This is a genomic window from Pseudomonas anuradhapurensis, assembly GCF_014269225.2.
In the GTDB taxonomy this organism is placed as follows: domain Bacteria; phylum Pseudomonadota; class Gammaproteobacteria; order Pseudomonadales; family Pseudomonadaceae; genus Aquipseudomonas; species Aquipseudomonas anuradhapurensis.
Window position 1 is genome coordinate 1,491,712 of sequence record NZ_CP077097.1, and the last position, 57,671, is coordinate 1,549,382.

53 protein-coding genes (2 of these 53 only partly in view) are annotated in these 57,671 nt (G+C 59.0%); 42 read left to right on the plus strand and 11 right to left on the minus strand.

The features are described 5' to 3' along the window. The 7 genes in view from HU763_RS06905 to HU763_RS06935 are tightly spaced (at most 56 nt apart) and all read left to right on the plus strand, a layout consistent with a single transcriptional unit that may run on beyond the window. Positions 1–652, plus strand: partial view of a TipJ family phage tail tip protein gene (locus tag HU763_RS06905; protein WP_186689469.1) — the final stretch only. It extends 3,482 nt beyond the left edge of the window; only the last 652 of its 4,134 coding nucleotides appear in the window; its start codon lies beyond the left edge, outside the window; its stop codon occupies positions 650–652. Next, entirely contained in the window at positions 649–963 is a 315-nt protein-coding gene (locus HU763_RS06910; RefSeq protein WP_186689467.1) for a hypothetical protein, read from the plus strand. The genes HU763_RS06905 and HU763_RS06910 overlap by 4 nt, the downstream gene beginning before the upstream one ends. Then, complete coding sequence (locus tag HU763_RS06915) at positions 963–1,835, plus strand: hypothetical protein (protein ID WP_186689466.1); 873 nt, start codon at positions 963–965, stop codon at positions 1,833–1,835. The genes HU763_RS06910 and HU763_RS06915 overlap by 1 nt, the downstream gene beginning before the upstream one ends. Before the next feature lie 39 nt (positions 1,836–1,874). Further along, complete coding sequence (locus HU763_RS06920; RefSeq protein WP_225931931.1) at positions 1,875–2,642, plus strand: hypothetical protein; 768 nt, start codon at positions 1,875–1,877, stop codon at positions 2,640–2,642. Continuing rightward, positions 2,642–3,235, plus strand: coding sequence for a tail fiber assembly protein (locus HU763_RS24855; RefSeq protein ID WP_275959736.1), 594 nt, complete (start codon positions 2,642–2,644; stop codon positions 3,233–3,235). The genes HU763_RS06920 and HU763_RS24855 overlap by 1 nt, the downstream gene beginning before the upstream one ends. Before the next feature lie 56 nt (positions 3,236–3,291). After that, on the plus strand, positions 3,292–3,735 hold the full coding sequence (locus HU763_RS06930) for a structural protein P5 (protein WP_186689464.1): 444 nt from the start codon (positions 3,292–3,294) through the stop codon (positions 3,733–3,735). Further along, positions 3,732–4,241, plus strand: a complete 510-nt coding sequence (locus HU763_RS06935) for a DUF2514 domain-containing protein (protein WP_186689463.1) — start codon at positions 3,732–3,734, stop codon at positions 4,239–4,241. The genes HU763_RS06930 and HU763_RS06935 overlap by 4 nt, the downstream gene beginning before the upstream one ends. A 3-nt stretch (positions 4,242–4,244) precedes the next feature. On the opposite strand, the gene HU763_RS06940 is transcribed toward HU763_RS06935, so the two are convergent. After that, entirely contained in the window at positions 4,245–4,904 is a 660-nt protein-coding gene (locus HU763_RS06940; RefSeq protein WP_186689462.1) for an HNH endonuclease, read from the minus strand. A 13-nt stretch (positions 4,905–4,917) separates the two neighbouring features. Further along, on the minus strand, positions 4,918–6,135 hold the full coding sequence (locus HU763_RS06945) for an AAA family ATPase (RefSeq protein WP_186689460.1): 1,218 nt from the start codon (positions 6,133–6,135) through the stop codon (positions 4,918–4,920). A gap of 303 nt (positions 6,136–6,438) precedes the next feature. Between HU763_RS06945 and HU763_RS06950 the strand changes: the two genes are divergently transcribed. Further along, entirely contained in the window at positions 6,439–6,663 is a 225-nt protein-coding gene (locus tag HU763_RS06950) for a hypothetical protein (RefSeq protein ID WP_186689458.1), read from the plus strand. On the opposite strand, the gene HU763_RS06955 is transcribed toward HU763_RS06950, so the two are convergent. Further along, on the minus strand, positions 6,657–7,322 hold the full coding sequence (locus HU763_RS06955; RefSeq protein WP_186689456.1) for an SOS response-associated peptidase: 666 nt from the start codon (positions 7,320–7,322) through the stop codon (positions 6,657–6,659). The two genes, HU763_RS06950 and HU763_RS06955, sit on opposite strands and share 7 nt — an antisense overlap. A gap of 108 nt (positions 7,323–7,430) precedes the next feature. Between HU763_RS06955 and HU763_RS06960 the strand changes: the two genes are divergently transcribed. From HU763_RS06960 to HU763_RS06975, 3 genes are all read left to right on the plus strand, one after another. Then, complete coding sequence (locus HU763_RS06960; RefSeq protein ID WP_186689454.1) at positions 7,431–7,724, plus strand: hypothetical protein; 294 nt, start codon at positions 7,431–7,433, stop codon at positions 7,722–7,724. Beyond that, the gene (locus HU763_RS06965; protein ID WP_225931932.1) at positions 7,721–7,990 is read left to right on the plus strand and encodes a hypothetical protein; all 270 of its coding nucleotides are present in this window, start codon (positions 7,721–7,723) and stop codon (positions 7,988–7,990) included. The genes HU763_RS06960 and HU763_RS06965 overlap by 4 nt, the downstream gene beginning before the upstream one ends. Before the next feature lie 347 nt (positions 7,991–8,337). After that, a complete protein-coding gene (locus tag HU763_RS06975) occupies positions 8,338–8,583 on the plus strand; it encodes a pyocin activator PrtN family protein (RefSeq protein WP_186689451.1) in 246 nt (81 codons plus the stop codon). Between the two features lie 91 nt (positions 8,584–8,674). On the opposite strand, the gene HU763_RS06980 is transcribed toward HU763_RS06975, so the two are convergent. The 4 genes from HU763_RS06980 to mnmC form a co-directional block, all read right to left on the minus strand. Beyond that, the gene (locus HU763_RS06980; RefSeq protein ID WP_186689448.1) at positions 8,675–8,893 is read right to left on the minus strand and encodes an AlpA family phage regulatory protein; all 219 of its coding nucleotides are present in this window, start codon (positions 8,891–8,893) and stop codon (positions 8,675–8,677) included. A gap of 701 nt (positions 8,894–9,594) precedes the next feature. Continuing rightward, positions 9,595–10,080 (minus strand): hypothetical protein, encoded by a 486-nt coding sequence (locus HU763_RS06985; protein WP_186689445.1) that lies wholly within the window; start codon positions 10,078–10,080, stop codon positions 9,595–9,597. Continuing rightward, the gene (locus HU763_RS06990; protein ID WP_186689443.1) at positions 10,058–10,798 is read right to left on the minus strand and encodes a type II toxin-antitoxin system MqsA family antitoxin; all 741 of its coding nucleotides are present in this window, start codon (positions 10,796–10,798) and stop codon (positions 10,058–10,060) included. Before HU763_RS06990 ends, HU763_RS06985 begins: the two co-directional genes overlap by 23 nt. 1,018 nt (positions 10,799–11,816) lie before the next feature. After that, positions 11,817–13,781: a bifunctional tRNA (5-methylaminomethyl-2-thiouridine)(34)-methyltransferase MnmC2/FAD-dependent 5-carboxymethylaminomethyl-2-thiouridine(34) oxidoreductase MnmC1 gene (mnmC, locus tag HU763_RS06995; RefSeq protein ID WP_186689442.1), complete on the minus strand. Its 1,965-nt coding sequence runs from the start codon at positions 13,779–13,781 to the stop codon at positions 11,817–11,819. A 127-nt stretch (positions 13,782–13,908) separates the two neighbouring features. On the opposite strand from mnmC, the gene pap reads away from it, so the two are divergent. Together pap and HU763_RS07005 are read left to right on the plus strand one after the other, a co-directional pair. Then, positions 13,909–15,402 (plus strand): polyphosphate:AMP phosphotransferase, encoded by a 1,494-nt coding sequence (pap, locus tag HU763_RS07000; protein WP_186689440.1) that lies wholly within the window; start codon positions 13,909–13,911, stop codon positions 15,400–15,402. A gap of 248 nt (positions 15,403–15,650) precedes the next feature. Then, positions 15,651–16,616, plus strand: coding sequence for a DMT family transporter (locus HU763_RS07005; RefSeq protein ID WP_186689437.1), 966 nt, complete (start codon positions 15,651–15,653; stop codon positions 16,614–16,616). Positions 16,617–16,745: 129 nt separating this feature from the next. Here HU763_RS07005 and HU763_RS07010 read toward each other — a convergent pair whose 3' ends face one another. Then, positions 16,746–18,140 (minus strand): class II fumarate hydratase, encoded by a 1,395-nt coding sequence (locus HU763_RS07010; protein ID WP_170028792.1) that lies wholly within the window; start codon positions 18,138–18,140, stop codon positions 16,746–16,748. 155 nt (positions 18,141–18,295) lie between these two features. Here HU763_RS07010 and HU763_RS07015 point away from each other — a divergent pair, with 155 nt between their 5' ends. The 7 genes from HU763_RS07015 to HU763_RS07045 all read left to right on the plus strand — a co-directional run bounded on the left by HU763_RS07015 (position 18,296) and on the right by HU763_RS07045 (position 26,122). Next, complete coding sequence (locus HU763_RS07015) at positions 18,296–18,820, plus strand: DUF2059 domain-containing protein (protein WP_170028793.1); 525 nt, start codon at positions 18,296–18,298, stop codon at positions 18,818–18,820. A gap of 10 nt (positions 18,821–18,830) precedes the next feature. Continuing rightward, positions 18,831–19,127: a BolA family protein gene (locus HU763_RS07020; RefSeq protein ID WP_170028794.1), complete on the plus strand. Its 297-nt coding sequence runs from the start codon at positions 18,831–18,833 to the stop codon at positions 19,125–19,127. Between the two features lie 210 nt (positions 19,128–19,337). Beyond that, positions 19,338–20,270, plus strand: coding sequence for an oxygen-dependent tRNA uridine(34) hydroxylase TrhO (gene trhO / locus HU763_RS07025; RefSeq protein WP_170028795.1), 933 nt, complete (start codon positions 19,338–19,340; stop codon positions 20,268–20,270). A 3-nt stretch (positions 20,271–20,273) separates the two neighbouring features. Continuing rightward, complete coding sequence (locus HU763_RS07030) at positions 20,274–20,906, plus strand: DsbA family protein (protein ID WP_186688870.1); 633 nt, start codon at positions 20,274–20,276, stop codon at positions 20,904–20,906. Beyond that, entirely contained in the window at positions 20,899–22,731 is a 1,833-nt protein-coding gene (locus HU763_RS07035) for an ABC transporter ATP-binding protein (RefSeq protein ID WP_186688872.1), read from the plus strand. Before HU763_RS07030 ends, HU763_RS07035 begins: the two co-directional genes overlap by 8 nt. Before the next feature lie 118 nt (positions 22,732–22,849). Continuing rightward, complete coding sequence (locus HU763_RS07040; protein WP_186688874.1) at positions 22,850–25,306, plus strand: EAL domain-containing protein; 2,457 nt, start codon at positions 22,850–22,852, stop codon at positions 25,304–25,306. Positions 25,307–25,336: 30 nt separating this feature from the next. Further along, positions 25,337–26,122, plus strand: coding sequence for an iron-containing redox enzyme family protein (locus HU763_RS07045; RefSeq protein WP_170028799.1), 786 nt, complete (start codon positions 25,337–25,339; stop codon positions 26,120–26,122). A 109-nt stretch (positions 26,123–26,231) separates the two neighbouring features. On the opposite strand, the gene HU763_RS07050 is transcribed toward HU763_RS07045, so the two are convergent. The 3 genes from HU763_RS07050 to ubiG form a co-directional block, all read right to left on the minus strand. Further along, a complete protein-coding gene (locus HU763_RS07050) occupies positions 26,232–26,972 on the minus strand; it encodes a YciK family oxidoreductase (RefSeq protein ID WP_170028800.1) in 741 nt (246 codons plus the stop codon). A gap of 141 nt (positions 26,973–27,113) precedes the next feature. Next, positions 27,114–27,785, minus strand: coding sequence for an N-acetylmuramic acid 6-phosphate phosphatase MupP (gene mupP / locus HU763_RS07055; RefSeq protein WP_170028801.1), 672 nt, complete (start codon positions 27,783–27,785; stop codon positions 27,114–27,116). Positions 27,786–27,787: 2 nt separating this feature from the next. Then, positions 27,788–28,486 (minus strand): bifunctional 2-polyprenyl-6-hydroxyphenol methylase/3-demethylubiquinol 3-O-methyltransferase UbiG, encoded by a 699-nt coding sequence (gene ubiG, locus HU763_RS07060; protein WP_025338098.1) that lies wholly within the window; start codon positions 28,484–28,486, stop codon positions 27,788–27,790. Positions 28,487–28,596: 110 nt separating this feature from the next. On the opposite strand from ubiG, the gene mtnA reads away from it, so the two are divergent. The 22 genes from mtnA to wecB all read left to right on the plus strand — a co-directional run. Further along, positions 28,597–29,673 carry an S-methyl-5-thioribose-1-phosphate isomerase gene (mtnA, locus tag HU763_RS07065; RefSeq protein WP_186688876.1) on the plus strand — a complete coding sequence of 359 codons (1,077 nt, stop codon included), beginning with the start codon at positions 28,597–28,599 and terminating at the stop codon, positions 29,671–29,673. A gap of 365 nt (positions 29,674–30,038) precedes the next feature. Beyond that, complete coding sequence (gene gyrA, locus HU763_RS07070) at positions 30,039–32,804, plus strand: DNA gyrase subunit A (protein ID WP_170028803.1); 2,766 nt, start codon at positions 30,039–30,041, stop codon at positions 32,802–32,804. A 265-nt stretch (positions 32,805–33,069) separates the two neighbouring features. Continuing rightward, on the plus strand, positions 33,070–34,155 hold the full coding sequence (gene serC / locus HU763_RS07075) for a 3-phosphoserine/phosphohydroxythreonine transaminase (RefSeq protein WP_186688878.1): 1,086 nt from the start codon (positions 33,070–33,072) through the stop codon (positions 34,153–34,155). Then, a complete protein-coding gene (gene pheA / locus HU763_RS07080; protein ID WP_013971453.1) occupies positions 34,155–35,249 on the plus strand; it encodes a prephenate dehydratase in 1,095 nt (364 codons plus the stop codon). The genes serC and pheA overlap by 1 nt, the downstream gene beginning before the upstream one ends. Positions 35,250–35,458: 209 nt before the next feature. Further along, positions 35,459–37,678: a bifunctional prephenate dehydrogenase/3-phosphoshikimate 1-carboxyvinyltransferase gene (locus tag HU763_RS07085; protein ID WP_264081911.1), complete on the plus strand. Its 2,220-nt coding sequence runs from the start codon at positions 35,459–35,461 to the stop codon at positions 37,676–37,678. Continuing rightward, a complete protein-coding gene (gene cmk, locus HU763_RS07090) occupies positions 37,675–38,361 on the plus strand; it encodes a (d)CMP kinase (protein WP_170028806.1) in 687 nt (228 codons plus the stop codon). The genes HU763_RS07085 and cmk overlap by 4 nt, the downstream gene beginning before the upstream one ends. 124 nt (positions 38,362–38,485) lie before the next feature. Then, positions 38,486–40,162, plus strand: coding sequence for a 30S ribosomal protein S1 (rpsA, locus tag HU763_RS07095; RefSeq protein WP_003252673.1), 1,677 nt, complete (start codon positions 38,486–38,488; stop codon positions 40,160–40,162). Between the two features lie 342 nt (positions 40,163–40,504). Next, positions 40,505–40,804 carry an integration host factor subunit beta gene (gene ihfB / locus HU763_RS07100; RefSeq protein WP_013971456.1) on the plus strand — a complete coding sequence of 100 codons (300 nt, stop codon included), beginning with the start codon at positions 40,505–40,507 and terminating at the stop codon, positions 40,802–40,804. Positions 40,805–40,823: 19 nt separating this feature from the next. After that, positions 40,824–41,087 carry a lipopolysaccharide assembly protein LapA domain-containing protein gene (locus HU763_RS07105; protein ID WP_186688884.1) on the plus strand — a complete coding sequence of 88 codons (264 nt, stop codon included), beginning with the start codon at positions 40,824–40,826 and terminating at the stop codon, positions 41,085–41,087. 101 nt (positions 41,088–41,188) lie between these two features. Beyond that, positions 41,189–42,616 (plus strand): MBL fold metallo-hydrolase RNA specificity domain-containing protein, encoded by a 1,428-nt coding sequence (locus tag HU763_RS07110; protein WP_186688887.1) that lies wholly within the window; start codon positions 41,189–41,191, stop codon positions 42,614–42,616. Positions 42,617–42,824: 208 nt separating this feature from the next. Continuing rightward, the gene (locus HU763_RS07115; protein ID WP_186688890.1) at positions 42,825–43,889 is read left to right on the plus strand and encodes an LPS O-antigen chain length determinant protein WzzB; all 1,065 of its coding nucleotides are present in this window, start codon (positions 42,825–42,827) and stop codon (positions 43,887–43,889) included. Between the two features lie 151 nt (positions 43,890–44,040). Then, on the plus strand, positions 44,041–45,405 hold the full coding sequence (locus HU763_RS07120) for a Wzz/FepE/Etk N-terminal domain-containing protein (RefSeq protein WP_225931933.1): 1,365 nt from the start codon (positions 44,041–44,043) through the stop codon (positions 45,403–45,405). Between the two features lie 289 nt (positions 45,406–45,694). After that, the gene (gene wbpA / locus HU763_RS07125) at positions 45,695–47,005 is read left to right on the plus strand and encodes a UDP-N-acetyl-D-glucosamine 6-dehydrogenase (RefSeq protein WP_186688893.1); all 1,311 of its coding nucleotides are present in this window, start codon (positions 45,695–45,697) and stop codon (positions 47,003–47,005) included. 72 nt (positions 47,006–47,077) lie between these two features. Then, on the plus strand, positions 47,078–48,028 hold the full coding sequence (gene wbpB, locus HU763_RS07130; protein ID WP_186688896.1) for a UDP-N-acetyl-2-amino-2-deoxy-D-glucuronate oxidase: 951 nt from the start codon (positions 47,078–47,080) through the stop codon (positions 48,026–48,028). Between the two features lie 71 nt (positions 48,029–48,099). Next, entirely contained in the window at positions 48,100–49,989 is a 1,890-nt protein-coding gene (locus tag HU763_RS07135; RefSeq protein WP_420831032.1) for an acyltransferase family protein, read from the plus strand. Beyond that, on the plus strand, positions 49,986–50,561 hold the full coding sequence (gene wbpD, locus HU763_RS07140; RefSeq protein WP_186688900.1) for a UDP-2-acetamido-3-amino-2,3-dideoxy-D-glucuronate N-acetyltransferase: 576 nt from the start codon (positions 49,986–49,988) through the stop codon (positions 50,559–50,561). The genes HU763_RS07135 and wbpD overlap by 4 nt, the downstream gene beginning before the upstream one ends. Positions 50,562–50,563: 2 nt before the next feature. Next, a complete protein-coding gene (locus tag HU763_RS07145) occupies positions 50,564–51,649 on the plus strand; it encodes a DegT/DnrJ/EryC1/StrS family aminotransferase (protein ID WP_186688902.1) in 1,086 nt (361 codons plus the stop codon). 14 nt (positions 51,650–51,663) lie between these two features. Then, complete coding sequence (locus HU763_RS07150; RefSeq protein ID WP_186688904.1) at positions 51,664–52,920, plus strand: oligosaccharide flippase family protein; 1,257 nt, start codon at positions 51,664–51,666, stop codon at positions 52,918–52,920. A gap of 5 nt (positions 52,921–52,925) precedes the next feature. Beyond that, positions 52,926–54,812: an asparagine synthase (glutamine-hydrolyzing) gene (gene asnB / locus HU763_RS07155; RefSeq protein ID WP_186688906.1), complete on the plus strand. Its 1,887-nt coding sequence runs from the start codon at positions 52,926–52,928 to the stop codon at positions 54,810–54,812. A gap of 59 nt (positions 54,813–54,871) precedes the next feature. Then, a complete protein-coding gene (locus HU763_RS07160; protein ID WP_186688908.1) occupies positions 54,872–56,158 on the plus strand; it encodes a hypothetical protein in 1,287 nt (428 codons plus the stop codon). Positions 56,159–56,188: 30 nt separating this feature from the next. Then, positions 56,189–57,307 carry a glycosyltransferase family 4 protein gene (locus HU763_RS07165; RefSeq protein ID WP_186688910.1) on the plus strand — a complete coding sequence of 373 codons (1,119 nt, stop codon included), beginning with the start codon at positions 56,189–56,191 and terminating at the stop codon, positions 57,305–57,307. Then, positions 57,304–57,671, plus strand: partial view of a non-hydrolyzing UDP-N-acetylglucosamine 2-epimerase gene (wecB, locus tag HU763_RS07170; RefSeq protein WP_186688912.1) — the start only. 724 nt of this gene lie beyond the right edge of the window; the window shows 368 of its 1,092 coding nt (coding positions 1–368); the start codon lies at positions 57,304–57,306; its stop codon lies off the right edge, out of view. The genes HU763_RS07165 and wecB overlap by 4 nt, the downstream gene beginning before the upstream one ends.

Here is a 57,671-nt window from a genome sequence, read left to right on the forward strand (position 1 = left end):
CAGCGAAGGCGCACTGAACGGGGCACTGAAAGGCTGGGAAAACACCGCCAAGATTGCCGAGGAGGCCAAGGTCCGGGCATCCGAGATCGAGGTCCAGGCGAAGAAAACCGATACGCTGGAGGTATCGTTCAACTCGGCACTGGATAAAGCCAACGGTGAAATCCAGAAAACCAGCGCCTCGGTTCAGGTCACCAGTCAGGCCTTGGCCGCGCTCGATAACAAGGCCAGCACCATGTGGTCGGTCAAGATGCAGGTCAACGCCCAGGGCCAGTACGTCGCCGCGGGTATTGGCCTCGGCATCGAGAACGGTCCGGCCGGGCTGCAGAGCAAGTTCCTTGTATCGGCAGACCTCTTCGCGGTGGTCAATGGCATCAACGGCACGCTTTCCTCGCCGTTCGCGGTGCAGGGCGGCCAGGTGTTTATGAATGAAGCCTTCATCCAAGACGGCACCATCACCAACGCCAAGATCGGCAGTTACATCAGCTCGACCAACTACGTTGCAGGCCAGCAGGGCTGGATCTTGAACAAGAGCGGCACGTTCGAGATCAACGGCACGGTGGCAGGGCAGGGCCGCTTGCTGATCAACAACCAGCGCCTGCGCATCTACCACGCCAACGGCAACCTGGCGATCGATCTGGGATTGAACGTATGACGACAGGCCTGAAGGTCTACGACCCGAGCGGCCTGGCGCTGCTGGATATGACCAGCTCGATCAGCCAGATGATGGGTTATGTGGACACGGGAGCGGCCAATGGGTCGCTCTCGATTCCCCTTGCCCCCGCTGGAAAGACGCTGTTCTACGCCATTACCGAGCTTTCGGCCCAGAACAAGTACCTCGGGAAGCGGCCCGGGGTCACTCTGACGGTGGGAGCCTCCGCTGCAACCTTGTCCTGGCAGTACTCCTATCCGAGCGGCTGGGGGTTCTATTCGCTCAACTGCAGAATTCACTACGGATACTACTGATGTCAGCAGGCCTGAAGGTTTACAAGGAGGACGGAAGTCTCCTGTTCGACACCGAGAAAATCACCTACGGATTGCTCAAGAGCGGCTATCTCTCCTACATGCTCAATTGGCCCCGGCTTGAGTACAGGTCGGCCAACTTGCCACCCAATGAAGGGAGCAGCTATGCAGAGTCCTCATTTTCCGACGCCATCCATGGGTTCAGCGTTACCGGCGCGGTGGCGCCGATCGTCTTCATAAGTGGTACGGGAATTTCGTGCGGCTCGTCCAAGTCGGGCGACACCACCACGTTCTACTTCATCGGGGCCAGCCCAAACACGAAGTTTTACTACTTCGACACCATGCGCAACACTATGAACGGCGCGGGTCTGAAGTGCTACGACGAGGCCGGCACACTTACTTTCAATTCGCTGCAGTACCCGCTGAATATCGTCGACACGATCAGTGCGCCGGCGCCGCCTACTCCGACAGTTGTTGGGGGCATTGCCCAGTACACCGTGCCGTTTGCCGGCGCTACCAAACAGGCCGTGCGGTTCATCAATAGCGGGGTGTATTACTGCGTGGCGCGTATTTTCATCGCCGTAGGATCGGGTGAATACGCAGCAAGCACCACGTTCTCCCGGTCTCTTGGGCAGGGGATTATGGACGGCATGTCCGCGCCAGGCACGCCGTTCCCGGCTTATGGAAACCAGCAGGCGCATATGGATGGCGCCTACGGCGCAACAGGCGGCATCTACTTCATGGCCTGCGACGCTGCGCGCACCACGATGATCTACAGCACCGCAGCGCCAAATCGGTACTTTGACATCCCCACCAATCGATACCCGCAGGCGCTCGTCATCAAGACGGACAACCTGCCATTCCCCTTCAACTAATCGGAGCATCCTATGCCCTGGTACAGGACAGGTACGGTCGTGATCACGGCTGGCCAAACAACGGTGACCGGTACCGGCACCAATTTTTCAGCTAACGGCAGGGTTGGCGATGCGTTCCTCGGCCCGGATGGGCGCTGGTATGAGGTGACCAACATTGCCAGCGGCACGGTGCTGAGCATCCTGCCAGCCTATCAAGGTGCGACGGTGAGCGGCGGCAGTTACGCCATCACGCCGGTGCAGGGCTATACCAAGACATTGGCCGATAAGTTCAACGACATCGCGAACACGTGGGGGTCAACGCTGGCTGGGCTAGGAGCGGTCTCGACCGAGAACGTCTTGCCGGTGGCCAAAGGCGGAACTGGGGGCACTACGGCGACCTTGGCCCGCAGCGGGCTCGGCTTGAAATCGGCAGCCGTTGCTGACATCGCAGGTACGGTGAGCCAGAGCGGTGGTACTCCAACAGGCGCGATTATCGAGCGTGGCAGCAATGCCAACGGTGAGTACATTAAATTAGCCGACGGAACGATGCACTGCTGGATGACCATCAGCGTCACCGATCAAGCGATCGATACTGCGTACGCTGGCGGCGTTTATCAAGGGACGCGCACTTGGTCTTTCCCTGCAGCATTTGCGGGTACGCCAGTTGTGATACCGGGCACATTCCGCTGGGGATCCGCCGCAAACTGGTCGGCACTTGCTGGCACCCCTAGCGGGTCGAGCGCCACATTGCGTGGGTTCGATATGGTGTCCAGGGCGTCCGGAACCGCAGTTCAAATTTCTGCACATGCGATTGGTAGGTGGTTCTGATGATTATTAAGCTCTCTCCAGTCCGGTCTGACCTGCAACTTGCAGTGTTCAAGACTGGCGAAGTTCTGGAAATCAACGGCGTTGGGCTGGATTTCTCCCGCTTGGCCGATGGTGAGACCTTGCCTGCTGAAGCAATCGGGTGTGAATTCGTGATCGCGCCGGTTGAACGCTTCAACGGTGACCTGGTGCTTACCCTGATGCTGCCGCATGCAGCCGACGCACCGCAGGCTGCCCGGTTCCCGGTCAATCTCTACCCCGCCGATGGGCCGGTGCAGCTTCCGGGCCTGGACTTCGGCGAGCGCCTGACCGCTATTGCCGGTGTGATTGATTGGTCGCAGGTTGTCACTGCCGAGGCGAAGGCGCAGGCTGCTGCCGAGCAGCTGCTTGCCGTCGTGACCGCCGATCTCGCCCAGCGCCGCGCCGCCGCCGATGCCGCCATCGCTCCGCTGCAGGATGCCTTCGATATTGGCGAAGCAACGCCTGACGATGAAGCGTGTCTCAAGCTCTGGAAAAAGTACCGCGTCGCGCTGAGCCGCCTGACTGAGCAGGAAGGCTACCCCAACGAGATTGACTGGCCAGCGCCTCCAGCTTGACCCGAACAGAACACACCGACCGCCGCCTGGCGGTATTTTTTTGCCTGGAGAAACCCATGACGCAATCCCAGCCCCGGGGCGTACGCAACCGCAACCCCGGAAACATCGATTTCAATCCCCGCAACGACTGGCAGGGCCAGATAGGCAAGGAACCTGGTGGCCGCTTCGCCATTTTCGACACCCCCGAAAACGGCATTCGTGCCTTGGGCAAGCTGCTGATCAACTACCGCGGCAAGGACGGCATGCCCGGCGTGGGCGGGAAGGGTATCGACACCGTACTTGAAACCATCAGCCGCTGGGCACCGAGCAGCGAGAACGACACCCAGGCCTATGCAGCAGCAGTTGCCAAGCGTCTGGGTGTGCGCCCAACCGACCCGATCAGCATCAAGGACCCGTCCACGCTGCGCGGCATGGTGGTCGGCATTATCGTGCACGAGAACGGCGGCAACCCGTACCCGGACCAGGTGATTGACGAAGGCGTGCGGATGGCCTTGGTATGAAATCGTGGGCAATCAGATCTTTGATTCTGCTGGCCCTGCTTGCGTCCTACTGGGGCGTATACCAGCACGGCAGGACAGTGGAGCGGGCTGAAGCTGCTCGGGCTTCAGCCGAACGTGACAGCGGGGACCGCCTAGCCGAGGTGATAGGCGAGCGGGGCGCTCGAAAGGAAGAACAACGACGCGCCCAGGCGCAGGAGGAGGCAAGAGTCCATGCTCAAGAAGAACGAGCGATTGCTGAAGCTGGCGCTGCTGGCGCCGATGCTGCTGGCCAGCGGCTGCAGCACCAAGGCGCCAAGCTCGCCGCCACCGTCAGTTGTCCCGGCACGGATACCGCCGCTATCGCCCGAGGCCAGGCAGCCACCCGCGCCGCCATGGTGCTCTCCGACCTGCTCGCACGGGCTGACGAACGAGCGGGAGAACTGGCGAAAGCTTATGACCGAGCCCGAATAGCGGGTCAACAATGTGAACGAGCGTATGATGCGTTAAGCAACAGGGCGAGACTGTAGTGGTTAGTCAATATGCGCTTTCAATAAATCAGTTAGTACTGGGTCTTCGAATATAGTCCAGCGTATGAAGGCTGAAAATTCCTGCTCTCTATTCGCTAATGTCTGGAGTTGTTCAAGCAGAACGATTTTTTTTCTGCGTGGCGTTTTTTCGTCAAGGTATTTAACGAATAGGTTGTTGAAGTGGTTTAAAGCTAGAAAGACCCTTTTTCTCAATTCCTTGCCCGCAATTTTTTTGTTAGCGGTGCTGTCTGAGTTGAAGATCTTCTGAAGGAGGCTTGCTGTCAATCTTGTTCGTTCGCAGTCAAGTTGCGCAGATATTTCTAGTTTTCCGTAGGGAGAGGCTGGAGGAACGTGCTTTATGCCGAGTAGTACATCAATTTCTGTACTGGTGCAGTCGAGGATATTGTCGTAGGTGGCTCTTTTGAAATTATTGCATCGAGAGCAAACATAGAATAAATTGTTCCAGTCGTACTTTAAGTCGTCGTTTTTTCCTTTGTGGGGTTTAAGGTGTTCGACATTGAGATTGATAAGGTGTTTAGATTCGCATAGATAGCATTTTCCATAAAAGATTTTCTCTAGGGCAATAAGGACATCTTCATCGGAATAGCTTTTTCTAAGTGCTAGGCTGGCAGGGGCAGGGTAAGTTCGAGTTACTTTAAACATTCGCGCCCCTCTGTCAATCATCTTTGTTGTGCGTGAGCCGAAGTACGGCTTTGTTAAAGAAAAAGCGAGACTCGAAGTCAAGATACTTTGCATCGGGCATCAGCTCTTTCACTATCGAAGCAAGGCGGTGCTTGTCAAGTCTTGCTTTGTTGGTAAGATCGGACAGCTCTCGGATTTGGCTTTGAAGTTTGTCTGAGGCGCTATGGACCCCAAATAGCCCCTCTAAAATTGATTCATACGAGTACGCTGAAACCTTCTCAGCGTGCTCTTCCGAAGTAAGGTCAAAAATTACAGCATCATCAGTAGATGTGAGAATGAAAGGGGAGTGAGTGGACGCTATAAATTGAATATTCGGGAAGGAATTTGTTAGGAATGGTAGTACTTTCTTTTGCAGTGATACATGCAAATGGACATCAATTTCGTCGACAATTGCTACTCCTTCAAGTTTATCAGGGGTGACTTGAAGATATGCTGCGCGCATCAGTAGTCTGGAAAAAATCGCTAGTATCGAAGAGTAGCCGGATGATATGGATTGGAGAGAGTACTTGTCTTTGTTGCGTTGCTTTATATATACCTTAAAGTCGTACGGGTCGAATTCAATTTTGGTTGATTCATCTTCGGTTAAATGTTGAAGATCTCGCTCAAATTGATTTAACCATAGGTCTATCTCTGTTGCAGTCTTTCGATTTTTTTGGAATGTAAGCGCGATTGCTTTTCTGACGTAAAGATTTGCGATGTGCTGCTCTAGAGTGCTCTCCAAACTGTTGTCTAAGGGAATGCGAGGCTGTTGATTTTGGCTGAGAGAAGCATTAGATGCGCTCGCTGCTGCTGCGATATTAGCTTGGCGCTCAGCGCTGAAGTATTCAATTACAGCGAGTTGTTTGTGAAAGTTTTCTTCAAGTCTATCGACTGAGTCAAATGTAAATGGATTGTTTTGTATTAATTGTTCCAGTGTCTCTCGTTGCGCCTTGATTTCATAATAGCGGTCGCCGTGTGTTTCAGGTGTGATCTCGATGTCTTCGTATTCTTTTATTCGCTCTGCGATATTAATTTCAGATGTGAAATCACCCGTTATTAGTTTGCTGGTGAGTTCCAAGTGGATTTTCTTTAATAGCGTTGTTTTTCCTGCCCCATTTTTACCCGTAATGATTAGGTTTTTTTGGTCAGCGCGGATTGTAACGGTTCGAGCACTACTGTGTGGAGCCATTTTTATCTGTTTGATGTACTTCATTACTTCGTCCTTCGTGTGACCGGTGGCGGCAGAATGCCACTTTCGAGGGCTAATGTCTCCATAGGGGCTATCGGTTCCGAGTTTCTGGGAATAAATCCAGCTTGACCAAGGAGGCTAAGACTGCACGCTCCCTACATCCATTGGGAATCTTGCGGTTCCTCCTAGCCTATAACGGTGCGACCTGAAATCCATTTCCGTACTAGTGCTGCATCATGGCTATTCGACGTAGCCCTCCCTGACCGGTTAGCTGTCTTGGCCTGCGAGGCGTCCTATAATGCGCTGATCAACAGATCGGAGCGGATAATGGAGAAGCGCACCTTCATAGGGATGATCGAAGCAGGCGAGCCGCTGATACAGCAGGCCGTCGACGCCATGCGGGAGTACCACCAGGCCCAGGACCGTGGCGCACCGCCTGAAGAAATCGAGCGCCTGCGGCAACTGGCCGAGTCCCTATTCCAGGCGGTCTCTGATTACCAGCTGCGCGCTGTTGCCAAGGCGCGGGGAAAGGAATTTCCACCCCTTCACTGAACCGGCTCGATTAGCTCGGCGCCTTGGTTGCGCACATTGCCAACTGCTGTGCCTACCCTGTACCACTCGAAGGCCTCGGCCGGCTCGCCCAGGTTGAGCACCAGTTGCTCTGCGTGCTCGCTCGGCATTCCTGCCGCGATCCACTCGTATGCCAGCTCAGGTGGCAGCACGACAGGCCGGCGGTCGTGAACATCGACCATCCCTCCCTGGGCGTCGGCGGTGATGATGACGAAGCCATCGTGCTCATTGCCGGTGAACTGGCCGATGCTGGCGCATAGGGCAGGGCGACCGTCGCGGCGCCGGATGTAGTACGGCTGCTTCTTCGGCCCGCCTTCGTCGACCCATTCATACCAGCCGTCGATCGGCGTGATGGCCCGGTTTGGCCAGATCGACCGGAAGAACGGGCCGTGTGCCACTTTCTCCACCCGGGCGTTGATCGGCGCAGCCCGGTCGGTTGCCCAATGCGGCCGCCATCCCCACCTCACCAGGTCCGCCCGAGGGCCTGCCTCATCCACCCGCAGCACTGCCACTGGCGTGGTCGGCGCGACGTTGTACCGGCCAAGCGGCTGGTCGCCTACGTTGTTCCGCCAGGCTTCTGGTAGGCTCAGGGTTTCAACGAAGTCGCGTATCCCCCGGTACTGGCTCAACCTTCCACACATGCGCGACCCTCCTTCCTGAGCAAACAAGCATAGTCCGCCGAGCGGTACTGGCGCGCTTGCGTTTCCTGATGCTGAAATGCTGTATCCATATACAGTATTCGGTGCAGCATGTATTTCCTCATCGTCCGCCGCCGCGTGAATGGCGTGGCCATTCCTTCCGATCAGCTCAGGAAGATCCAGCCTCTGCGGGCAGACATCCACATCGGTGACCATTACAGCGATCCGTTGGGCCGAGAGTCGACCCAGGCCTGGGTGTTCAACCCGACCCCTGGCCCAGATCCCATTCCTCGGCTGCACGATGCCAAGGTCAACGGCATGGCCCAGCTCGGGATGAACATCAACGGCATCGAAGAGATCGACGGCGTGCTTTACGCACAGTCGTGGTGGTGCAGGTTGGAATGATGGACGGGCTGCCTCTGGCCTGGTTGGCCGAACTGGATGACCAAAGCGCTCTGGTGACCGATCCGGACGGTCGAGCTGCCGTTCTCTGCGAGATGGCCTATGCCGCGTACCGGCGACAGGAAATCGACGATGGCAGCTTGGTGGATATGCTGGAGCTAGCCGAGGCAGCCAGGCTCTGGGCTTTGGCTGAAGAGGTGGCTATTGTTTGTTCCACCGACCAAATGCTCTATCTCGAGTTGCCTTCATTGGATACAACAGAAGCCTGAAAGTGCAAGCTGGACACTGAAATGGGAAAAGAACAGCAGGTTCTTCCTCGTATTCTGAGGTACCGATCTGCCCCAGGTTACCTTGGGATGTGTCGATCGGAGTTTGACAAGACTGTCCGACCGTTCGTTAAGGAGTTTGCCATCGGTGCCAGAGGCGTGGGGTTCGACCGGTACGAGCTAGATGAGTGGGCTGACAGGTACATAGCAGAGCACGCTATCGACAAGGCCGCTGGTCAGATTCCTTCGTCTTTACAAGCCGGGCTCTTAACCAACGGGGCGCGACATCAACAAGCAAAGTCTGAATTTGAGGGTGCGCTTAAATTGGTGAGGCGAAGGAGGTGATTGCTATGAAGACCGAGTTTCTCCTTCTCGCGCAGTACGACGGCTTGGCAGTGATTCCGCTGGAGAGGGTTTGCGCTGATTATTTTCCTCACCTCAGCCCGGAGAAGATGAAATTGAAAATCGCCAAAGGCGAGATTCGATTGCCGCTTATCGCCATGGAACGCAGTCAGAAGTCCGCCCGCGGAGTGCATCTCAACGACCTCGCTGCCTATATTGATGCGCGACGCGCCGAGGCCAAAAGAATCGTATAAGGGACATCGCGAGCCCTGTGCCGTTCGTGCAGCGAGCCGCCCAGAATGCTTAATAAATCTCGCGATGCCCAAGCAAAGGGTAAGCCGCTGTCTACCGCTCAACATCCGGTGGCGACGAACTGCTCTCTACGACGGATGTCATCCATCCCGAAATGCTCGACTGCAGCCATGCAACTGAATTCGGCCCAAGCCGAACCTGCCGTGGAAACGTGCCCTCGCGCATTCGCCGGTAGATGGTGTTCCTTGCCAGGCCCGTGACAGATATCACCTCATCAATCCGCATGAAGCGATCAGTCGCTGGTGAAATCATGCTGACTCCCGCCTCAAATGGCTAGCTCACTCTGGTAAGTGTTGGTGGTGGTTTCCGCTTACGCCCAGGCTTCGATTTCTGATCTCCAGTTTGCTCCCACTCCTTTATAAAATCCCGGACCGTCTCAAGCCTCCAGCAGATCCGGTGCCCTTGTTTGAAGGAAGGAGGTAGCCACGTTGCATGGTTCTGCAGCGCGCTTCGTATTGCGGCTTCGGAACGACCGAGTAATGTGGCCAGTTCCGGGATGTGAATAATTTCAGGTTCCATAGCCAGGCACCTCAATAAAAGTGCGGAGCAGCATGAGTTGCTAGGCATCTAGTTTGGTGCTGAAGCACACATCCTGCAAGGCTTGGGTGTGGAGGGCACCAAGGCTGTAAATCCAGCTCGGAGGAGGGCCACCGGCCTGAGCAAGGCCGCTTAGCTTGGGAGGTGAAAGGGCGAGCGCTGCTGATCCAGCGGAGGCAGCGGATCGGTTACAAAAAGGAGTTAGAGGCGGCACTACAGCATGCCGGGGAGGTGACTATTATGGCCAGAAGGGCTAGCGATTATTCCCTTCGCTGGTTAACTCTTACGCTTTTCAGGAAGTAACGTGCTTAAACGATCTAACAAGTTAGGCTAAATCGCCTGATAACAGTCGGGTCTATCAGGCGCAAGTTGTTTATATGTGGTTGCGGGTTTCTAACAACTGCGGATCCTAAGCATTAGCTGAAGTCAGGAATTGGCAATTTTTGAATCCGCATTAAACCGCACTGGTTTATAAGATAATTTTTCCAGTAGGGTGCAACAAAATCCACGGCATTAGATAAGGCAAAGTTGTCAAGGTAAGCCTGCTCATAGCGTTTGCTAAGAGAGAATTCGGCAACTATCTCACATTCAATAGTGACAAGGCTTTCAGGATTAACTGGCTCTTCGCTGGGTGAAGCGGGTTCTATCGAGTCTGGTGATTTGCCCTCTATAGGCTTTGACCACTTGGCGCCAAAATTGAAATATACTTTGAATCTGCCCGTGCCATCGCTTTTGGATATCAGCGCTTGGGAGCGGTCGACGAAAGCTAAAGTACTGAGTTCAAATTTATCCAAGGACTTTTCAAAGCTTGGATCGAACCCTGAAGCAAAAAATGCTTTGGATTCAGTGAGGTAGACATCAATGAACTCAGGGCTATCCTTATCTTTGCGTATGGCGGTCATAATCTTCCTCACTATACGTTGGTGAAAAGAAGGACTGAATATTCTCCTCTTCTCCATACAGGCGAACCTTGCTGTCCAGCACATCCGCAAGACCAGACCAATTCACTTGAACTGATTTCTCTTCAATAATCTGCTCGTGCAATGTTCGCAAACTGCTTTTAACTCGTTGAGATCCGAAAAATCTCTCATTGGACATCATTGAATAATGCTTGCTTAAAGCGTGCCGGGCTATTTGGTGTGCCAGATTGAAGTGATAGACTTGCTGCGCCCAAATATGGTCTGTTAAGACATTGCTGTTATTTATTGCTGCTTTTGAATACAGCCAATCCCTAGCTGCAGGAACTTCCAGTGCGAGTCTTACAAGATTGTCCATTGCTTCTGACTGAGTAACGTCATCAGCTTCATATTTGGCGAAGGAATTGGGACCTCCGCCAAATATAAGGGAGGCTTGTGATTGAGTGAGGTCAAGTTTAATACGAGCATCACGCATTTGTTGGCCTGTTAGACGACCTTCAGCCATCTTCTGGAATGCTGTCATCGCTCGCTGGTTATCTCTTACCTGAGAGGGAGAAGCTTGTGAGCAACCGCAAGCATTACATTTAAACGCTTTAGTTCGTACATGGCCGAGAACGCCCTTATGCTCGACCGCACGATCGCGGCTGACCTCATGAAGGCACCCTTCGCCGCACAGCGGGCAGGTTTCGATTTGAGTGTTCATCGTTCCTCCTTAGCGGTCCGAGGGGTGGCAGGAAATCAGCAGCATGAGCGTGCTCAGTTTGCCAATGCAGAATTTTAGGTAGTAGGTCACTTGCAGGTCCTTGTGAGCGTATTTATTCCACTCCTTCCTTGAAATCCGATACGCGTCGCACGCAGCCCACACACCGGGATCTCCTGTCTCACACCACTGAGCGTTCAAATAACGACCACTACAGACTGCATCCTTGACAAGTTCTGATAAATCTTCGGGCTTAAGGTTCAAATCCTGCACATTGTCAATGCAGTCGTCGGTGGCCGGACGGACCTCTGCTCCATTGGACAGTAGATTCAGAACCTGCTCTTTCGGGTACAAAGGTCCATCGGATATGAACCGAGAAGCGCCGGGCCCAGGCACCCCTCCCGTAGAATACTGGCTGAGGATTACTGAATTTACCATTATGGTAAGTCTACCCCGGGTTTCCGCACACACGCTAGCTCATTTTTGCCAATAAGAATCATTTGCAGAAATCATCCCTGGTTGCTCCTCTTCGTGAGGGCATTTTGCCATCCTGTTGACTGATAACCAAGGAGATCCTGGTTGACTACCTCCAAACGCGGGATGTCGTGAAGTGGATTCAGTGATTTGAAACGGCCCGGTTAGGTACAGAAAAGGCACCCTCGAAATGCCAAGCGCCTAATTTTTCAGGATAGGAACTAGGCTACCCCCCCAATGTGCTCGTACCAATTTTCGTACCAGAAAAGGTTTTTTATGGGGAAATCAGGGGCGTTTATGGCCCCTAACGGCGTCCAAAAACCCCTTTTCCAATACTCCTGCTAATCCGCACATAGGTCCTTACCGGTTTTTCCGTTGGGGAGGGAGTGCCCCGGATTAGGGCACCTTAAGGAACTGACCCGTGCGGTTTGCGAGAGTTTTAGATCGATCTGTTATATGGGGTGGGGCGGTGGGTGGTTTGTCTTGGTATTTGGGGCGGCGCTCGATCTCCCGGGCGCTACAGGTCCAACGGCATACCCCGGCCCTGTCACCGCCCACGAATCAACCTGCGCAAGGCAAACCGGTTCGGATGACAGGCCTCCGCCACCGCCCGCGGCACCGGCAGTGGTTCCCCGCACACCCAGGCGGCCACCAGCTCGCCACTCAGCGGGGCGGTGATCAGCCCGCGCGAGCCATGCCCGCTGTTCACGTACAGGCCACCGAGCCACGGGCAGGCCACCTGCGGCATTTGCCGCGCATCCCGGCTGAGCACCGCATAGGCTTCGTTGAACGCCTCGGCATCGGCCAGCGGCCCGACGATCGGCAAGTAGTCGGGGCTGGTGCAGCGGAATGCCGCGCGCCCCTGCAACTGTGCCGGGTCCAGCTCGGCGGCGCCCAGGCGCTCGGCCAGGTCGGGGGAAATTTCATCCAGCAATGCCAGGTTGCCTTGGTGTTCGGCCAGCGTCGGTGCCAGGTCTTCGCTGTGGAAGTCGAAGCTTGCGCCCAGGGTATGCTCATCGCCGCGGGGTGGGGCCACGTAGCCCTCCGCACACACCACGGTGCGCAACGCGCGGCTGCCGGCAGTGGCTGGCAAGCGGGTGATCTGCCCGCGGATGCGCTTGAGCGGCAGCTGCGCGCACGCCTCGAAGCGCCGCACTTCGGCGGCCCCGGCCAGGACCACCACAGGTGCGCTGGCCAGCAGCCGTTCACCGGCCCAGGCTTGCCATTGCTCGCCGACCTTGCGCAGGTCGAGCACTGGCTGATGTGTCACCATGCGAATGCGAGGGTGCTGCAACTGCTGCTGGCACAGCGCCGGCGGGTGCACCCAGCCACCCTCGGGATAGAACAGCCCGCCGGCCGGCAACGCCACACCGGCCATGGCTTCGGCTTCATCACGCTGCAGCGGATGCAGAAGGTCAGGGGCGAAGGCCGCTGCCAACTTGCCCTGGCGCTCGGCTTCCTTGCTGTCGAAGGCCAGCTGCAGCACGCCACAGGCATCCCAGTCGCGGCCGCGCTGCAGGCGCTCCAGCTGGCGCCGGGTGTAGCCGAAACCGGACAGGATCATCTGTGACAGCGCTGTGCCATGGGCCGACAGCTTGAGGTACAGCACCCCTTGCGGGTTGCCTGATGCTTCCCGTGCTGGCGCGTCGTGGCGTTCCAGCACGGTCACCTGCCAGCCGCGCCGGGCCAGGCTGGCGGCGCTGCAACTGCCGGCCAGCCCGGCACCGATGACCAGGGCCTCGCGTGGCCCTGCTGCGGCTGCCGGGCGTGCATACCAAGGGGGGCAGGGGGTAGGCGGGGTGCCGACGTAGGCGCCGCTCATCACTTCCCACTTCTTGCCGATGCCCGGCACCTTCTTCATGGCGAAGCCGGCATCGACCAGGCTGCGGCGTACCCAACCGGTGGTGGTGAACGTGCCCAGCACGGTGCCGGGGTGCGACAGCCGCGCCAGCTGCGCGAACAGCGCCGGGGTCCACATGTCGGGGTTCTTGGCCGGGGCGAAGCCGTCGAGGAACCACACATCGACCTGCGCATCGAGTTGCGGCAGTTGCTCCAGCACGTCACCGACCAGCAGGGTGAGGGTGACCCGCCCATTGGCGAAGGTGAACTGCTGGAAACCAGGGTGCAGCGCCACGTACTGCGCCAGCAGGGGCTCGCTGTAGGCCGCCAGCTCCGGCCACAGGCGCACGGCACGGGCCATGTCGTCGCGGCCGAGCGGGTACTTCTCGACGCTGACGAAATGCAGGCGGGCTTCGGCACCAGCATGCTGCTCGAACAACTGCCAGGCGCAGTAGAAGTTCATGCCAGTGCCAAAGCCGGTTTCACCTATCACCAGGCAGGCGTGCGGGGCGAGGGCGGCGAAACGTTCTGCCAGGCGGGTTTGTCCGAGAAACACATGACGGGTTTCTTCGATGCCTTCGTTGACCGCGAAATACACGTCGTCATATTGCCGCGAGTGTGGGCGGCCCTGGTCGTCCCAGTCGATCTGGGCGTGCTGGAGGAGGGTGGACATGGTTGGCTCGGTTGCAGCGGATAGGCGGATTTTAAGCTATCCGGGAGGTTTGCACAGGCTGTGTCGAGTGCTTCGCGGGCACAAATGAAATCCGCTAGTCTTGCTTATCCATTGAAGGAGCCAGTGCATGTTCGAATCCGCAGAAATCGGCCACAGCATCGACAAGGAGGCTTACGACGCCGAGGTGCCCGCCTTGCGCGAGGCCCTGCTCGAAGCCCAGTACGAACTCAAGCAGCAGGCGCGCTTCCCGGTGATCGTGCTGATCAACGGCATCGAAGGCGCCGGCAAGGGCGAGACGGTCAAGTTGCTCAACGAGTGGATGGACCCGCGGTTGATCGACGTGCTCACCTTCGACCAGCAAACCGACGAAGAGCTGGCCCGGCCCCCGGCCTGGCGCTACTGGCGAGCCTTGCCACCGAAGGGGCGGATGGGCGTGTTCTTCGGTAACTGGTACAGCCAGATGCTTCAGGGGCGGGTACATGGCCTGTTCAAGGATGCCGTGCTCGACCAGGCCATCACCGGCGCCGAGCGGCTCGAGGAAATGCTCTGCGACGAAGGTGCGCTGATCATCAAGTTCTGGTTCCACCTGTCCAAGAAGCAGATGAAGGCGCGCCTCAAGGCGCTGAAGGACGACCCGCTGCACAGCTGGCGCATCAGCCCGCTGGACTGGCAGCAGTCGGAAACCTACGACCGTTTCGTGCGCTTCGGTGAGCGCGTGCTGCGCCGCACCAGCCGCGACTATGCGCCATGGCACATCATCGAAGGCGTCGACCCCAACTACCGCAGCCTGGCGGTCGGGCGCATTCTGCTGGAAAGCCTGCAAGCAGCACTGGCCAGCGACCCCAAAGCCAAGCACCGGGGCAACGTCGCGCCGCTGGGCCGCAGCATCGACCAGCGCAGCCTGCTCGGCGCGCTGGACATGACCCTGCGCCTGGACAAGGCCGATTATCAGGAACAGCTGGTCACCGAGCAGGCCCGCCTGGCCGGCCTGCTGCGCGACAAGCGCATGCGCCGGCATGCCCTGGTGGCGGTGTTCGAAGGCAACGACGCCGCCGGCAAGGGCGGCGCCATCCGCCGCGTGGCGGCAGCGCTGGACCCGCGCCAGTACCGCATCGTGCCGATTGCCGCGCCCACCGAAGAAGAGCGCGCGCAGCCCTACCTGTGGCGGTTCTGGCGGCATATTCCGGCGCGCGGCAAGTTCACCATCTTCGACCGTTCCTGGTATGGCCGGGTGCTGGTGGAGCGGGTGGAAGGCTTCTGCAGCCCGGCCGACTGGATGCGCGCCTACAGCGAGATCAACGATTTCGAGGAACAGCTGGTGAATGCCGGCCTGGTGCTGGTCAAGTTCTGGCTGGCGATCGACCAGCAGACCCAACTGGAGCGTTTCGAGGAGCGCGAGCAGATCCCGTTCAAGCGCTACAAGATCACCGAGGATGACTGGCGCAACCGCGAGAAGTGGGACGACTATGTCCAGGCGGTGGGTGACATGGTCGACCGCACCAGCACTGAGATTGCGCCATGGACGCTGGTGGAGGCCAACGACAAGCGCTGGGCACGGGTGAAAGTGTTGCGCACCATCAACCAGGCGCTCGAGGCAGCGTTTGCCAAGGACAAGAAATAGCCGAATCGATGCTGCCTGTGCTTGCCCTTCCGCGGGCACGCCCGCTCCCACAGCAGTACCCCATGGCTGAAGCCTGGGGCCTTGTGCGAGCGGGTTTGCCGGCGAACAAGCCGGCACAGACAACTCGTCACCCAGGCATGCCATAGAAGAATGACCTGATGAATTCTTTTCTCTGCACTCGCCCCCGGCCTGGCCCTCCAAGCCTTTAGAATTCAACCACCCCCACCACGGGCTTGATCGAGGACTTTATGCACACCACTTCCGGCCGCTGGGGCTATGGCCTGTTCCTGGCACTTCTGACGGCGTTGCTCTGGGGCATCCTGCCGATCAAGCTCAAGCAGGTGCTGCAGGTGGTCGACCCGGTCACCGTCACCTGGTACCGCCTGCTGGTTTCCGGTGGGCTGCTGTTCGCCTGGCTGACGGCCCAGCGCCGTTTGCCGTCCATCCGCCAACTGACGCCCAGGGGCAAGGGGCTGGTGCTGGTGGCCGTGCTCGGCCTGATGGGCAACTATGTGCTGTACCTGATCGGCCTGAACCTGCTGAGCCCGGGTACCGCGCAACTGGTGGTGCAGCTTGGCCCGGTGTTGCTGCTGGTGGCCAGCGTGTTCGTGTTCCGCGAACGGTTCAGCCTGGGGCAGGGCATCGGGCTGCTGATTTTGCTGGCGGGGTTCGGGCTGTTCTTCAACCAGCGTCTGGAAGAGCTGCTGACCTCGCTCGGCACCTATACCACTGGCGTGCTGACCATCCTGCTGGCCACCACGATCTGGGTGTTCTACGCACTGAGCCAGAAGCAGCTGCTGACCGTGTGGAATTCGCAGCAAGTGATGATGGTGATCTACCTCGGTTGCGCCGCGTTGCTCACGCCATGGGTACACCCGTTGCAGGCGTTGCAGCTGACCCCGGTGCAGGGCTGGTTGCTGCTGGCCTGCTGCCTGAACACGCTGGTGGCCTATGGCGCGTTTGCCGAGGCGCTGGCGCACTGGGAGGCGTCGCGGGTGAGTGCCACGCTGGCGTTGACGCCGCTGGTGACCTTCGTCGCGGTGGCATTGGCGGCCTTGCTGTGGCCCGACTACGTGCATGCCGAGGACATCAATGCCCTGGGCTATGTCGGGGCGGTGACGGTGGTGCTGGGTTCGGCGCTGGTGGCGCTGGGGCCATCGCTGGTGGCTAGCTGGCGGGCCCGCAAATTCCGCAAAGTGGCCCGCTCTGTGTAGGAGCGGCCTTGCGTCGCGACGGGCTGCGCAGCAGCCCCAAAATTCTATGTCTCTGCCGAGCGTTCTGCGGCTGCTGCGCAGCCCGTCGCGACGCAAGGCCGCGCCCACACAGAGCGCGGTATCCGGATCTCAGCCTTTTCCGCCTGGGGCCAGCATGTTCTCCGGCCGCACCCACTGGTCGAACTGTTCATTGGTCAGGTACTTCAATTCCAGTGCCGCCTCGCGCAAGGTCTTGCCCTCGCCATAGGCCTTCTTGGCAATTTCCGCAGCCTTGTCATAGCCGATGTGCGGGTTCAGCGCCGTTACCAGCATCAACCCGCGCTCCAGGTGCGCCGCCATCTGCTCGGCATCCGGCTCGATACCCGCCACACAATGCTGCTGGAAGTTGCGGCAGCCATCGGCCAGCAGTTCGATCGACTGCAGCAGGTTGTGGATGATCACCGGCTTGAACACGTTCAGCTGCAAATGGCCCTGGCTGGCGGCAAAGCCGATCGCCGCGTCGTTGCCCAGCACCTGGCAGGCCAGCATCGACAAGGCTTCGCACTGGGTCGGGTTGACCTTGCCCGGCATGATCGAACTACCGGGCTCGTTGGCTGGCAGGCGTACTTCAGCCAGCCCGGCACGCGGGCCGGACCCCAGCAGGCGCAGGTCGTTGGCAATTTTCATCAGGGCCACAGCCAGGGTCTTCAGGGCGCCGGCCAGGCTGGTCAGCGGCTCATGCCCGGCTAGGGCGGCGAATTTGTTCGGTGCGGTGACGAACGGCAGGCCGGACAGCGCCGCCAGCTCGGCCGCGATGGCTTCGGCAAAACCATGCGGGGCGTTCAGCCCGGTGCCCACGGCGGTGCCGCCCTGGGCCAGTTCACAAACCGCCGGCAAGCTGGCGCGGATGGCGCGCTGGGCGTAGTCGAGCTGGGCGACGAACGCGGACACCTCCTGGCCGAAAGTGATCGGCGTGGCATCCATCATGTGCGTGCGGCCGGTCTTCACCAGCTGATGGTGGCGCGCCGACAGCTCGGCCAGCCCCGAGGACAGTTCGGCGATGGCCGGCAGCAGCTTGTCGTGTACCGCCTGGGCTGCAGCGATGTGCATGGCGGTGGGGAAGCAGTCGTTGGAGCTCTGCGAACGGTTGACGTGGTCGTTGGGGTGCACCGGCGCCTTGCCGCCACGGCCTTTGCCGGCCAGTTCGTTGGCCCGCCCGGCGATCACCTCGTTGACGTTCATGTTGCTCTGGGTGCCGCTGCCGGTCTGCCAGACCACCAGCGGAAACTGGTCGTCGTGCTGGCCGTCCAGCACTTCGTCGGCAGCCTGTTCGATCAGCCGGGCGATGTCGGCTGGCAAGTCGCCGTTGCGGTCGTTGACGCGTGCTGCGGCCTTCTTGATCAGCGCCAGGGCGTGCAATACCGCAATGGGCATGCGCTCCTTGCCGATGGCGAAGTTGATCAGCGAACGCTGGGTCTGCGCACCCCAGTAGGCGTCCTCAGGAACTTCGACCGGGCCCAGGCTGTCTGTCTCGATGCGGCTCATTCTGTACTCACTCCTGTGTAGTTCGAAATCGCAGTTTAGGCCCTGATTCGACCGAGCGGTTCCGTCGCTCGTCGTGCCACTTGAGCACATCGCCACCACGGCGCAGAATGCTCTACTCTGAGGTACCCGCCTCCGTCTCTTCTGAAGGAAATGCAATGACCCGTCTCCGTGTCCTTTGTGCCGCCGTTGCCCTGGCTTGCGCCAGCGGCCAGGTACTCGCTGCCACCGCCAGCCACAATGCTGCTGCCGAGAAATTCCTGACCCTGGCCAACGCCGACAAGCTGGGGACGCCGGTATACATGCAGGTCCAGCAGATGTTCGCCCAGCGTTTTGCCCAGACCAAGGCCCCGGCCACCAAGCAGTCGGTGCTGGAAAGCTACCAGGCCAAGGCCAACGCCGCGCTGGACAACGCCATCGGCTGGAAAAAGCTGAAGCCGAAGATGGTCGACCTGTACACCCAGACCTTCACAGAGCAGGAACTGAACGACCTGGTCAAGTTCTACGAATCGCCGCTGGGCAAGAAAGTGCTGCGTGAAATGCCCAAGGTCACCCAGCAGTCGGCCCAGCTGACCCAGCAGAGCCTGGAGCCTGCGGTACCGGTGGTGAACAAGCTGCTGGACGACATGACCAAGGAGCTGGACCCGAACGCCGGCAAGGCCGTCGCCCCGGCGAAGAAGTGAGTACGCCGCGATGAGCATGCAACAGCGCATCGAACAGCAGCTGGCCGCCCTGGCGCCGCAACACCTGCAAGTGCTCGACGAAAGCCACATGCACAGTCGTGGTCAGGAGACCCACTACAAGGCAGTGATCGTCAGCGAGCAGTTTGCCGGGTTGAACAGCGTCAAGCGCCACCAGAAGGTGTACGCCACCATGGGTGAACTGATGGGCGAGATCCACGCCCTGGCCATCCATACCTACACCGCCGAGGAGTGGGCCAAGGTCGGCGTGGCACCGGCTTCGCCGGTGTGCGCGGGCGGCGGGCACTGAAACCATTCGGTTGTTCTGGTAGAATCCTGCAAGATCCGGGGGCCGCTTTGCGGCCCTTTCGCGACACAAGGCCGCGCCTACAGGTTATGCGATTCCCCTGTAGCAGCGGCCTTGTGTCGCGAAAGGGGCGCAAGGCGCCCCCATGCTTTTTTTACACCTGTCAAACCCGGTCCGCCCCTTACGAGGGCAACCACCTGGAGATTCTGCTTCATGTCCCAACCCATCGTCGTCGCGGCGCTGTACAAGTTCGTCACCTTGGAAGACTACGTCGAGCTGCGTGAGCCGCTGCTCAAGAGCATGCTCGACAACAACGTCAAAGGCACCCTGCTGCTGGCCCACGAAGGCATCAACGGCACCGTCTCGGCCACCCGCGAAGGCATCGACGGCCTGCTGGCCTGGCTGCGCAACGACCCGCGCCTGGCCGACGTCGACCACAAGGAATCGTACTGCGACGAACAGCCGTTCTACCGCACCAAGGTCAAGCTCAAGAAAGAGATCGTCACCCTCGGCGTACCCGGCGTGGACCCCAACAAGGCGGTCGGCACCTATGTCGAGCCCAAGGACTGGAACGCGCTGATCAGCGACCCGGAAGTGCTGCTGATCGACACCCGCAACGATTACGAAGTGGCCATTGGCACCTTCAAGGGCGCCATCGACCCGAAGACCGAAACCTTCCGCGAGTTTCCCGACTACATCAAGGCCAACTTCGACCCCAGCAAGCACAAGAAGGTTGCGATGTTCTGCACCGGCGGTATCCGTTGCGAAAAAGCCTCCAGCTACATGCTCGGTGAAGGCTTCGAAGCGGTCTATCATCTTAAGGGCGGCATCCTGAAATACTTCGAGGAAGTGCCTCAGGAAGAAAGCCTGTGGGACGGCGACTGCTTCGTCTTCGACAACCGCGTCACGGTGCGCCATGACCTGAGCGAGGGCGAGTACGACCAGTGCCACGCCTGCCGCCACCCGATCAATGCACAGGAGCGTGCGTCCGAGCACTATTCGCCAGGGGTGAGCTGCCCGCATTGCTGGGACACCCTGAGCGAGAAGACCCGGCGCAGCGCCATCGACCGGCAGAAGCAGATCGAACTGGCCAAGGCCCGCAACCTGCCGCATCCGATCGGTTACAACTACAAAGCCGAGGCTTGATGCATGTCTGCACGCCTGATCTACGTGATGGACCCGATGTGCTCCTGGTGCTGGGGCTTCGCACCCGTGGCCGCGGCCCTGATCGCCCAGGCGCGTGCAGCAGGCGTGCCGACCCGCCTGGTCACCGGCGGCTTGCGCAGCGGCGGCAGCGCGCTGGATAGCGCCACCCGCAAGTACATCCTCGAACACTGGCAAGCGGTGGCCGAAGCCACTGGCCAGCCGTTTCGCTTCGAGGGGGCCATGCCCGACGGCTTCGTCTATGACACCGAGCCGGCCTGCCGGGCCCTGGTCACCGCCCGCGAGCTGGACGCCGAGCGCGTCTGGCCGCTGCTGGCGCTGATCCAGCGAGCGTTCTACGAGCAGAGGGTGGATGTGACCGTTGCTCCGCATCTGGTCGAACTGGCCGAGCAGGCGGGCTTCGACCGTGCGGTGTTCGCCGAGGCCTTTGCCCGGGCCGACACGCGCGCCGCCACTGCGGCCGATTTCGCCTGGGCGCAGGACCTGGGCATCGCTGGTTTCCCGACCTTGCTGGCCGAGCGCAATGGCCAGCTGGCCCTGCTGACCAACGGCTACCAGCCGCTGGAGCGCCTGCAACCCTTGCTCGGCCGCTGGCTGCAGCAGGCCGCCTGTGCTTGATCTGCCTGGGTCACCCGACCCGGTGCCGGGCAAGCCTTGCACGGCGGCCGACCGACTGAGCTGGGCGGAAATCCGCCGCCTGGCCCTGCATCACAAGAAAAACCTCTGGTCCGCCAACCTCATTGCCGTGTTGGCAGCCTGCTGCAGCGTGCCCATCCCGTTGCTGCTGCCGCTGCTGGTGGACGAGGTGCTGCTGGGCCAGGGCGATGCCGCGCTGCAGTGGATGAACCACCTGCTGCCGGCCAGCTGGCAGGTGGCCGCCGGCTACATCGGTCTGATGCTGTTGCTGACCCTGTGCCTGCGCCTGGCCGCCCTGGCGTTCAACGTCATCCAGGCCAGGTTGTTCGCCGGCTTGGCCAAGGATATCGTCTACCGCCTGCGTATCCGCCTTATCGAGCGGCTCAAGCGGATTTCTTTGAAGGAATACGAAAGCCTGGGCAGCGGTACGGTCACCACCCACCTGGTCACCGACCTGGATACCCTCGACAAGTTCGTCGGCGAAACCCTCAGCCGCTTCCTGGTGGCCATGCTGACCCTGACCGGCACCGCGGCCATCCTGATCTGGATGCACTGGCAGCTGGCCTTGCTGATTCTGCTGTTCAACCCGCTGGTCATCTACTTCACCGTGCAGTTGGGCAAGCGCGTCAAACACCTGAAAAAGCTCGAAAACGACAGCACCGCACGGTTTACCCAGGCGCTGGCGGAAACCCTCGACGCCATCCAGGAAATCCGCGCCGGCAACCGCCAGGGCTACTTCCTCGGGCGCCTCGGCCTGCGCGCCCGCGAAGTGCGCGACTATGCCGTCGACTCGCAATGGAAAAGCGATGCCAGTGGCCGCGCCAGTGGCCTGCTGTTCCAGTTCGGTATCGATATCTTCCGCGCCGCGGCGATGCTTACCGTGCTGTTTTCCGACCTTTCGATCGGCCAGATGCTGGCGGTGTTCAGCTACCTGTGGTTCATGATCGGCCCGGTGGAGCAACTGCTCAACCTGCAATACGCCTACTATGCCGCCGGCGGTGCGCTGAGCCGCCTCAACGAGCTGCTGGCGCGTGCCGACGAGCCGCAGTATGCGGCCGCCAGTGATCCGTTCGCCGGCCGCCAGACGGTCGGCATCGAAGTGCGCGACCTGCGCTTTGCCTATGCCGACGAGCCGGTCCTCGAGCACCTCGACCTGTGCATTGCCCCGGGTGAGAAGGTGGCCATCGTGGGTGCCAGCGGCGGCGGCAAGAGCACACTGGTGCAACTGTTGCTGGGCCTTTATAGCGCCCAGGCCGGGACCATCCGCTTTGGCGGTGCCAGCCTGCAGGAAATCGGCCTGGAAACCCTGCGCGAAAACGTCGCGGTGGTGTTGCAGCACCCGTCGCTGTTCAACGACAGCGTGCGTGCCAACCTGACCATGGGCCGTGACTGCAGCGACGAGGCTTGCTGGCAGGCGCTACGCATTGCCCAGCTGGATGGCACCATCGCTGCCTTGCCGCAGGGCCTGGACAGTGTGGTGGGGCGCTCCGGCGTGCGCCTGTCCGGCGGCCAGCGCCAGCGCCTGGCGATTGCCCGCATGGTGCTGGCCGAGCCCAAGGTGGTAATCCTCGACGAGGCGACCTCGGCCCTGGATGCCGCCACCGAGTACAACCTGCACCAGGCCCTGGCGCGCTTTCTCAGCGGCCGTACCACGCTGATCATTGCCCACCGCCTGTCCGCGGTGAAACAGGCCGACCGGGTGCTGGTGTTCGATGGTGGGCATGTGGCAGAGGATGGTGACCATCAGCAGCTGATTGCAGAAGGCGGGTTGTATGCCAAGCTTTATGGGCACCTGCAACAAAGTTGAACTTATACAAAGTCACCGATTTTCTGTCATGAAAAACCCAGCCGCGGCGATGGCATTTGGCCTACGCTGTGCTTGTCTGAGTTGATCTGCGCCTCATCTGCTCTGTGACAGGGACTCCATGAAGGGACATCGCACACTCGAAGCGCCCAAGCTGCTTGGTATCACCTGGCCCTTCATCGCCGTTGTGGTCTTCCAGGTGGCCCTGGGCAGCCTCAGTTTCTATGCGCTGTCGGCGGTGCGCGCCTATGTCGCCGGTGAAAGCCTTTGGTCCAAGGCCCAGAAAGACGCAATCTATTACCTTGACCTGTATGCGGAAACCCGCGACGACAGTACCTACCAGCACTATCGCCAGGCGATCATCGTGCCCCGCGGCGACCAGCGCTTGCGCGAGGTGCTCGACCAGCCCGTCCCCGACCTTGACGCTGCGCGCCAGGCCGTACTGGATGGCGGCAATCACCCCGACGATGTCGAACGGATCATCTGGTTCTATCGCAACTTTCGCAACCTCAGCTACATGCAGACGGCGATCGATTACTGGAATATCGGCGACGATTACCTGGCCAAGCTGGATACGCTGGCCAACGAAATGCGCAGCAGCTTCGCCGCCGGGCCGGTAGATGCCCGTACGATCAGCGATTGGAAGGCGCGCATCGTCGCTATCAATGAAGGGGTCACCCCGGCATCCAAGGCGTTCAGCGATGCCCTCGGCGAGGGCTCGCGCATGCTGTTGCGGGTGCTGCTGATCACCAACCTGATGACGGCGATGTTCCTGATCGCCATTGCCTGGCGCCGTTCCAGCAAGCTGCTGGCCCAGCGCGAGGCCTTTGCCAGTGCTCTGCAGGTTGAAAAGGAGCGGGCGCAGATCACCCTGCAGGCCATCGGCGACGCGGTGATCACTGCAGATGTAGAAGGCATGATCGGCTACATGAACCCCGCCGCCGAACAACTGACCCACTGGCAGGCCGGCCAGGCCCAGGGCCTGCCATTGTCGGCGTTGTTCAGCCTGGTGGACGAGCAGGCCGAGGAAGATGGCCGCAGCCTGGTCGAACAGGTGCTCAGCGGCAGCCTCAAAGGCGGCGCCGAGCATCCCCGGCTGATCCAGCGCCTGGATGGCAGTACCGTGTCGATCAACCTGGTCGGCTCACCGATCGTCAACGACGGCGAGGTCAGCGGCATCGTGCTGGTGCTGCACGACATGACCCAGGAACGCCAGTACATCGCCAACCTGTCCTGGCAGGCGACCCACGACGCCCTCACCGGGCTGGCCAACCGCCGCGAATTCGAATACCGCCTGGAGCAGGCACTCAATGGCCTGGCGCGCCAGGCCGGGCGGCATTCACTGATGTTCCTCGACCTCGACCAGTTCAAGCTGGTCAACGACACCTGCGGGCATGCCGCTGGCGACGAACTGCTGCGGCACATCTGCGCCGTGCTGCAATCCGGCCTGCGGGAAGGCGACACCCTGGCCCGCCTGGGCGGTGACGAGTTCGGCGTACTGCTGGAAAGCTGCCCGCCCGAGCAGGCCGAGCGTATCGGCGAGCAGTTGCGCCAGCTGGTGCAGAGCCTGCACTTCGTGTGGAAGGGGCGGCCGTTCGTCACCACCGTCAGTATCGGCCTGGTGCACTTGGCCCAGGCCCCCACCACCCTGGAAGCCTCGCTGCGCGCCGCCGACATGGCCTGCTACATGGCCAAGGAAAAGGGCCGCAACCGTGTCCAGGTGTACCATGCCGACGACAGCGAACTGTCCATGCGCTTTGGCGAAATGGCCTGGATCCAGCGCCTGCACGTGGCCCTGGAAGAAAACCGTTTCTGCCTGTACGCCCAGGAAATCGCCCCGCTGAAGAGTTTCGAAGGCCCGGGCCATATCGAGATCCTGTTGCGCCTGCACGACGAAAGCGGCCGCACCATCCTGCCCAACAGCTTCATCCCGGCAGCCGAGCGCTATGGCCTGATGACCGCGCTGGATCGCTGGGTGGTGCGCAATGTATTCGTGGTCATCCGCCAGTGCCTGGACCAGGGCCGGGAAGGGCCGTTGTCGACCTGTGCGATCAACCTGTCGGGGTCGAGCATTGGCGACGACAAGTTCCTCGAATACTTGCAGCGCCTGTTCGTCGAATACGCCATCCCGCCGCGGATGATCTGTTTTGAAATCACCGAAACCAGCGCGATTGCCAACCTTGGCAGCGCCATCCGCTTTATCAACGAGTTGAAGGGGCTGGGTTGCCGCTTCTCGCTCGATGATTTCTGCGCTGGCATGTCATCGTTCGCCTATCTCAAGCATTTGCCCGTGGATTACCTGAAGATCGACGGGAGTTTCGTCAAGGACATGCTCGACGATCCGGTCAACCGGGCCATGGTCGAGGTCATCAACCACATAGGACACGTAATGGGCAAGCGCACCATTGCCGAATTCGTCGAAACACCCTTGATCGAGCAGGCCTTGCAGGAGATTGGCGTTGATTACGCCCAGGGCTACCTGATTGAACGCCCCCAGGTGTTCACCTGTGACAGTCTGCAGCGCCAACGGATCGCCACCCGGCCTCTGTTGCAGCGGGCACCTGGCACGTTTCGTTAGCTAGTGATCGCAAGGATCAAGGAGCTCAAAGTGATTGATGCATTCGTTCGTATCGGCCCTCTGATGGACCCTGCAAGCTACCCCCACTGGGCCCAGCAACTGATTGAGGATTGCCGCGAAAGCAAGCGCCGGGTCGTGGAGCACGAGTTCTACGCACGGCTGCGCGATGGCCAGTTGAAGCAGTCGACCATCCGCCAGTACCTGATCGGTGGCTGGCCGGTGGTCGAGCAGTTCTCGCTGTACATGGCGCACAACCTGACCAAGACCCGGTATGGTCGGCACCAGGGCGAGGATATGGCGCGGCGCTGGTTGATGCGCAATATCCGCGTCGAGCTCAACCATGCCGACTATTGGGTCAGCTGGGCCCAGGCGCACGGCGTGCACCTGCATGAATTGCAGGCGCAGAACGTTCCGGCCGAGCTGAACGGCCTGAACGACTGGTGCTGGCGCGTGTGTTTCACCGAGAACCTGGCCATCTCCATGGCGGCGACCAATTACGCCATCGAAGGCGCGACCGGCGAATGGTCGGCGGTGGTGTGTTCCAGCGACACCTATGCGCTGGGCTTCCCGGAGGAAGAGCGCAAGCGGGCGATGAAGTGGCTGAAGATGCACGCCCAGTATGACGACGCGCACCCGTGGGAAGCGCTGGAGATCATCTGCACGCTGGCCGGCGAGAACCCGACGCTGGGGTTGCGTACCGAGCTGCGCAGGGCGATATGCAGGAGCTATGACTGCATGTACATGTTCCTGGAGCGCTGCATGCAACTGGAAGGTCGCCAGCAGCGGAGCATGCGCCCGGCGTTGGTGGCGGGCTGAGTGTTGCACCTCTTCGCGGGCTTGCCCGCTCCCACAGGTATGGCGCAGCCTTCAAGGGCCTTGCTGATCCTGTGGGAGCGGGCGAGCCCGCGAAGAGGCCAGCTCAGGCTCACTGGGCGTCGAACGCCTGCCCATTCACCCCTTTGCTGTCCGGCCCCATCAGGTACAGGTACAGCGGCATGATCTGTTCCGGCAGCGGGTTGTTCTGCGGGTTTTCGCTGGGGTACGCCTGGGCGCGCATCGCCGTGCGCGTGGCGCCCGGGTTGATGCTGTTGGCGCGCACCGGCGCCACGCCTTCCAGTTCGTCGGCGAGGGTCTGCATCAGGCCCTCGGTGGCGAATTTCGACACGCCATAAGCGCCCCAGTAGGCGCGGCCCTTGCGCCCGACGCTGCTGCTGGTGAACACCACCGAAGCGTCTTCCGACAGCTTCAGCAATGGCAACAGGGTGCTGGTGAGCATGAACGTGGCGTTGACGTTGATGTGCATCACGCGCATGAAGTTGTCACCCGACAGCTGCTCCAGCGGCGTGCGCGGGCCGATGATCGATGCGTTGTTGAGCAGGCCATCGAGGCGGCCGAACTGCTCCTCGATCATCACCGCCAGTTCGTCGTACTGGTGGGGCAGGGCGGTTTCCAGGTTGAACGGGATCACTACCGGTTGCGGGTGCCCGGCGGCTTCGATCTGGTCGTAGACCTCGTTGAGGTTGGCCTCGGTCTTGCCCAGCAGCAGCACGGTGGCGCCCAGCGCGGCATAGGCCTTGGCGGCAGCGGCGCCGATGCCGCGGCCGGCACCGGTAACCAGGATGACCCGGCCTTGCAGCAGGTCGGGGCGGGCGGTGTAGTCGAACATTGCGTATTCCCTTTTTATGGCGCGACAGACCGTGTGGGAGCGGGCGCGCCCGCGAACACCGGCAAAGCCGGTGCCATCCACTGCAGTGCCTGCTTCGCGGGCTTGCCCGCTCCCACAGAGTCTGGCGTCAGTCGTTGCTACTCAGCAGCCGCACAGCGCGCTGTCGATCACTTTGCGCAGTTCCAGTGGGTGGTCCACCACCACGTCGGCGCCCCAGTTGTTGGGGTTGTCCTCTGGATGAATATAGCCGTAGCGCACCGCCGCCGTACGGGTGCCGGCATCGCGGCCAGACTCGATGTCGCGCAGGTCGTCGCCGACGAACAATACGCTGGCCGGGTCCAGGTTCAGGGTCTTGCAGGCGAGGATCAGCGGCTCGGGGTCGGGCTTGCTGTTCTTCACGTGGTCGGGGCAGATCAGCAGCGCCGAACGCTCGGCCAGGCCCAGCTGCTGCATGATCGGCTCGGCGAAGCGCACCGGCTTGTTGGTGACCACCCCCCACAGCAGGTTGCCTTTCTCGATGTCGGCCAGCAGCTCGGCCATGCCGTCGAACAGCTTGCTGTGCACCGCGCAGTCGCGCTGGTAGCGCTCGAGAAACTCCAGGCGCAGGGCCTCGAAGCCTTCCGCTTCGGGGCTGATGGCGAACGTGGCGGCGACCATGGCGCGGGCGCCACCGGAAATCACGTCGCGGATGCGCTGGTCGTCGATGGCCGGCAGGCCGCGCTCGGCGAGCATGGCCTGGCAGATGGCGATGAAGTCTGGCGCCGTGTCGAGCAGGGTGCCGTCCATGTCGAACAGAACTGCTTGCAAACGCATGCTCATTCCTCGCGCAAGGTCTGGATCATGTAGTTGACGTCCACGTCGCTGCTGAGCTTGTAGTGCTTGGTCAGCGGGTTGTAGGTCAGGCCGATGATGTCCTTGACCTGCAGGCCGGCGACGCGGCTCCAGGCGCCCAGCTCGGACGGGCGGATGAACTTCTTGAAGTCGTGGGTACCGCGCGGCAGCATCTTCAGGATGTACTCGGCGCCGACGATTGCCAGCAGGTAGGCCTTGGGGTTGCGGTTGATGGTCGAGAAGAACACCTGGCCGCCAGGCTTGACCATGCGGTAGCAGGCGCGGATGACCGAGGACGGGTCAGGCACGTGCTCGAGCATTTCCAGGCAGGTGACCACGTCGAACTGTTCGGGCATTTCCTCGGCCAGGGCTTCGGCGGTGATCTGCCGGTATTCCACCTGCACGCCCGACTCCAGCTGGTGCAGCTGGGCCACCGCCAGCGGTGCCTCGCCCATGTCGATGCCAGTGACCGTGGCGCCACGCAGGGCCATGGCCTCGCTGAGGATGCCGCCACCACAACCCACGTCCAGCACTTTCTTGCCGGCCAGGCTGGCGCGCTCGTCGATCCAGTTGACGCGCAGCGGGTTGATTTCGTGCAGCGGCTTGAACTCGCTTTCGCGGTCCCACCAGCGGTGGGCCAGCGCTTCGAACTTGGCGATTTCGGCGCGGTCGACGTTGCTCATTGAACAGTCCTCTGAAACTTCGCAAAATTGCGCCGGAGTATACCCGAGCGCTCGGCCCCGAGGGTCGCTATAATCGCCGGCTTTTGATATCCGAACGACGGGGAGAGGCGATGCGCGAGCGATTTTTGGCGGCGGAGAAGGTGACCGCGATCCGCTGGCAGGGCGGCGTCCTGCACCTGCTCGACCAGCGCCTGCTGCCGTCGGAGGAGCGTTGGCTGGCCTGCGACAATGTCGCGCAGGTGGCCGCAGCGGTCCGCGACATGGCCGTGCGCGGCGCCTCGGCGATCGGCATCGTGGTGGCCTACGGCCTGGTGCTGGCGCTGGAAGAGCGCCTGGCCCAGGGCGGCGACTGGGAGATGGACCTGGAAGAAGACTTCCTGTTGCTGGCCGAGGCGCGCCCCACGGCCGCCAACCTGTTCTGGGCGTTGAACCGCATGCGTGAGCGCCTGCAGCGCCTGCGCGCCGACGAGGACGTGCTGGCCGCGCTGGAGGCCGAAGCGGTGGCCATTCATGAAAGCGACCGTGAAGCCAACCTGACCATGGCCCAACACGGCATTGAGCTGATTCGCCGCCACCAGGGCAACGCCCAGACCCTGCTCACCTACGGCAATGCCGGCGCCCTGGCCAGCGGTGGCTTCGGTACCGCGCTGGGGGTGATCCGTGCCAGCTACCTGGAGGGCATGGTCGAACGGGTGTACGCCGGCGAGACCCGCCCTTGGCTGCAAGGCTCGCGCCTGACCGCCTGGGAGCTGGCCAACGAAGGCATCCCGGTGACCCTGTGCGCCGACTCGGCGCTGGCCCACCTGATGAAGACCAAGGGCATCACCTGGGTCGTGGTGGGCGCTGACTGCATTGCCGCCAATGGCGACATGGCCAGCAAGATCGGCACGTACCAGCTGGCGGTCAGCGCCATGCACCACGGCGTGCGCTTCATGGTGGTGGCGCCGAGCAGCAGTATCGATTTCAACCTGGCCACTGGCGAGGACATCCCCCTCGAAGAGCGTGCTGCCGACGAATTGCTGGACATCGGTGGCACCCAGGTGGCGCCGGATGTCGAGGTGTTCAACCCGGTGTTCGACGTGACCCCGGCCGACCTGATCGACGTGATCGTGACCGAGCGTGGCATCGTCGAGCGGCCGGACACCGCCAAGCTGGCGCAGTTGCTGTGCCGCAAGCGCTTGCACTGATATTCGTAGTGCCTGTTCCGGCCTCTTCGCGGGTAAACCCGCTCCCACAGGGATAGCACAAGGCCTGAGGGCGGTGGTGTACCTGTGGGAGCGGGTTTACCCGCGAAGAGGCCAGCACAGGCTATAAAAAATCCAGATTTACCCTCGTGTGAGGCCACCTGCCACATCTCCCCACCGCCCCCGCCATTGTGATAACATCCGGCAGTTTCCAGGACCGCCCACCACGGCGGCCTTCATTGCGCAGATCCATGGCACAACTCATTGATTTGTCGTAAGTCGTCGCACCACATGCGCTGCGGCGGCGAGCTTCGTTCGGCCCTTGATGGAGCTGCGAAGTTTCACCAGAAAAAGGAATCAGGCTTCTCATGGGCGAACTGGCCAAAGAAATCCTCCCGGTCAATATCGAAGACGAACTGAGACAGTCCTACCTCGACTACGCGATGAGCGTGATTGTCGGGCGAGCGCTGCCCGATGCGCGTGACGGCTTGAAGCCCGTGCATCGTCGCGTCCTCTATGCGATGAGCGAACTGGGCAACGACTGGAACAAGCCGTACAAGAAATCCGCCCGTGTGGTCGGTGACGTGATCGGTAAGTACCACCCCCACGGCGACACTGCGGTCTACGACACCATCGTGCGTATGGCCCAGCCATTCTCGCTGCGCTACCTGCTGGTCGACGGCCAGGGCAACTTCGGCTCGGTGGACGGCGACAACGCCGCGGCCATGCGATACACCGAAGTGCGCATGGCCAAGCTGGCCCACGAGCTGCTGGCCGACCTGCACAAGGAAACCGTCGACTGGGTACCCAACTACGACGGCACCGAACAGATCCCGGCGGTCATGCCGACCCGTATCCCCAACCTGCTGGTCAACGGTTCCAGCGGTATCGCCGTGGGTATGGCGACCAACATCCCGCCGCACAACCTTGGCGAAGTCATCGACGGCTGCCTGGCGCTGATCGACAACCCGGATGTCACCATCGATGAGCTGATGCAGCACATCCCGGGCCCGGACTTCCCGACTGCCGGCCTGATCAACGGCCGCCAGGGCATCATCGAGGCCTATCGCACCGGCCGTGGCCGCATCTACATGCGCGCCCGCTCCGAAATCGAAGACATCGACAAGGTGGGCGGCCGCCAGCAGATCGTGGTTACCGAGCTGCCGTACCAGCTGAACAAGGCGCGCCTGATCGAGAAGATCGCCGAGCTGGTCAAAGAGAAGAAGATCGAAGGCATCACCGAGCTGCGCGACGAGTCCGACAAGGACGGCATGCGCATCGTCATCGAGCTGCGTCGCGGCGAGGTGCCGGAGGTGGTGCTCAACAACCTGTATTCGCAGACCCAGCTGCAGAGCGTATTCGGCATCAACGTCGTCGCCCTGGTCGATGGCCGTCCGCGCCTGCTCAACCTCAAGGACCTGCTTGAAGCGTTCGTCCGTCACCGCCGCGAAGTGGTGACCCGCCGTACCGTGTTCGAGCTGCGCAAGGCCCGCGAACGCGGCCATATCCTTGAAGGCCAGGCTGTCGCGCTGTCCAACATCGACCCGGTCATCGCCCTGATCAAGGCCTCGCCGACCCCGTCCGAAGCCAAGGAAGCCCTGGTGTCCACCGCCTGGGAGTCCAGCGCCGTGCAGGTCATGGTCGAGCGCGCCGGCGCCGATTCCTGCCGCCCCGAGGACCTGCCGGAGCAGTACGGCCTGCGTGAAGGCAAGTATTACCTGTCGCCGGAACAGGCCCAGGCGATCCTCGACCTGCGCCTGCACCGCCTGACCGGCCTGGAGCACGAGAAGCTGCTGGCCGAGTACCAGGAAATCCTCGAGCAGATCGGCGAACTGATCCGCATCCTCAGCAGCGCCGAGCGCCTGATGGAAGTGATCCGCGAAGAGCTGGAAGCCATCCGCGCCGAATACGGCGATGCCCGCCGCACCGAAATCCTCGATGCGCGCCACGACCTCAATTACGGCGACATGATCCCCGAAGAAGAGCGCGTGGTGACCATCTCCCATGGTGGCTACGCCAAGACCCAGCCGCTGTCCGCCTACCAGGCCCAGCGCCGTGGCGGCAAAGGCAAGTCGGCCACCGGGGTGAAGGACGAGGACTACGTCGAGCACCTGCTGGTGGCCAACAGCCACGCCACCCTGCTGCTGTTCTCCAGCCGCGGCAAGGTGTACTGGCTGAAGACCTACGACATTCCTGAGGCGTCTCGCGCCGCCCGCGGCCGCCCGATGGTCAACCTGCTGCCGCTGGAGGAGGGTGAGCGTATCACCGCCATGCTGCAGATCGACCTCGAGGCCCTGCAGCAGAGCGCTGGCGCCGACGAAGAGCTGGAGGACGCGGAAGACACCGTGCTCGAAGGCGAAGTGGTCGAGGCCGAGGAAGTCGACGAAGAAGACGGCGATACCCCTGAGTGGGTGGCCGAGCCGACCGGCGCCTACATCTTCATGGCCACCGCTTCGGGTACCGTGAAGAAGACCCCGCTGGTGCAGTTCGCCCGTCCACGCTCCAACGGCCTGATCGCCCTGAAGCTGAAGGAAGGCGACACCCTGATCGCGGCGGCCATCACCGACGGCGCCAAGGAAGTGATGATGTTCTCCGATGCCGGCAAGGTGATCCGCTTCGCCGAGAGCGTGGTGCGCGAGATGGGCCGTAACGCCCGTGGCGTGCGCGGCATGAAGCTGGGCAAGGGCCAGCGGATCATCTCCATGCTGATCCCGGAATCCGGCGCGCAGATCCTCACCGCCTCCGAGCGCGGCTTCGGCAAGCGTACCCCGCTGTCCAAGTTCCCGCGTCGCGGCCGTGGTGGCCAGGGCGTGATCGCCATGGGCACCAAAGGGCGCAATGGCCTGCTGATCGGTGCCATCCAGGTGCAGGAAGGCGAAGAGATCATGCTGATCTCCGACCAGGGCACCCTGGTGCGGACCCGTGTTGGCGAAGTGTCCAGCCTGGGCCGCAATACCCAGGGCGTGACCTTGATCAAGCTGGCCAATGACGAGACACTCGTAGGCCTGGAGCGTATCCAGGAGCCGTCCGAGGAAGAGCTCGATGATGTGCTCGAGACGGACGAAGAGGGTGTCGCGGCCGAAGCGCCAGACAATGACGAAGCTGCTGGCGCCGAAGAGGCCCCGCAGGAGTAAGCGTAAAACCCGAACGGGGCGACCAAGGTCGCCCCGTTTGCCTGATGAAAGCAGGCAATGCTGAACCCGCCCTATGGCGGGGCGAGCTTTTTGTAGGAGCGGCCTTGCGTCGCGAAAGGGCTGCAAGGCAGCCCTGGGGGTTCAGCGGCGCTGCAAGACGCCGGGGCCGCTTTGCGACCCGTTCGCGACGCAAGGCCGCTCCTACAAGAGCAGCGCGTGGCCTGTAAGTTAAGAATTTGTTCTATTTGGCAGAGCGAGAGTGGATGTGAGCAAACGAGCCTTTAACTTCTGCGCAGGCCCTGCTGCGCTTCCTGACACTGTTCTGCAGCGTGCGCAGGCCGAGATGCTGGATTGGCATGGCAAGGGCTTGTCGGTGATGGAAATGAGCCATCGCAGCGACGACTACGTGGCCATCGCCGAAAAGGCCGAGCAGGACCTGCGTGACCTGCTGTCCGTCCCCTCCAACTACAAGGTGCTGTTCCTGCAGGGCGGCGCCAGCCAGCAGTTCGCCGAAATCCCGCTGAACCTGCTGCCGGAAAACGGCACCGCCGACTACATCGAGACCGGCATCTGGTCGAAAAAGGCCATCGAGGAAGCGCGCCGCTTCGGCAATGTCAACGTCGCCGCCAGCGCCAAGCCCTACGACTACCTGGCCATCCCGGGCCAGAACGAGTGGAACCTGACCAAGAACGCGGCCTACGTGCACTATGCGTCCAACGAGACCATCGGTGGCCTGCAGTTCGACTGGGTGCCCGAGACCGGTGACGTACCGCTGGTGGTCGACATGTCCTCCGACATCCTCTCGCGCCCGATCGATGTCTCGCAGTACGGCCTGATCTACGCTGGTGCGCAGAAAAACATCGGCCCAAGCGGCCTGGTCGTGGTGATCGTGCGCGAAGACCTGCTGGGTCACGCCCGCAGCAGCTGCCCGACCATGCTCGACTACAAGGTCGCGGCCGACAACGGCTCGATGTACAACACCCCGGCTACCTACTCCTGGTACCTCTCCGGCCTGGTCTTCGAGTGGCTGAAGGAGCAGGGTGGCGTCGAGGCCATGGAGCAGCGCAACCGCGCCAAGAAAGACCGCCTGTACGGCTTCATCGACAGCAGCGAGTTCTACACCAACCCGATCAGCCACAACGCCCGGTCGTGGATGAACGTGCCGTTCCGCCTGGCTGACGAGCGCCTGGACAAGGCCTTCCTCGCCGGCGCCGATGCCCGTGGCCTGCTCAACCTCAAGGGCCACCGTTCGGTTGGCGGCATGCGCGCCTCCATCTACAACGCCCTGGGCCTCGAGGCGGTGGAAGCCCTGGTGGCCTACATGGCCGAATTCGAGAAGGAGCACGGCTGATGTCCGAGCACGAACTGAAGGCGCTGCGCGTGCGCATCGACAGCCTCGACGAGAAGATCCTCGAGCTGATCAGCGAACGTGCCCGTTGCGCCCAGGAAGTGGCCAAGGTCAAGACCGCCTCGCTGGCGGAAGGCGAAAAGCCGGTGTTCTATCGCCCCGAGCGTGAAGCCGCCGTGCTCAAGCGCGTGATGGAGCGCAACAAGGGGCCGCTGGACAACGAAGAGATGGCGCGCTTGTTCCGCGAAATCATGTCGTCGTGCCTGGCCCTGGAAGAGCCGCTGAAAATCGCCTACCTGGGCCCAGAAGGCACCTTTACCCAGGCCGCGGCCATGAAGCACTTCGGCCACGCGGTGATCAGCCGGCCGATGGCGGCCATCGACGAAGTGTTCCGCGAAGTGGCGGCCGGTGCCGTCAATTTTGGCGTGGTGCCGGTGGAAAACTCCACCGAGGGCGCGGTCAGCCATACCCTGGACAGCTTCCTCGAGCACGACATGGTGATCTGCGGCGAAGTCGAGCTGCGTATCCACCACCACCTGTTGGTGGGCGAGAACACCAAGACCGACAGCATCACCCGCATCTACTCCCACGCCCAATCGCTGGCGCAGTGCCGCAAGTGGCTCGACGCGCACTACCCGAACGTGGAGCGCGTGGCGGTGTCGAGCAATGCCGAGGCGGCCAAGCGGGTCAAGGGCGAGTGGAACTCGGCGGCGATCGCCGGCGACATGGCGGCCAACCTGTACGGCCTGACTCGTCTGGCCGAAAAGATCGAAGACCGCCCGGACAACTCCACGCGCTTCCTGATGATCGGTAACCAGGAAGTGCCGCCGACCGGCGACGACAAGACCTCGATCATCGTGTCGATGAGCAACAAGCCAGGTGCCTTGCACGAGTTGCTGGTACCGTTCCACCAGAACGGTATCGACCTGACCCGTATCGAGACCCGTCCGTCGCGCAGTGGCAAGTGGACCTACGTGTTCTTCATCGATTTCGTCGGCCACCACCGTGACCCGCTGATCAAGGCGGTGCTCGAGCAGATCAGCCAGGAGGCTGTGGCGCTGAAGGTGCTGGGGTCGTATCCGAAGGCGGTGCTTTGATTTGAGAGGGTTGGGGCCGCTTCGCGCCCCGTCGCGACACAAGGCCGCTCCTACAGGTGTTGTGCAGGCCTCGAAACGCTACGGGCCCCTGTAGGAGCGGCCTTGCGTCGCGATGGGCTGCAACGCAGCCCCATGGGCCTCAAGACTGCCTAGATTTCTGAACAGGGTTCGCACCAGTGGTAAATGCAGCAAAAACCAAACCCGCGCCAATCATCGACCGCCTGGTCGTGGTCGGCCTCGGCCTGATCGGTGGCTCGTTCGCCAAGGGCCTGCGTGAAAGCGGCCTGTGCCGCGAAGTGGTCGGTGTCGACCTGGACGCCCCCTCGCGCAAGCTGGCCGTGGCCATGGGCGTGGTCGACCGCTGCGAAGAAGACCTCGCTACGGCCTGCGTGGGCGCCGATGTCATCCAGCTGGCGGTGCCGATCCTGGCCATGGAAAAACTGCTCGCCCGCCTGGCCACGCTCGACCTCGGCAACGCCGTCATCACCGATGTCGGCAGCGCCAAGGGCAATGTGGTGCGTGAGGCGCGCGCCGTGTTTGTGAACGACGGCGGCGCACGCCTGTCGCGCTTCGTCCCCGGCCACCCGATCGCCGGTTCCGAGCAGAGCGGGGTAGAGGCGTCCAACGCCAGCCTGTTCCGCCGCCACAAGGTCATCCTCACGCCGCTGGCCGAAACCGACCCGGCCGCCCTGGCCCTGGTCGACCGCCTGTGGCGCGCGCTGGAAGCCGATGTGGAGCACATGCCGGTCGAGCGCCACGACGAAGTGCTGGCCGCCACCAGTCACCTGCCGCACCTGCTGGCCTTCGGCCTGGTCGATTCGCTGGCCAGACGCAATGAAAACCTCGAGATCTTCCGGTACGCTGCGGGAGGCTTCCGCGATTTCACGAGAATCGCCGGCAGCGACCCGACCATGTGGCACGACATCTTCCTCGCCAACCGCGATGCTGTCCTGCGCACGCTTGATACATATCGCAGCGACCTCGACGCCTTGCGCGACGCGATCGCTGAAGGGGACGGGCACCAGCTGCTGGGTGTATTCACCCGCGCTCGGGTAGCCCGCGAGCATTTCAGTAAAATCCTGGCCCGCCGGGCCTATGTGGACGCTATGAACGCCAACGATCTGATTTTCCTGGCCCAACCGGGTGGCCGCCTGTCCGGGCGAATTCGCGTACCGGGCGACAAGTCGATTTCCCACCGCTCGATCATGCTCGGCTCGCTGGCCGAAGGCACCACCGAGGTCGAAGGCTTCCTCGAAGGTGAGGACGCGCTGGCGACCCTGCAGGCATTCCGCGACATGGGTGTGGTCATCGAAGGCCCCAACCACGGTCGCGTGACCATTCACGGCGTTGGCCTGCACGGCCTCAAGCCGCCACCCGGGCCGCTGTACGTGGGCAACTCGGGTACCTCGATGCGCCTGCTGTCGGGCCTGCTGGCCGGCCAGCCGTTCGACGTGACCATGACCGGCGACGCCTCGCTGTCCAAGCGCCCGATGAACCGTGTGGCCAACCCGCTGCGCGAAATGGGCGCAGTGGTCGAGACCGGCCCGGACGGCCGTCCGCCGCTGACCATCCGCGGTGGCCACAAGCTCAAGGCGCTGACCTACACGCTGCCGATGGCCAGTGCCCAGGTCAAATCCTGCCTGCTGCTGGCCGGCCTGTATGCCGAAGGCAAGACCACCGTCACCGAGCCCGCGCCTACCCGTGACCACACCGAGCGCATGCTGCGCGGCTTCGGCTACAGCGTCGAAAGCAACGGCCCGGTGGCCTCGCTGCAGTCCGGCGGCAAGCTCACCGCTACCCGTATCGAAGTGCCGGCCGATATTTCCTCGGCAGCCTTCTTCCTGGTGGCCGCGTCCATCGCCGAAGGCTCCGAGCTGGTGCTGGAGCACGTCGGTATCAACCCGACCCGTACCGGCGTGATCGATATCCTGCGCCTGATGGGCGGCGACATCACTCTGGAAAACCAGCGTGAAGTCGGCGGCGAGCCAGTGGCCGACCTGCGCGTGCGTGGCGCCCGCCTGAAGGGCATCGACATCCCGCAGGAGCTGGTGCCGCTGGCCATCGACGAGTTCCCGGTGCTGTTCGTCGCCGCTGCCTGCGCCGAAGGGCGTACCGTGCTGCGTGGGGCCGAAGAGCTGCGGGTGAAGGAATCCGACCGTATCCAGGTGATGGCCGATGGCCTGATCACCCTGGGCATCAAGTGCGAGCCGACCCCGGACGGCATCATCATCGACGGCGGCCAGCTGGGCGGTGGTGAGGTGCATGGCCACGGTGACCACCGCATCGCCATGGCCTTCAGCGTGGCTTCGCTGCGCGCCAGCGCGCCGATCCGCATCCACGACTGCGCCAACGTCGCCACTTCCTTCCCCAACTTCCTGGCGCTGTGCGCCGAGGTCGGCATCCGCGTGGCGGAAGAGGGCAAGTCGTGAGTACCCTGGCGCCGGTCATCACCATCGACGGGCCCAGCGGCTCCGGCAAGGGCACCGTTGCCGGCCTGCTGGCCCGCGAACTGGGCTGGAAGCTGCTGGACTCCGGCGCGCTGTACCGCTTGCTGGCGTTCAATGCCACCAACCATGGCGTCGACCTGACCAACGAAGAGCTGCTGACCAAGCTTGCCGCCCATCTGGATGTGCAGTTCATTGCCGCCCAGCCCGGTAAGCTTCAGCAAACCATCCTCGAAGGCGAGGATGTCAGCCAGGTCATCCGTACCGAAACCGTCGGTGCCGGTGCCTCGATGGTTGCCTCGCTGCCTGCGGTGCGTGAAGCGCTGCTGGAGCGCCAGCGTGCGTTCCGCGAACTGCCCGGGCTGATCGCCGACGGTCGGGACATGGGCACCGTGGTGTTCCCGGACGCGCCGTTGAAGGTGTTCCTCACCGCCAGTGCGGAGGAGCGCGCGCGCCGCCGCTATCTGCAGTTGAAGGGCAAGGGTGAAGATGTTAGTCTGTCGAGTCTGCTGGATGAGATTCGTGCGCGTGATGAACGTGACACCCAACGTGCAGTGGCCCCGCTGAAGCCAGCGGCCGACGCCATTCAGTTGGACTCTACCGAGTTGTCCATCGAGCAGGTGTTGCAACGTATCAAGAGTGAGCTCGCCCTGCGCGACCTGCTCTGATAGCCAGGAAAGCAGGCAGGGGCACCAGTCAACGTCCTGCCCGCTTTCCTTTACTTAAAACAGACCCACATTGTCTGGAATGTGGCGAGGGGCGTATGTTTCGCCCGAATCTACAGGAATTAAAATGAGCGAAAGCTTTGCAGAACTCTTTGAAGAAAGCCTGAAAACCCTCAATCTTCAGCCGGGTGCCATCATCACCGGTATCGTTGTCGACATCGACGGCGACTGGGTTACCGTACACGCTGGCCTGAAGTCCGAGGGCGTCATCCCGCTCGAGCAGTTCTACAACGAAGCTGGCGAGCTGACCATCAAGGTCGGTGACGAAGTTCACGTTGCGCTGGACGCGGTCGAAGACGGCTTTGGCGAAACCAAGCTGTCCCGTGAAAAAGCCAAGCGCGCCGAGTGCTGGATTGTTCTGGAAGCAGCTTTCGCCGCCGAAGAAGTGGTCAAGGGCGTTATCAACGGTAAGGTTAAGGGCGGCTTCACTGTCGACGTTAACGGCATCCGTGCGTTCCTGCCGGGCTCCCTGGTTGATGTCCGCCCTGTGCGCGACACCACCCACCTGGAAGGCAAAGAGCTGGAATTCAAGGTCATCAAGCTGGACCAGAAGCGCAACAACGTTGTCGTTTCCCGTCGCAGCGTGCTGGAAGCCGAGAACAGCGCCGAGCGCGAAGCCCTGCTGGAAACCCTGCAGGAAGGCCAGCAAGTCAAGGGTATCGTCAAGAACCTCACCGACTACGGCGCATTCGTGGACCTGGGCGGTATCGACGGCCTGCTGCACATCACCGACATGGCCTGGAAGCGCATCAAGCACCCGTCGGAAATCGTTAACGTTGGCGACGAAGTCGACGTACGCGTTCTGAAGTTCGACCGTGAGCGCAACCGCGTTTCGCTGGGTCTGAAGCAGATGGGCGAAGATCCGTGGGTAGCTATCACTGCCCGTTACCCAGAAGGTACTCGCGTACAGGCTCGCGTTACCAACCTGACCGACTACGGCTGCTTCGCTGAGCTGGAAGAAGGCGTTGAAGGTCTGGTACACGTTTCCGAAATGGACTGGACCAACAAGAACATCCACCCGTCGAAAGTCGTTCAGGTTGGCGACGAAGTGGAAGTCATGGTTCTGGACATCGACGAAGAGCGTCGTCGTATCTCCCTGGGCATCAAGCAGTGCAAGTCCAACCCATGGGAAGACTTCTCCGGCCAGTTCAACAAGGGTGACAAGATCACCGGTACCATCAAGTCGATCACCGACTTCGGTATCTTCATTGGCCTGGACGGCGGCATCGACGGCCTGGTTCACCTGTCCGACATCTCCTGGAACGAAACCGGCGAAGAAGCCGTACGTCGTTTCAAGAAGGGCGACGAACTGGAAACCGTCATCCTGTCGGTTGACCCAGAGCGCGAGCGCATCTCCCTGGGCATCAAGCAGCTGGAAGACGATCCGTTCTCCAACTTCGTTGCTGTCAACGACAAGGGCGCTATCGTCAAGGGCATCGTGAAGGAAGTTGACGCCAAGGGCGCCATCGTCACTCTGGCCGACGACATCGAAGCTACTCTGAAAGCTTCCGAAATCAGCCGTGACCGCGTTGAAGACGCGCGTAACGTCCTGAAGGAAGGCGAAGAGATCGAAGCCAAGATCATCAGCGTTGATCGCAAGTCCCGCGTTATCAGCCTGTCCATCAAGTCGAAGGACGATGCTGAAGAGCGCGAAGCCATCCAGAGCCTGAAAAACGCTCCGGAAGCGGCTGCCGACACCACCATGGCTGCGCTGCTGCGCGAAGCAATGGCCAAGCAGAACTGAGTTCTGTTTGATCGGTAAAAAAGGGTGGCCTTCGGGCCACCCTTTTTTTTGCGCTTCTATTGGCTGGTTTGGAGGGGGCAGGAGGTGTTCCTCGTAAGGGGGTGTGCCTGTGAGGCCGAACGCCGCCCGCGCAGCAGGCGATCTCCCAGGCGCCACCTCCCGTGCGCCGAGCGCTAACCAGCCAAAACCCCACCCCGCCAAGCCCCGCCAGCTAGACCATTCCGACAAAACTTCAATCTTGAATTTTTTTATTAAGTCAAGAACCACCCTGTTCAAATCCTTCCCAGCGTGCTACAAACTGGTTAAGCAATGATCTAGCTGCTTGATAACGAAGGGAAAAATATGACGAAGTCGGAGCTGATCGAACGTATTGTCACCCATCAGGGGCTGCTCTCGTCCAAGGACGTGGAGTTGGCCATCAAGACCATGCTTGAACAGATGTCACAATGCCTTGCCACCGGCGATCGCATCGAGATTCGCGGTTTTGGCAGCTTCTCGCTGCACTATCGCGCACCGCGTGTCGGCCGTAACCCGAAGACCGGCCAGTCGGTCAGCCTCGAAGGCAAGTTCGTGCCGCACTTCAAGCCCGGCAAAGAATTGCGCGACCGGGTCAATGAAGAAGAGCACGAGGCTCACACCTGATTCCACAAGGAGCAATCTGATGCGTAACCTCAAGCGCGCCCTGGCGGCGGTGTTCGTGCTGCTGTTGGCGGCTGTGGTGCTGTTCTTCGTTCTGGAAAACCAGCAAACCGTCTCGTTGGTCCTGTTCGGCTGGGCAGCTCCAGCCATGCCAGTTGCGGTCCTGGTACTTGCCGCGCTGGTGATTGGCCTGGCAATCGGGCCTTTGCTGGGGGCATACAGCGTACAGTGCAGCAAACGCAAGATCCGGGCTTCCGCACGGCAGGCGGCACTAAGCAGCAATTAACGACATTTCCTACGGCTTCTTAGGAATCCTCACCTTTGTCTGTACCGGCTGTCATGGAGTAATAGCGCACTTCATTTTCGGCCCAGGCGAGTGTGTGCAGCATGGAATATCCCGTCGTTTCCCATCACGGTGGCACCCAGGGCGTCACCGGATCCTGCCATCAGCTGCATCTCGATCCGTCGATCAGCCTGCTCATCGACTGTGGCCTGGCGCAGGGCGACGACGCCGCGCCAGGCGCTGCATCCGCGCCGCTCGATTTCGACGTGCAGGGCATCCAGGCCTTGGTCATCACCCATGTTCACCTTGATCACGTAGGGCGCATCCCGGCCCTGCTGGCCGCTGGCTACCGCGGCCCCATCCTGTGCAGCGAACCCTCTGCCCGGCTGCTGCCGCTGGTGCTGGAGGATGCCTACAAGCTCAGCATCAGCAGCGAACCCGCCCAGGTCGCAAGGTACCTGGAATTCATCCGCAAGCTCATCGTGCCGCTGCCTTTCGAGCAGTGGTATCCGCTGGTCGAGCGCCCCGGTCTCAGCTGCCGCATCCGCCTGCAGCGCGCCGGTCATCTATTGGGTTCGGCGTATGTCGAATGCGACATGCAGCACGAACAGGTCAACTCCCGCTATGTGTTCTCCGGTGACCTCGGCGCCTGTGGCAACCCCTTGCTGCGCCCTGTGCGGCCGCCGGAGCGGGCCGACCTGCTGGTTTTGGAAAGCACCTACGGCGACCGCCTGCACCCACCGGTGGCAGACCGCGAGCAGCGCCTGGAAGCCGCCATCGACCGCGCCTTGGCCGATCAGGGCACGCTGTTGATTCCCGCCTTCAGCCTGGGTCGCACCCAGGAGTTGCTGTACGACATCGAAGGCATTCTTCACCGCAAGGCCTTGCTCGGCAAATCCGGCCAGTCACCGGCTGGCGAGCCAGTCGACTGGTCGCAACTACCGATCATTCTCGACTCACCCTTGGCCCAGCGAATCACCGGGGTGTACCGGGAGCTGCACGACTACTGGAATGCCGAGGCCAGGGCACGCCTTGCCGATGGGCGCGATCCGCTGGATTTCAGCCAGTTGATCAGCATCGATAGCCATGCGCGCCACCACCAGGTGGTCAATTACCTCAAGAGCACTGGACGGCCGGCGATTGTCATTGCCGGCAATGGCATGTGTTCGGGTGGGCGCATCGTCAACTACCTCAAGGCGATGCTGGGGGGTCCGCGGCATGAGGTGATGTTTGTCGGCTACCAGGCCAAGGGTACGCCGGGGGCGGTGATACAGGCCAGTGAAGGGGCGGAAGGGTTTGTGCAGATTGATCTGGATGGCGATATGTATGAAATACGGGCCAAGGTGATGACGCTGGCTGGCTATTCGGCGCATGCTGATCAGGCGGGGTTGGTGCGGTTTGCGCTGGGTTGTAATGCTCGGCGGGTAGCTTTGGTGCATGGGGAGGGGAGGGCCAAGCGGGCGTTGGCGGATGCGCTGCGGGCTGCGCTTGGGCAGGGGGGAGATGAGGTGTGCGTCACAATTGCGAGATGACCTTTGGGCGGGAGGGGGTGATGCCTGTCAGAATCTACGGAACTTTTGTGAACCGGTTCTTTCTACTGAAGCTTAAAGTGAGGTAAGAAGCGTGGCGGCAGAGGTGGCAAATAGCCGCTACGCTTGATTCGAGGGATGCCGTGCCGGGCTGGCCAGACGCAAATCCTGAGATGACGCAATCAGACAGACCCAAGGAAAAGAAGACTAAATGCGCAATGAACGCGAGCGCCTGAGTGGTAGCGACGAGATTGACCTGATTGAGCTTGTGCAGGGTGTGTGGCGGCAGAAGGTCTGGGTGGGGCTGGTTGCGGTACCCGTTATTGCTTTGGGGTTGGCTTACGTGATGCTGGTTCCGCCTGTGTATGAGGCGAAGCTGTATATTCAGCCGCCTTCCCAGAGCGAGATTGCCCAACTGAACTATGGTCGCGGTGAGGGAACAGGCCTCGCGCCACTCAGTGCCAGGGATGTGTACAGCATCTACCTCAAAGCGCTTCAGTCTGAGGCGGTACGTGACAAGTTTTTCCGTAGTGCCTTCCTTCCCATGCTGTCTGAGGAAGAGCGTAGCGGTTCTCGCGATGCCCTTTATGCGCAGTTCAACGGCATGCTGAAAGTGGCCGTTGCCGGCAAGGACATGCCTGATCGTTATGTGCTTACGGCCAACCTTGAAGACCCTCGCCTTGCAGCGACCTGGGTGTCGAACTACGCCGAATTGGCAGCCGAGCGTGCGAAGAACGAGCTGTTGAGTGGTACCCGTAGTGACATCTCGATCATGGCCGATAACCTCGATCAGCAAATCAAAGCTGCTCGCGCCACCGCTGGTAACCAGCGTGCGGATCAGATCGCTCAGTTGAAGGAGGCACTGCGTGTTGCGCGGTCGATTGGCCTGGAAAAGCCGCCAATCATTGCGGATACGTTGTCCAATGAAGTGTCTGCGGGCATGACTGGTGCGCTCACCTACATGCGCGGCACCAAAGCGTTGGAAGCTGAAATCGCCAACCTGGAATCGCGTGCATCAGATGACCCGTTCATCCGTCATTTGCGCGAAAAAGAGGAAAAGCTCAATTTTCTGCGGAGCTTGAAGGTCGACCCTTCCTTGGTTGCGATGTACCAGCAGGATGGTGCAGTGTCGCAGCCAGATAAACCAATCAAGCCACGAAAAGCTGTCATCATGCTGCTATCGGCGTTAGCGGGGATAGGCTTGGGAGTCCTTGTCGCGATAGGTCGTGACGTGTGGTGCAGAAGAAAGGGGACGAACGGTAGGGAACTTCGTTAACTGGAATGGATCTTAAAGCGTTGTTGTCGGTTACGTAAGGTGTAACAATAGCCTCTCGTCGCCGATGACATGGAATGCTGGAAGAGCGGGCACGACGTGCTGATCCTCCTTGCCTGTCATGGTCAACACACCGCTACGGACAGGCAATATCGTGAACAGTGTTACCCGCGTTTCCCCTATCGCCGCTTCAGGTGAGATCGATCTTTTCAAAGTTTTTCGCACTATTTGGCGCAGGCGCTGGATAATTCTTGCGATGGGAGCAGTTTGTGCGGTTGCTGGCGCTGCGATCGCTTACAACATTACCCCTGTATATGAAGCGTCGACCCGATTGACGCCAGTCGCCCTCAACCAACTGGACGCTTTGAATCGAACAAAAATCTACTCTCTACCGCCTGGGGAGGCGCTCAAGCGAGTTGGCGCCACGCTGGACTCTTACAACGCACGGCTCGATTTCTTCCGTTCCCGGCCTGATCTCATCGATGCGTTTCAGAATGAGGGCCAAACTGTCGAGCAGTCGTTTGAAGATTTCAATCGCGATGCGCTTAGTGTAGTTCTGGCTGATCCAAAAAAAGGCGATCTGCTGAGCGATTTTGTCGGGCTCAAGATGCGCTATGAAAAGGGCATGAATGGTGCGGCCATTCTTAACGATTTCGTTGATTACGCCATCGAACGCGAGCGTAGCCAGTTATCCAGTGATATGCAGGTAATTTTGGCGAACCGGCTCGCGGAAGTAGACAAGCAACTTGGCTCCGCAGTGTCGGAATACCAGGCCGGGAACGAAAGCCGTATCGCTCGCCTGGAAGAGGCTGACGCGATCAGGCGTGCTCAGCTGAATGACGAGCTCAAGGCCTTGCGTGTGCAGTTGAGGCTGCGTCGCGAGGCGCGCTTGGCGGAGCTTGATGAAGCTATCAGTGTTGCGCGAAGCCTGGGTCTGAATAAGCCATCTACCCCTTCTTTGATGGCGGATGAGGGTTCGGTGAATGGCAATATCATCCGTACCGAAGTAAATGGCAGGCCGGTTCCGCTTTACTTCATGGGGACCGAGGTGCTCGAGGCCGAGCGCGCTGCACTTCGCAAGCGCACTTCCGACGACTTCATCGAGCCGAGAATTGGCCAGATCCGCAAGGAACTGATCCTGCTCTCGACCAACCGCAAAGTCGAGGCAATCAAGGCTCGGGCTAGTGAAGAGGCGTTCCTTGAGGGGGTTGAGGCGCTTCGTGTCGAGCGCGCCCGCTTGCAAGCCATTGATACGCAGCTGCAGGGATTGCAGTTGGTGAATATCGACCAACGCGCAGTACCGTCCAGCAAGCCTGTGAGGCCGCGCAAAGCGCTGATCGTGCTGGTCGCCTTGCTCGGTGGCCTGGTGCTTGGCACCGCTCTAGCCCTTTTGCGTGGAGCATTCAAGGATTACGCAAGGCAACTGCGTGTGCTTGAAATCGACGGCTCGGCGCAGCGGATCATGCCTGAAGAATTGGCGGGGCAGAGCCCTGTGAGGCTCGGTGAGACTCATGCTTGAGCCTTGATTGGGTGATGTTATTTTAATGGCATTTTTGCTTTTACAGGGCTCGGGAAAACTCCGATGGATTGCCGGGGCTTAACCGCCTATGATTGTGTCGCCTTTCATTTATGGCACGCCAGGTGGCTAACCGGGCGAATATGAATGGGCGCTTTTTTGCTCGACAGCGTGCCCGATGCACGCTGCCGCCGAATGGATTCACTCGACTGACGAATGAATCGACGCTGGTTCAATAACCCGTTATGCAGTCGTTGAAACGGGCAGGTAACTTCAAGGTGAGTTGGGAAGCATGACAGATATGAATGCGGTGGTAGAAAAGTTCAAAAGCCGACAGGCCTTGATTGGTATCGTGGGCCTCGGTTATGTCGGGTTACCGCTGATGCTGCGTTATAACGCCATTGGTTTCAACGTGCTGGGTATCGATATCGACCAATCCAAAGTCGATAAGCTCAATGCAGGCCAGAGCTACATCGAGCATATTCCGGCGGCCAGTATCAGCAAGGCACGCGAAACCGGCTTTGAGGCTACCGTCGACTTCGAACGTGCGAGTGAGTGCGATGCACTGATTCTGTGTGTGCCAACTCCGCTGAACAAGTATCGCGAACCAGACATGAGTTTCGTGATCAACACTACCGATGCACTCAAACCATACCTGCGTGCCGGCCAAGTTGTATCGCTGGAAAGCACCACCTATCCAGGCACCACCGAAGAAGAACTACTGCCCCGCGTGCAGGAAGGTGGTCTGGTAGTTGGTGAGAACATTTACCTGGTCTACTCCCCAGAACGTGAAGACCCGGGCAACCCGAATTTCGAAACCCGCACCATTCCCAAGGTCATCGGCGGCCACACCCCGAAATGCCTGGAAGTGGGTATCGCCCTGTATGAACAAGCCATCGACCAGGTAGTTCCGGTCAGCTCCACCAAGGCGGCTGAAATGACCAAGCTGCTGGAGAACATCCACCGTGCGGTGAACATCGGCCTTGTCAACGAAATGAAGATTGTCGCCGACCGTATGGGCATCGACATCTTCGAAGTGGTCGATGCCGCAGCGACCAAGCCTTTCGGCTTCACCCCGTACTACCCTGGCCCTGGCCTGGGCGGCCACTGCATCCCGATCGACCCGTTCTACCTGACCTGGAAAGCTCGTGAATATGGCCTGCACACCCGCTTCATCGAACTTTCCGGGGAAGTGAACCAGGCCATGCCTGAATATGTGCTGGGCAAGCTCATGGATGGCCTGAACGATGCCGGCAAGGCACTTAAAGGTAGCCGCGTGCTGGTGCTGGGTATCGCCTACAAGAAAAACGTCGACGACATGCGCGAGTCGCCGTCCGTGGAAATCATGGAGCTGATCGAAGCCAAGGGCGGTGTGGTTGCCTACAGCGACCCGCACGTACCGGTGTTCCCAAAGATGCGCGAGCACCACTTCGAACTGAGCAGCGAGCCGCTCACCGCCGAGAACCTGGCAAGTTTCGACGCCGTGGTACTGGCTACCGACCACGATAAATTCGACTACGCCCTGATCGAAGCCAAAGCCAAGCTGATCGTAGACAGTCGCGGTAAGTACCGCACACCGACTGCACACATCATCAAGGCCTGATCGACGTTGCCAGCAAATTGATCCGCCTCCCCAACCGGGCAGGCGGATTCATTCGTCTTCAAAGGAAGCCTCATGAAAAACTTTGCTCTCATCGGTGCTGCCGGCTACATCGCCCCACGCCACATGCGCGCCATCAAGGACACCGGCAACCGGCTGGTGTCTGCTTACGACATCAATGACTCGGTAGGTATCATCGATAGCATCTCGCCACAGAGCGAGTTCTTCACCGAGTTCGAGTTCTTCCTCGATCACGCCCATGGGCTCAAGCGCGACCCGTCCAACGCTCTGGATTACGTTTCGATCTGTTCACCCAACTATCTGCATCACCCGCACATCGCAGCTGGTCTGCGTCTGGGCTGTGACGTGATCTGCGAAAAGCCGCTGGTGCCTACTCCGCAGCAATTGGATGAATTGGCTCTGGTCGAGCGGGAAACCGGCAAGCGGCTTTTCAACATTCTGCAACTGCGCCACCACCAGGCAATCCTTGCCTTGAAAGACAAGGTCGCCCGGGAGAACAACCCGCACAAGTATGAAGTCGACCTGACCTACATCACTTCGCGTGGCAAGTGGTACCTGCAAAGCTGGAAAGGGGACCCTCGCAAATCGTTCGGTGTGGCCACCAACATCGGCGTGCACTTCTACGACATGCTGCACTTCATCTTCGGCAAACTGCAGCGCAACGTCGTGCACTTCACCTCCGAGCATAAGGCCGCTGGCTACTTGGAGTACGAGAAAGCACGCGTACGCTGGTTCCTGTCGGTTGACGCCAACGATCTGCCAGAGTCGGTGAAGGGCAAGAAGCCGACCTACCGTTCGATTACCGTCAATGGTGAGGAAATGGAGTTCTCCGAGGGCTTCACTGACCTGCACACCACCAGCTATGAAGAAATTCTGGCCGGCCGTGGTTACGGTATCGAGGACGCGCGCCACTGTGTCGAGACAGTGAACACCATCCGTAGCGCTCCAGTGGTTGCTGCGGCAGACAATGAAGGGCACCCGTTCGTGCTGGCGCTGTCGCGCTGACGAGCAGTTAATGAATACGGGTAATGCATAGCGTTGCCCGTTATCTTTTCTGAAGCAGGATCGCAATTCGCGTGTCGAACGATAATTCTAAAATGCTGAGTGGTTGCGCCATCACAGCAAAGCAAGACATGAGACTCGACGTTCAAGGGTTGCGTGCAATCGCAGTACTTGCGGTGCTGGCTTACCATGCCAACAGTGGCTGGCTGAATGCTGGCTTTGTCGGCGTGGATGTGTTTTTCGTTATCTCCGGGTTCATCATTACGGCTTTGTTGACGGAACGCGGTGCCAAGGTTGACTTGGTGGCATTCTATTCCAGCCGTATCAAGCGTATCGTACCCGCTTATTTTGTCATGCTGGCAATTGTTTGCATGGCGTCTGCAGTCTTGTTGCTACCTACGGACTTCGCCTTTTTTCAAAGTAGTTTGAAGTCAGCTAGCTTGTTTTACAGCAACACGTATTTTGCAAACTTTGGTAGCTATTTCGCGCCGCAGGCTGACGAGTTGCCGCTGCTGCACACCTGGTCGCTGGCCATCGAAATGCAGTTCTACCTGTTTTTCCCGTTGCTGGTGGTGTCTCTGCCCAAGAAATGGCGGTTGCCCGCTTTCGTGCTCATTGCAGCAGCATTGTTCGCCTGGAGCGGGTATCGATCATTCGCTGGTAAGAACGCGTTGGCTTATTTTGCTTTGCTCGCACGCGTTCCCGAGTTCATGGTAGGAGCGGTAACCGCGCTTCTGATGGCTCAGCGTCAATTGCCAGTGCTGCTTTCCGGGGCCTTCGGTGCCATCGGGGCGATAGGACTTGCGGTTTCGTTCATCCTCATTGATCGCCAGGCATTTCCAGGCTTGTGGTCGTTTTTACCGTGCGTGGCAACAGGCTTGCTCATTGCCGCGCGTCGGGGGCCGGTAAGCCAGTTGCTATCGACTCGACCAATGGTCTGGATAGGCGGAATTTCCTATTCGCTCTATCTCTGGCACTGGCCGGTGTTGGCGCTGGTCCGTTATTACACTGGGCAATACCAATTGTCTGCAGTGAGCCTGGCGCTGTTTGTTATCGTTTCTTTCCTGGCCGCCTGGCTTTCCTATCGTTACGTGGAAGGGCCGGTGCGCAGCAGCAAGCTGACTTTGCGTCAGGCACCCAAGTGCGCATTGGCCGGTTGTGTAGTTGCAGCGATAGCCATCGCAGGAAAACAGCTCAATCTCTCCCTGGTTTCCCCGCCGGCGTTGGAACTGACCCGCTATGCTGCGCCGGAGCTGATCTGCCACGGCATTCAAGTGGCTGAATGTAAACGTGGCAACCCGGCAGTGCCCGCGTCTGTGTTGGTCATTGGCGATAGCCACGCAGCGCAGCTCAATTACTTCTTTGATGAAGCCGGAGCGGAATTGGGCCTTGCTTATCGTGTCATCACTGGCAGCAGTTGCGTGCCAATCCCCGGTTTTGATGTAGAACGTTTACCTGGCTGGGCTCAAAAACCATGCCGTGCGCAGATTGATGCAGTCGCTCAAGCCTTGCCTGGCATGGACAAGATAGTCGTCGCGGGTATGTGGCAGTACCAGATGCAAAGTCCCGCGTTCATTAAAGCGTTCCGGGAGTTTTTGCAGGGGGCCACGGCCGCCGGGAAGCAAGTGGTAGTTCTCGCGCAAATTCCAATGTTTGATTCCAACGTGCTGCGGGTTCGACGCTTTACCGAACTTGGGCTGCCGGCACCCTTGAAGTCGAATGGTGAGTGGAAGCCGGCAAACAAGATGGTTGAGGATATGGTCGCCGCCATGCCTGGCGCGCGATTCATGGACTTTTCCGGCACCGGTATCTTCGCCACTGCGCCCTATTTCGAAGGCCAGCTCATCTATCAGGATAGGCATCACCTCAACGAGATCGGTGCACGTCAATATTGGAAGTACGCGTCAGCAGCAATGCGGCACGCGTTCGATCAACCTCAATCAAGTGTGAGTCTCAGACCATGAATTATTCTCAGCACCCGAGCGCTATCGTCGATGAGGGCGCGCAGATCGGTAACGGCTCTCGAATCTGGCATTTTGTTCACGTCTGTGCCGGCGCTCGTATTGGCGAGGGCGTTTCCCTGGGGCAGAACGTCTTCGTTGGCAACAAGGTCGTGATCGGCGACCGTTGCAAGGTCCAGAACAACGTGTCGGTGTATGACAACGTGACCTTGGAGGAGGGCGTGTTCTGTGGCCCGAGCATGGTATTCACCAACGTCTACAATCCCCGTTCGTTGATCGAGCGAAAGGACCAGTACCGCGACACTCTGGTCAAGAAAGGCGCGACACTGGGGGCCAACTGCACCATCGTCTGCGGGGTTACCATTGGCGAGTACGCCTTCGTCGGTGCTGGCGCAGTGATTAACAAGGATGTGCCAGCGTACGCCCTTATGGTTGGCGTCCCGGCTCGGCAAATCGGCTGGATGAGCGAGTTTGGTGAGCAGCTTGAGTTGGATGAGAAGGGCGAGGCCGTGTGCTCGCATACTGGCGCACGTTACGTTTTGAGCGAAGGGACACTGAATAAGGTGGGTGTTTGAACATGATTGAATTCATTGACCTGAAAACCCAGCAAGCGCGCATCAAAGACAAGATCGACGCGGGCATCCAGCGCGTACTGGACCATGGGCAATACATCCTCGGCCCGGAGGTGGCGGAGCTGGAAGCGCGCTTGGCTGAGTTCGTCGGTGCGAAATACTGCATCACTTGCGCAAATGGTACTGATGCTCTGCAAATAGCTCAGATGGCGCTGGATATCGGTCCGGGTGATGAAGTCATCACTCCCGGCTTCACCTACATCGCAACTGCAGAGACAGTCGCATTGCTGGGGGCGAAGCCAGTGTATGTGGATGTCGACCCGCGTACCTATAACCTCGATCCGGCATTGCTCGAGGCAGCAATCACTCCCCGTACCAAGGCGATCATTCCGGTGTCCCTGTATGGCCAGTGTGCTGACTTCGATGTGATCAATGCAATCGCTGCCAAACATGGCATACCTGTCATTGAGGATGCTGCGCAGAGCTTCGGGGCTTCTTATAAAGGTACACGGTCCTGCAACCTGTCGACCATTTCCTGCACCAGTTTTTTCCCGAGCAAGCCGCTTGGCTGCTACGGGGATGGCGGTGCCATTTTTACCAATGATGATCAGCTCGCGGTCGTGATTCGCCAGATCGCGCGTCATGGTCAGGATCGTCGCTATCACCATATTCGCGTGGGTGTGAACAGCAGGCTGGATACCTTGCAAGCAGCTATCCTGCTGCCGAAGCTTGAGATTTTCGAGGAAGAGATTGCCCTGCGCCAACAGGTCGCCGACAACTATGATCGCCTCCTTGCCGAGGCTGGCATTGAAACGACACCGTATATCGAACCGCACAATGTCTGTGCATATGCACAATACACCGTTCGTGTGCAGAACAGGGATGCTGTGCAGGCCAGATTGAAGGAAGCCGGCGTGCCCACAGCCGTGCACTACCCAATCCCTCTGAACAAGCAGCCCGCTGTGGCTGATGCGGCTGCTCGACTGCCCGTCGGTGACGAGATTGCTGGCCAGGTGATGAGCCTGCCGATGCATCCATACCTGACTGTGGCCGACCAAGAAGCCATTGTTGCGGCGCTGAAAGCGTGCTGAGAGCATTGCGAGCCGTGAAGAACGGAAAGAGTGATTTCCTGCGTAACGTGTTGACGCTGATGACCGGCACCACGCTTGCGCAGGCGATCCCGATCGCGGCCATGCCTTTGCTGACGCGTTTATACACGCCAGAAGATTTCGGTGTGCTGGCGCTTTACATGTCTATCGCCGGGATGATCTCCGTCGTCATCACGGCGAGGTATGAAATAGCAGTGATGTTGCCCGAGCGTGAAGAAGACGCTGCCAGCCTTGTCGCGCTGTCGGTCTGCATAGCGGGTGTCATCAGTCTCGTGCTGCTTGCGGTCATCCTTGTCTTCAACGAAGACATTCAGGGGCTGCTCAACAACAGGGCAATCGGGCCCTGGCTTTACCTATTACCGATCACTGTTTTCGTGACCGGCATGTGGCAAGCATTTAACTATTGGAACAACCGGGCCAAGAAGTTCAAACGCCTGGCTGTCAGCCGAGTTGCGCAGGGCGGAGGTATGACCCTTGCCCAGTTCGTTCTCACCGGGCTTTCGGCGGGTGGATTGGTTGTCGGCTACCTCGTCGGGCAAATCAGTGGCCTGCTGGTGTTTATAACTCGCACCTGGCGAGAGGATCGCACAGTGCTCTCGAAGGTCAGCCTCCTGAGCATGCTTGAGAATGCTCGGCGTTACAGTAAATTCCCCAAGTATTCGATGCTGGGAGCTTTACTGGACAACGCGGCCGTGCAAATGCCAGTGCTGATGCTGAGCAAGTTTTACGACACACATGTCGTCGGTATTTTCAGTCTCACATTCAGAGCGCTGAATTTGCCGATGAGCTTGATCGCCACCTCTTTCTCACAAGTATTATTTCAGCGCTTCGTGGTGCTGCAGCGAGATAACCCCGAAAGGCTGGCTCCCTTCGTCCTAAAGCTCTTTGTCGGCTTGTTAGGCTTGATGGTGCCTTTGGTGGCGTTTGTGTGGATATTGGGGCCGGATCTTTTCGCCCTCGTCTTTGGCGAGAGCTGGCGACAGGCGGGAGACTACGCAACCATACTGATCTTTGCTGTTGCCATACGGTTTGCGGTTAGTCCGTTGAGTACCGTTTTGGCTATGGATCACAACATCAAGATCGGCACGCTGTGGCAGATGATCTACTTTGTGACGATCAGCTTGACGCTATTTATATTTAGAAATGCTGGGATAGAAACGTTTTTACTGGCGTTCACCTTGCATGAAGTGGCCCTGTATAGCCTGTATCTAGGCTTTATTATTTTTGGCGCAAAAAGACATAGGTTCGGATAAGCGTTATGTGCGGAATATTAGGCGGTGTATGGAAACAGGCAGATCATTCGCTCGAGGAACGGGTTAAATCCGCACTGCTTACCATTAAGCATAGGGGGCCGAACGATTCTGGATATGATATTACTCCAGTCCATGGCAGTTGCCTGGTGCTAGGCCATACTAGGCTTTCGATTATTGACCTTTCGAGTGCAGGGCATCAGCCAATGTATTCGAATGATCGCAAATACTCTGTAATTTTTAATGGCGAGATTTATAATTATAGAGAACTGCGCGGAGAACTTATTGCGTTGGGTTACGCGTTCAGGTCTGATTCAGATACTGAGGTGTTGCTGGCCGCTTGGCAGTACTGGAAAGAAGCAAGCATATCGCGATTCGTGGGTATGTTTGCGTTTGTGCTCTTTGAGCATGAGTCAGGTATTATTCACTGTGTGCGTGACGCCTATGGTATAAAGCCTTTTTTCTACTGCCGCGAGGGGAGCGATCTTATCTTTGCTTCGGAAGTGTCGGCGCTGAAGGCTTTAAAGTGTAAATCTGTAGAATTGAACTGGCAGCGCTCCTATGATTATTTGGTTCATGGGGATTACGATAGTAATGATCAGACGTTTTTTGAAGGTGTATTTCACCTGCCGCCCGGTCACATACTTAGCTTTCATATCGCCTCTGGCGAGATTTCCGCGCCGCGTCAATGGTTCACGCCTAGCCTGGAGCAGCGTACTGATTTGAGCTTTGCCGATGCAGCAGATGAGTTGCGGGAGCTTTTTCTCAATAATATTCGGCTGCATTTACGCAGCGACGTGCCGCTGGGTGCGGCGCTGTCGGGGGGGGTGGATTCATCTGCTGTAGTATGTGCGATGCGTCATGTTGAGCCTCATATGCCCATTCATACTTTTAGCTATGTGGCAAAAGGTAGTTCTCTTTCCGAAGAGCACTGGGTCGACCAGGTAAGCAGCCATGTTGGTGCTACAGCCCACAAAGTTGTGGTATCGCCTGCGGAACTAATTCGCGATTTGGATGATATGATTCGGGTTCAAGGCGAACCGTTTGGAACTACAAGTATTTATGCTCAATATCGAGTCTATCAGCTAGCAAAAGAAAAGGGGATTACCGTAACTTTGGATGGCCAAGGCGCGGATGAAATGCTCGCTGGCTATAGTGGCTATCCCGGTCAACGTATTCGTAGCATGATTGAACGAGGGGAGTTCATTCGAGCTGCGAAATTCTTGGGCGAGTGGTCTAAATGGCCAGGGCGTAGTTTGAAGCTCGGTATAGGGACTGCCTTAGGTCAATTTACATCTGGTAAATTGAATGATCTACTTCATCGCATTGATGGAAAAAGTAATACCCCGTTGTGGTTAAATGCATCAGCTCTAGCTGATGCGCAAGTAGTGCGCGAGAACTCCCGTCGTGTATGTGGCATTAATATCAAGGGGCGACGTGTTACTGCTGAGTTGGCAGCCTCTCTGCATACTCGTGGTTTGCAGCATCTTCTAAGGCACGGTGACCGGAACTCCATGCGCTTCTCTATTGAAAGCAGAGTCCCCTTCCTTACCACTGGATTGAGCGAGTTTCTTTTGTCGCTTCCGGAGAATTTCCTGATATCTGATCACGGTGAAACGAAGCATATATTCCGAGCTGCTATGCGAGGGATCGTGCCCGAGCAGATATTAAATCGTCGTGATAAAGTTGGCTTTGAAACCCCGGAGAAGGATTTTATTGTGGCTAATTCGGATGTGCTCCGAGCCTGGCTGTCTGAAAGCTTGGATTTACCCTTCCTGAATGGTGAAAAGCTTATCAAGGAATTTGATGATGTTGTAGCCGGCCGAGCTAGGTTTACTTCGCAGGTTTGGCGTTGGGTTAACTTTTATAGGTGGTATCGATTTGCGTTTGCTTGAAGTGCGGAAGTGTAACGCGTAATTCGGTTGAGTGTTTGTTGGTAATGGCAGGGGTCAAAATGCAAACTGGTTATTTTAAGTTGGATGTTAATAGGGCCAGTTTTTTTCTGTCTGTATTGCTTTTTAGGGTTGTACTCGATTTCTCGTACGTGCACTATGTTGCCGAGTTGTTTTCTTACGATGGCTTTAATTATGATTTTCAGATTGTAAATTATATTGTCTCTTGGGTTTTGTATCTACTTTCGCTGGTAATGGCATCTGACCGGATTCTAAAGGTTAGCCATTATTTTTTTGCTACTGCAGTACTGTCGATTGTAGCCCCGTTGACTTCTATGTACGGCTTGGACTCAGGGCGCCCAATGCTGCCGGTTATTGTATCTATTTCGGCTTTGTTTTGGGTTTATCTTTTGTCTCGATTGTCCATTATCAGTTTTAAGGGGTTGCCTCCGGTTAGGTTTGGTCGGTCGATAGCTGTATCTATTTCTATTGCATTTGTTTTATTTTTAGTAGTCTGGTTTTTTGTTTCCGGGGCTAAAGCAAACTTAAATATATCGGAAGTCTATGAGTTCAGGCAGGTCAATGCGGATGTGGCTGCACAAGGTATATTCGCATACACCAATAATTGGACCTTTCAGATATTCTCTGTGTATTTGATGTGCATGGCCTTGTATGCAAGGCGGTACCTGCTTTTTCTTGTGTTGTGCGGTGTGCAAGTGTATTTCTTCGCGTTCGCATCCCATAAGTCGATTTTATTTTTGCCAGTTCTGGTCTTCAGTGTTTGGTTTTATTTTCGGCACTCTAACTCACTGTTGATGTTGCCGTTGGCATTTATTGCTCTCTTGCTCATTGCGATAGCTGCAAATTTCTTCTTTGATGACCTTTGGATGATATCAATGGTGGCGCGTCGAGTATTCTTCGTGCCAGCCAACCTCTGTTTTACCTATTTTGAATTCTTTGCTGATCATGCACATGCGTACTGGGCGAATTCTATTCTATCCGCATTCCTTGCATATCCCTATGGAGATGTTGGTATTCCCTATGTGATCGGTGATTATCTAGGTAAGCCTGAAATGGGTGCCAATAATGGGTTTATTTCAAGCGGCTACGCTCATGCCGGTGTTTGGGGGGTCATATTTTACGCCACCATTCTTGGAGTGTTGTTGCGGTTGGTCAATGATATCTCTTCAGGTTTTATGCCGGTATGGTTGGCGGTTGCTATTTCGATAGTTCCGCTTAGAAGTTTGTTGATCTCATCTGATCTATTTACTGTGATGCTTACCCATGGATTTGCGGTGGCAGTGTGCTTGGTGTTTCTCTCTCGCAAGCGCGCTCTTGTAGTGCCATGAAAGGTAATCCTTAATTTTAGGTTGTAATTAATGAAAATTGCACATCTTACTTCAGTTCACTCTCGGTATGATACGAGAATTTATCTAAAAGAATGCCGTAGTCTTGCTCGCGCTGGCTATCAAGTTGGTCTTGTTGTGGCAGATGGGAAAGGTGATGAGGTAAAAGAGGGGGTTGCCATTCATGATGTAGGGAGCTCCCGAGGGCGCTTGGGACGTATGCTCTGGACGACTCGAAGAGTATATGAGCGTGCGTTGAAAATCGATGCGGAAATTTATCATTTGCATGACCCTGAATTGATCCCGGTAGGGTTGCAGTTGAAGGGGAGAGGCAAGAAGGTAATTTTTGATGCACATGAAGACTTGCCTAAGCAAATCCTAGGTAAGCCGTACTTGAATAAATTCTCGAAAGTCGTTTTGTCTAAAGCGCTTGGTGTTTTTGAGAATCTGGCATGCCGCCGTTTTGATGGTATAGTAACTGCTACGCCTTGGATTGCACATAAATTTTCTAGGATTAACCCAGTTACTGTTACGGTAAATAATTACCCCTTGATAGGGGAGCTTGCGCGCGGCGAGATCAACTGGGCACTTAAAAAGAATGAAGTTAGTTATATTGGTGGCATCGCTTCGATACGTGGTATATTACAGGTCGTAGAAGCAATGCGGTTGGTGGCGAGTGATGTGCGCTTGCAGTTAGGAGGGAGGTTTTCTGAGCGAGATGTAGAGGCAACTGCCAAGGCTTCCGCTGGGTGGAGTAAGGTTGACGAGTTGGGTTTCATTGGGCGTGATGAAGTTGGCTATGCGCTCGCTCGTTCGGTTGCAGGGCTGGTTACGTTTCTGCCTGCGCCTAATCATATTGATGCCCAGCCAAACAAAATGTTTGAGTATATGAGTGCTGGGGTTCCCATTATTGCCTCAAACTTCCCCCTCTGGCGTGAGATAGTTGAGGGGAATCAATGTGGTCTATGTGTGGATCCACTAGACAGCAAAAGCATAGCAGATGCTATTGATTTCATGATAAATAACCCCGGGCAAGCGGAGGCAATGGGGCGTCGTGGTCAAGATGCTGTGCTTGAAAAGTATAATTGGTCTATCGAGGAGAAGGTTCTCGTTGGGCTTTACTCTCGACTGCTTGCAGGTGAAGTTAAGTGAAAATTCTTACCGTATTGGGCGCGCGCCCGCAGTTTATCAAAGCTAGCGTGGTTTCGAATTTTGTGTCCATGTTGCCGGGTGTCGACGAGGTCGTTGTTCACACCGGTCAGCACTTCGATTCAAATATGTCCGATGTGTTCTTCGAGGAACTCGGGATGAGCGCGCCAGCTTATCAGCTTGATATCCATGGCGGGAGCCATGGTGACATGACTGGCAGAATGCTCATCGAGATCGAAAAGGTATTACTTCAAGAACGGCCTGATGTCGTGCTTGTCTACGGCGATACCAACTCTACCCTTGCTGGTGCATTGGCCGCCGTCAAGCTGCACATTCCAGTCGCTCATGTCGAGGCTGGCCTGCGTTC

Coding starts and splice junctions, on each gene's coding strand:
- HU763_RS06910 (WP_186689467.1), top strand. CDS start 649: ATGACGACAGGCCTGAAGGTCTACGACCCGAGCGGCCTGGCGCTGCTG.
- HU763_RS06915 (WP_186689466.1), top strand. CDS start 963: ATGTCAGCAGGCCTGAAGGTTTACAAGGAGGACGGAAGTCTCCTGTTC.
- HU763_RS24855 (WP_275959736.1), top strand. CDS start 2,642: ATGATTATTAAGCTCTCTCCAGTCCGGTCTGACCTGCAACTTGCAGTG.
- HU763_RS06930 (WP_186689464.1), top strand. CDS start 3,292: ATGACGCAATCCCAGCCCCGGGGCGTACGCAACCGCAACCCCGGAAAC.
- HU763_RS06935 (WP_186689463.1), top strand. CDS start 3,732: ATGAAATCGTGGGCAATCAGATCTTTGATTCTGCTGGCCCTGCTTGCG.
- HU763_RS06940 (WP_186689462.1), bottom strand. CDS start 4,904: ATGTTTAAAGTAACTCGAACTTACCCTGCCCCTGCCAGCCTAGCACTT.
- HU763_RS06945 (WP_186689460.1), bottom strand. CDS start 6,135: ATGAAGTACATCAAACAGATAAAAATGGCTCCACACAGTAGTGCTCGA.
- HU763_RS06950 (WP_186689458.1), top strand. CDS start 6,439: ATGGAGAAGCGCACCTTCATAGGGATGATCGAAGCAGGCGAGCCGCTG.
- HU763_RS06955 (WP_186689456.1), bottom strand. CDS start 7,322: ATGTGTGGAAGGTTGAGCCAGTACCGGGGGATACGCGACTTCGTTGAA.
- HU763_RS06960 (WP_186689454.1), top strand. CDS start 7,431: ATGTATTTCCTCATCGTCCGCCGCCGCGTGAATGGCGTGGCCATTCCT.
- HU763_RS06965 (WP_225931932.1), top strand. CDS start 7,721: ATGATGGACGGGCTGCCTCTGGCCTGGTTGGCCGAACTGGATGACCAA.
- HU763_RS06975 (WP_186689451.1), top strand. CDS start 8,338: ATGAAGACCGAGTTTCTCCTTCTCGCGCAGTACGACGGCTTGGCAGTG.
- HU763_RS06980 (WP_186689448.1), bottom strand. CDS start 8,893: ATGATTTCACCAGCGACTGATCGCTTCATGCGGATTGATGAGGTGATA.
- HU763_RS06985 (WP_186689445.1), bottom strand. CDS start 10,080: ATGACCGCCATACGCAAAGATAAGGATAGCCCTGAGTTCATTGATGTC.
- HU763_RS06990 (WP_186689443.1), bottom strand. CDS start 10,798: ATGAACACTCAAATCGAAACCTGCCCGCTGTGCGGCGAAGGGTGCCTT.
- mnmC (WP_186689442.1), bottom strand. CDS start 13,781: ATGTCCACCCTCCTCCAGCACGCCCAGATCGACTGGGACGACCAGGGC.
- pap (WP_186689440.1), top strand. CDS start 13,909: ATGTTCGAATCCGCAGAAATCGGCCACAGCATCGACAAGGAGGCTTAC.
- HU763_RS07005 (WP_186689437.1), top strand. CDS start 15,651: ATGCACACCACTTCCGGCCGCTGGGGCTATGGCCTGTTCCTGGCACTT.
- HU763_RS07010 (WP_170028792.1), bottom strand. CDS start 18,140: ATGAGCCGCATCGAGACAGACAGCCTGGGCCCGGTCGAAGTTCCTGAG.
- HU763_RS07015 (WP_170028793.1), top strand. CDS start 18,296: ATGACCCGTCTCCGTGTCCTTTGTGCCGCCGTTGCCCTGGCTTGCGCC.
- HU763_RS07020 (WP_170028794.1), top strand. CDS start 18,831: ATGAGCATGCAACAGCGCATCGAACAGCAGCTGGCCGCCCTGGCGCCG.
- trhO (WP_170028795.1), top strand. CDS start 19,338: ATGTCCCAACCCATCGTCGTCGCGGCGCTGTACAAGTTCGTCACCTTG.
- HU763_RS07030 (WP_186688870.1), top strand. CDS start 20,274: ATGTCTGCACGCCTGATCTACGTGATGGACCCGATGTGCTCCTGGTGC.
- HU763_RS07040 (WP_186688874.1), top strand. CDS start 22,850: ATGAAGGGACATCGCACACTCGAAGCGCCCAAGCTGCTTGGTATCACC.
- HU763_RS07050 (WP_170028800.1), bottom strand. CDS start 26,972: ATGTTCGACTACACCGCCCGCCCCGACCTGCTGCAAGGCCGGGTCATC.
- mupP (WP_170028801.1), bottom strand. CDS start 27,785: ATGCGTTTGCAAGCAGTTCTGTTCGACATGGACGGCACCCTGCTCGAC.
- ubiG (WP_025338098.1), bottom strand. CDS start 28,486: ATGAGCAACGTCGACCGCGCCGAAATCGCCAAGTTCGAAGCGCTGGCC.
- mtnA (WP_186688876.1), top strand. CDS start 28,597: ATGCGCGAGCGATTTTTGGCGGCGGAGAAGGTGACCGCGATCCGCTGG.
- gyrA (WP_170028803.1), top strand. CDS start 30,039: ATGGGCGAACTGGCCAAAGAAATCCTCCCGGTCAATATCGAAGACGAA.
- pheA (WP_013971453.1), top strand. CDS start 34,155: ATGTCCGAGCACGAACTGAAGGCGCTGCGCGTGCGCATCGACAGCCTC.
- rpsA (WP_003252673.1), top strand. CDS start 38,486: ATGAGCGAAAGCTTTGCAGAACTCTTTGAAGAAAGCCTGAAAACCCTC.
- ihfB (WP_013971456.1), top strand. CDS start 40,505: ATGACGAAGTCGGAGCTGATCGAACGTATTGTCACCCATCAGGGGCTG.
- HU763_RS07105 (WP_186688884.1), top strand. CDS start 40,824: ATGCGTAACCTCAAGCGCGCCCTGGCGGCGGTGTTCGTGCTGCTGTTG.
- HU763_RS07110 (WP_186688887.1), top strand. CDS start 41,189: ATGGAATATCCCGTCGTTTCCCATCACGGTGGCACCCAGGGCGTCACC.
- HU763_RS07115 (WP_186688890.1), top strand. CDS start 42,825: ATGCGCAATGAACGCGAGCGCCTGAGTGGTAGCGACGAGATTGACCTG.
- wbpA (WP_186688893.1), top strand. CDS start 45,695: ATGACAGATATGAATGCGGTGGTAGAAAAGTTCAAAAGCCGACAGGCC.
- wbpB (WP_186688896.1), top strand. CDS start 47,078: ATGAAAAACTTTGCTCTCATCGGTGCTGCCGGCTACATCGCCCCACGC.
- wbpD (WP_186688900.1), top strand. CDS start 49,986: ATGAATTATTCTCAGCACCCGAGCGCTATCGTCGATGAGGGCGCGCAG.
- HU763_RS07145 (WP_186688902.1), top strand. CDS start 50,564: ATGATTGAATTCATTGACCTGAAAACCCAGCAAGCGCGCATCAAAGAC.
- asnB (WP_186688906.1), top strand. CDS start 52,926: ATGTGCGGAATATTAGGCGGTGTATGGAAACAGGCAGATCATTCGCTC.
- HU763_RS07160 (WP_186688908.1), top strand. CDS start 54,872: ATGCAAACTGGTTATTTTAAGTTGGATGTTAATAGGGCCAGTTTTTTT.
- HU763_RS07165 (WP_186688910.1), top strand. CDS start 56,189: ATGAAAATTGCACATCTTACTTCAGTTCACTCTCGGTATGATACGAGA.